The sequence below is a fragment of the Sphingomonas sp. genome, from assembly GCF_036731925.1.
Taxonomy (GTDB): domain Bacteria; phylum Pseudomonadota; class Alphaproteobacteria; order Sphingomonadales; family Sphingomonadaceae; genus Sphingomonas.
In genome coordinates this window covers 818328-872226 of record NZ_DAINDJ010000002.1, presented here as the reverse complement: position 1 = coordinate 872226, position 53899 = coordinate 818328, and the positions used below count along the sequence as shown (strand labels likewise).

The 53899-nt window shown below is 67.1% G+C and carries 62 protein-coding genes and 1 tRNA gene (2 of these 63 only partly in view); 39 read left to right on the top strand and 24 right to left on the bottom strand.

The features are described 5' to 3' along the window. From V7E00_RS13690 to lnt, 5 genes are all read right to left on the bottom strand, one after another. Positions 1-111 carry the beginning of an EAL domain-containing protein gene (locus V7E00_RS13690; protein ID WP_333573192.1) on the bottom strand. The gene continues 630 nt to the left of window position 1, outside the view, so only the first 111 of its 741 coding nucleotides appear in the window; it begins with the start codon at positions 109-111; its stop codon lies off the left edge, out of view. Positions 112-265: 154 nt separating this feature from the next. Then, the gene (locus tag V7E00_RS13685; protein WP_333573191.1) at positions 266-1027 is read right to left on the bottom strand and encodes an EAL domain-containing protein; all 762 of its coding nucleotides are present in this window, start codon (positions 1025-1027) and stop codon (positions 266-268) included. 90 nt (positions 1028-1117) lie between these two features. Beyond that, the gene (locus tag V7E00_RS13680; RefSeq protein ID WP_333573190.1) at positions 1118-1873 is read right to left on the bottom strand and encodes an EAL domain-containing protein; all 756 of its coding nucleotides are present in this window, start codon (positions 1871-1873) and stop codon (positions 1118-1120) included. Positions 1874-2021: 148 nt separating this feature from the next. After that, positions 2022-3233, bottom strand: coding sequence for a methionine adenosyltransferase (gene metK / locus V7E00_RS13675; RefSeq protein WP_333573189.1), 1212 nt, complete (start codon positions 3231-3233; stop codon positions 2022-2024). A gap of 73 nt (positions 3234-3306) precedes the next feature. Next, positions 3307-4866: an apolipoprotein N-acyltransferase gene (lnt, locus tag V7E00_RS13670; RefSeq protein ID WP_333573188.1), complete on the bottom strand. Its 1560-nt coding sequence runs from the start codon at positions 4864-4866 to the stop codon at positions 3307-3309. A gap of 198 nt (positions 4867-5064) precedes the next feature. On the opposite strand from lnt, the gene V7E00_RS13665 reads away from it, so the two are divergent. The 9 genes from V7E00_RS13665 (at position 5065) to V7E00_RS13625 (ending at position 12167) form a co-directional block, all read left to right on the top strand. Then, on the top strand, positions 5065-5640 hold the full coding sequence (locus V7E00_RS13665; protein ID WP_333573866.1) for a NifU family protein: 576 nt from the start codon (positions 5065-5067) through the stop codon (positions 5638-5640). Positions 5641-5687: 47 nt separating this feature from the next. Beyond that, on the top strand, positions 5688-6281 hold the full coding sequence (locus V7E00_RS13660) for a malonic semialdehyde reductase (protein WP_333573187.1): 594 nt from the start codon (positions 5688-5690) through the stop codon (positions 6279-6281). Between the two features lie 32 nt (positions 6282-6313). Continuing rightward, positions 6314-6955 carry a tRNA (adenosine(37)-N6)-threonylcarbamoyltransferase complex dimerization subunit type 1 TsaB gene (tsaB, locus tag V7E00_RS13655; RefSeq protein ID WP_333573186.1) on the top strand — a complete coding sequence of 214 codons (642 nt, stop codon included), beginning with the start codon at positions 6314-6316 and terminating at the stop codon, positions 6953-6955. Further along, on the top strand, positions 6952-7437 hold the full coding sequence (rimI, locus tag V7E00_RS13650) for a ribosomal protein S18-alanine N-acetyltransferase (RefSeq protein WP_333573185.1): 486 nt from the start codon (positions 6952-6954) through the stop codon (positions 7435-7437). Before tsaB ends, rimI begins: the two co-directional genes overlap by 4 nt. Positions 7438-7536: 99 nt before the next feature. Beyond that, a complete protein-coding gene (locus V7E00_RS13645) occupies positions 7537-7953 on the top strand; it encodes a MucR family transcriptional regulator (protein WP_168847576.1) in 417 nt (138 codons plus the stop codon). A 150-nt stretch (positions 7954-8103) separates the two neighbouring features. After that, on the top strand, positions 8104-8526 hold the full coding sequence (locus V7E00_RS13640; RefSeq protein ID WP_066724328.1) for a Fur family transcriptional regulator: 423 nt from the start codon (positions 8104-8106) through the stop codon (positions 8524-8526). Then, entirely contained in the window at positions 8504-9385 is an 882-nt protein-coding gene (locus tag V7E00_RS13635; protein ID WP_443019195.1) for a lysophospholipid acyltransferase family protein, read from the top strand. The genes V7E00_RS13640 and V7E00_RS13635 overlap by 23 nt, the downstream gene beginning before the upstream one ends. A 57-nt stretch (positions 9386-9442) precedes the next feature. Continuing rightward, entirely contained in the window at positions 9443-10753 is a 1311-nt protein-coding gene (gene miaB, locus V7E00_RS13630) for a tRNA (N6-isopentenyl adenosine(37)-C2)-methylthiotransferase MiaB (RefSeq protein WP_333573184.1), read from the top strand. 61 nt (positions 10754-10814) lie between these two features. Then, positions 10815-12167: an alginate export family protein gene (locus tag V7E00_RS13625; RefSeq protein ID WP_333573183.1), complete on the top strand. Its 1353-nt coding sequence runs from the start codon at positions 10815-10817 to the stop codon at positions 12165-12167. A gap of 38 nt (positions 12168-12205) precedes the next feature. Here V7E00_RS13625 and V7E00_RS13620 read toward each other — a convergent pair whose 3' ends face one another. Then, on the bottom strand, positions 12206-12814 hold the full coding sequence (locus V7E00_RS13620) for a PEPxxWA-CTERM sorting domain-containing protein (RefSeq protein ID WP_333573182.1): 609 nt from the start codon (positions 12812-12814) through the stop codon (positions 12206-12208). A gap of 533 nt (positions 12815-13347) precedes the next feature. Between V7E00_RS13620 and V7E00_RS13615 the strand changes: the two genes are divergently transcribed. The 6 genes from V7E00_RS13615 to V7E00_RS13590 all read left to right on the top strand — a co-directional run bounded on the left by V7E00_RS13615 (position 13348) and on the right by V7E00_RS13590 (position 17144). Beyond that, on the top strand, positions 13348-14352 hold the full coding sequence (locus V7E00_RS13615; RefSeq protein ID WP_333573181.1) for a PhoH family protein: 1005 nt from the start codon (positions 13348-13350) through the stop codon (positions 14350-14352). Positions 14353-14404: 52 nt separating this feature from the next. Continuing rightward, entirely contained in the window at positions 14405-14656 is a 252-nt protein-coding gene (locus tag V7E00_RS13610) for a type II toxin-antitoxin system VapB family antitoxin (RefSeq protein ID WP_333573180.1), read from the top strand. Continuing rightward, a complete protein-coding gene (locus V7E00_RS13605) occupies positions 14653-15048 on the top strand; it encodes a type II toxin-antitoxin system VapC family toxin (RefSeq protein WP_333573179.1) in 396 nt (131 codons plus the stop codon). The genes V7E00_RS13610 and V7E00_RS13605 overlap by 4 nt, the downstream gene beginning before the upstream one ends. Then, on the top strand, positions 15048-15557 hold the full coding sequence (gene ybeY / locus V7E00_RS13600) for an rRNA maturation RNase YbeY (RefSeq protein WP_333573178.1): 510 nt from the start codon (positions 15048-15050) through the stop codon (positions 15555-15557). Before V7E00_RS13605 ends, ybeY begins: the two co-directional genes overlap by 1 nt. A gap of 8 nt (positions 15558-15565) precedes the next feature. Further along, on the top strand, positions 15566-16477 hold the full coding sequence (locus V7E00_RS13595; protein WP_333573177.1) for a hemolysin family protein: 912 nt from the start codon (positions 15566-15568) through the stop codon (positions 16475-16477). A gap of 100 nt (positions 16478-16577) precedes the next feature. Continuing rightward, positions 16578-17144: an outer membrane beta-barrel protein gene (locus V7E00_RS13590; RefSeq protein WP_333573176.1), complete on the top strand. Its 567-nt coding sequence runs from the start codon at positions 16578-16580 to the stop codon at positions 17142-17144. Positions 17145-17147: 3 nt separating this feature from the next. Here V7E00_RS13590 and pgeF read toward each other — a convergent pair whose 3' ends face one another. Genes pgeF through lgt form a run of 4 tightly spaced genes read right to left on the bottom strand, consistent with a single transcriptional unit; the run spans position 17148 to position 20395 of the window. Continuing rightward, entirely contained in the window at positions 17148-17915 is a 768-nt protein-coding gene (gene pgeF / locus V7E00_RS13585) for a peptidoglycan editing factor PgeF (RefSeq protein WP_333573175.1), read from the bottom strand. Further along, positions 17912-18415, bottom strand: coding sequence for a GNAT family N-acetyltransferase (locus V7E00_RS13580; protein WP_333573174.1), 504 nt, complete (start codon positions 18413-18415; stop codon positions 17912-17914). The genes pgeF and V7E00_RS13580 overlap by 4 nt, the downstream gene beginning before the upstream one ends. Further along, positions 18412-19506: a class I SAM-dependent methyltransferase gene (locus tag V7E00_RS13575; protein ID WP_333573173.1), complete on the bottom strand. Its 1095-nt coding sequence runs from the start codon at positions 19504-19506 to the stop codon at positions 18412-18414. The genes V7E00_RS13580 and V7E00_RS13575 overlap by 4 nt, the downstream gene beginning before the upstream one ends. Positions 19507-19516: 10 nt before the next feature. Then, positions 19517-20395: a prolipoprotein diacylglyceryl transferase gene (lgt, locus tag V7E00_RS13570; RefSeq protein ID WP_333573172.1), complete on the bottom strand. Its 879-nt coding sequence runs from the start codon at positions 20393-20395 to the stop codon at positions 19517-19519. 130 nt (positions 20396-20525) lie between these two features. On the opposite strand from lgt, the gene V7E00_RS13565 reads away from it, so the two are divergent. The 4 genes from V7E00_RS13565 to V7E00_RS13550 all read left to right on the top strand — a co-directional run bounded on the left by V7E00_RS13565 (position 20526) and on the right by V7E00_RS13550 (position 25723). Continuing rightward, a complete protein-coding gene (locus V7E00_RS13565) occupies positions 20526-22769 on the top strand; it encodes a xanthine dehydrogenase family protein molybdopterin-binding subunit (RefSeq protein WP_333573171.1) in 2244 nt (747 codons plus the stop codon). Next, on the top strand, positions 22766-23773 hold the full coding sequence (hemH, locus tag V7E00_RS13560; RefSeq protein WP_333573170.1) for a ferrochelatase: 1008 nt from the start codon (positions 22766-22768) through the stop codon (positions 23771-23773). The genes V7E00_RS13565 and hemH overlap by 4 nt, the downstream gene beginning before the upstream one ends. 34 nt (positions 23774-23807) lie before the next feature. Next, positions 23808-24530: an acetoacetyl-CoA reductase gene (gene phbB / locus V7E00_RS13555; RefSeq protein WP_333573169.1), complete on the top strand. Its 723-nt coding sequence runs from the start codon at positions 23808-23810 to the stop codon at positions 24528-24530. Between the two features lie 197 nt (positions 24531-24727). Next, positions 24728-25723 (top strand): esterase-like activity of phytase family protein, encoded by a 996-nt coding sequence (locus V7E00_RS13550; RefSeq protein WP_333573168.1) that lies wholly within the window; start codon positions 24728-24730, stop codon positions 25721-25723. Positions 25724-25790: 67 nt separating this feature from the next. Here V7E00_RS13550 and rpmB read toward each other — a convergent pair whose 3' ends face one another. Continuing rightward, positions 25791-26090: a 50S ribosomal protein L28 gene (gene rpmB, locus V7E00_RS13545; RefSeq protein WP_093296900.1), complete on the bottom strand. Its 300-nt coding sequence runs from the start codon at positions 26088-26090 to the stop codon at positions 25791-25793. Positions 26091-26237: 147 nt separating this feature from the next. Between rpmB and V7E00_RS13540 the strand changes: the two genes are divergently transcribed. The 9 genes from V7E00_RS13540 to V7E00_RS13500 all read left to right on the top strand — a co-directional run bounded on the left by V7E00_RS13540 (position 26238) and on the right by V7E00_RS13500 (position 32507). Then, a complete protein-coding gene (locus tag V7E00_RS13540; RefSeq protein WP_333573167.1) occupies positions 26238-26489 on the top strand; it encodes a hypothetical protein in 252 nt (83 codons plus the stop codon). Beyond that, positions 26486-26668 (top strand): YqaE/Pmp3 family membrane protein, encoded by a 183-nt coding sequence (locus V7E00_RS13535; RefSeq protein ID WP_333573166.1) that lies wholly within the window; start codon positions 26486-26488, stop codon positions 26666-26668. The genes V7E00_RS13540 and V7E00_RS13535 overlap by 4 nt, the downstream gene beginning before the upstream one ends. Positions 26669-26732: 64 nt before the next feature. Next, the gene (locus V7E00_RS13530) at positions 26733-27161 is read left to right on the top strand and encodes a nucleoside deaminase (RefSeq protein ID WP_333573165.1); all 429 of its coding nucleotides are present in this window, start codon (positions 26733-26735) and stop codon (positions 27159-27161) included. Positions 27162-27225: 64 nt separating this feature from the next. Continuing rightward, positions 27226-27732 carry a hypothetical protein gene (locus V7E00_RS13525; protein WP_333573164.1) on the top strand — a complete coding sequence of 169 codons (507 nt, stop codon included), beginning with the start codon at positions 27226-27228 and terminating at the stop codon, positions 27730-27732. A 63-nt stretch (positions 27733-27795) separates the two neighbouring features. Further along, positions 27796-29097: a hemolysin family protein gene (locus V7E00_RS13520; protein WP_333573163.1), complete on the top strand. Its 1302-nt coding sequence runs from the start codon at positions 27796-27798 to the stop codon at positions 29095-29097. A gap of 128 nt (positions 29098-29225) precedes the next feature. Continuing rightward, positions 29226-29564 (top strand): preprotein translocase subunit YajC, encoded by a 339-nt coding sequence (gene yajC / locus V7E00_RS13515; protein ID WP_333573162.1) that lies wholly within the window; start codon positions 29226-29228, stop codon positions 29562-29564. Continuing rightward, positions 29564-31150: a protein translocase subunit SecD gene (gene secD, locus V7E00_RS13510; RefSeq protein ID WP_333573161.1), complete on the top strand. Its 1587-nt coding sequence runs from the start codon at positions 29564-29566 to the stop codon at positions 31148-31150. Before yajC ends, secD begins: the two co-directional genes overlap by 1 nt. Positions 31151-31162: 12 nt before the next feature. Next, positions 31163-32134, top strand: a complete 972-nt coding sequence (gene secF / locus V7E00_RS13505) for a protein translocase subunit SecF (RefSeq protein WP_333573160.1) — start codon at positions 31163-31165, stop codon at positions 32132-32134. Between the two features lies 1 nt (position 32135). Continuing rightward, entirely contained in the window at positions 32136-32507 is a 372-nt protein-coding gene (locus tag V7E00_RS13500) for an Mth938-like domain-containing protein (protein WP_333573159.1), read from the top strand. On the opposite strand, the gene V7E00_RS13495 is transcribed toward V7E00_RS13500, so the two are convergent. Together V7E00_RS13495 and tgt are read right to left on the bottom strand one after the other, a co-directional pair. Continuing rightward, on the bottom strand, positions 32492-33700 hold the full coding sequence (locus V7E00_RS13495) for a hypothetical protein (protein ID WP_333573158.1): 1209 nt from the start codon (positions 33698-33700) through the stop codon (positions 32492-32494). The two genes, V7E00_RS13500 and V7E00_RS13495, sit on opposite strands and share 16 nt — an antisense overlap. A 747-nt stretch (positions 33701-34447) precedes the next feature. After that, entirely contained in the window at positions 34448-35578 is a 1131-nt protein-coding gene (gene tgt / locus V7E00_RS13490) for a tRNA guanosine(34) transglycosylase Tgt (protein ID WP_333573157.1), read from the bottom strand. A gap of 46 nt (positions 35579-35624) precedes the next feature. On the opposite strand from tgt, the gene V7E00_RS13485 reads away from it, so the two are divergent. After that, complete coding sequence (locus tag V7E00_RS13485; protein WP_333573156.1) at positions 35625-36260, top strand: cupin domain-containing protein; 636 nt, start codon at positions 35625-35627, stop codon at positions 36258-36260. A 10-nt stretch (positions 36261-36270) separates the two neighbouring features. Continuing rightward, entirely contained in the window at positions 36271-36432 is a 162-nt protein-coding gene (locus V7E00_RS13480; RefSeq protein ID WP_333573155.1) for a hypothetical protein, read from the top strand. A 51-nt stretch (positions 36433-36483) separates the two neighbouring features. Here V7E00_RS13480 and V7E00_RS13475 read toward each other — a convergent pair whose 3' ends face one another. The 3 genes from V7E00_RS13475 to V7E00_RS13465 all read right to left on the bottom strand — a co-directional run bounded on the left by V7E00_RS13475 (position 36484) and on the right by V7E00_RS13465 (position 39977). After that, positions 36484-37737, bottom strand: a complete 1254-nt coding sequence (locus V7E00_RS13475) for a NupC/NupG family nucleoside CNT transporter (RefSeq protein WP_333573154.1) — start codon at positions 37735-37737, stop codon at positions 36484-36486. Positions 37738-37851: 114 nt separating this feature from the next. After that, positions 37852-38466: a response regulator transcription factor gene (locus V7E00_RS13470; RefSeq protein ID WP_333573153.1), complete on the bottom strand. Its 615-nt coding sequence runs from the start codon at positions 38464-38466 to the stop codon at positions 37852-37854. Continuing rightward, positions 38463-39977, bottom strand: a complete 1515-nt coding sequence (locus V7E00_RS13465; protein WP_333573152.1) for a PAS domain-containing sensor histidine kinase — start codon at positions 39975-39977, stop codon at positions 38463-38465. Before V7E00_RS13465 ends, V7E00_RS13470 begins: the two co-directional genes overlap by 4 nt. Positions 39978-40079: 102 nt before the next feature. On the opposite strand from V7E00_RS13465, the gene V7E00_RS13460 reads away from it, so the two are divergent. The 6 genes from V7E00_RS13460 (at position 40080) to V7E00_RS13435 (ending at position 45685) form a co-directional block, all read left to right on the top strand. Then, a complete protein-coding gene (locus V7E00_RS13460; protein ID WP_333573151.1) occupies positions 40080-40226 on the top strand; it encodes a hypothetical protein in 147 nt (48 codons plus the stop codon). A gap of 46 nt (positions 40227-40272) precedes the next feature. Then, the gene (locus V7E00_RS13455) at positions 40273-41163 is read left to right on the top strand and encodes an ROK family protein (RefSeq protein WP_333573150.1); all 891 of its coding nucleotides are present in this window, start codon (positions 40273-40275) and stop codon (positions 41161-41163) included. A gap of 59 nt (positions 41164-41222) precedes the next feature. Then, positions 41223-41299: transfer RNA gene (locus tag V7E00_RS13450), tRNA-Pro, on the top strand. 104 nt (positions 41300-41403) lie between these two features. Continuing rightward, positions 41404-41970 carry an ATP-dependent protease subunit HslV gene (gene hslV / locus V7E00_RS13445; RefSeq protein ID WP_333573149.1) on the top strand — a complete coding sequence of 189 codons (567 nt, stop codon included), beginning with the start codon at positions 41404-41406 and terminating at the stop codon, positions 41968-41970. 133 nt (positions 41971-42103) lie between these two features. Next, on the top strand, positions 42104-43396 hold the full coding sequence (gene hslU / locus V7E00_RS13440) for an ATP-dependent protease ATPase subunit HslU (RefSeq protein ID WP_333573148.1): 1293 nt from the start codon (positions 42104-42106) through the stop codon (positions 43394-43396). 171 nt (positions 43397-43567) lie between these two features. Then, positions 43568-45685 (top strand): S9 family peptidase, encoded by a 2118-nt coding sequence (locus V7E00_RS13435; RefSeq protein WP_333573147.1) that lies wholly within the window; start codon positions 43568-43570, stop codon positions 45683-45685. Between the two features lie 22 nt (positions 45686-45707). On the opposite strand, the gene V7E00_RS13430 is transcribed toward V7E00_RS13435, so the two are convergent. The 5 genes from V7E00_RS13430 to V7E00_RS13410 form a co-directional block, all read right to left on the bottom strand. Beyond that, complete coding sequence (locus V7E00_RS13430; RefSeq protein ID WP_333573146.1) at positions 45708-46115, bottom strand: DUF6491 family protein; 408 nt, start codon at positions 46113-46115, stop codon at positions 45708-45710. Positions 46116-46142: 27 nt separating this feature from the next. Beyond that, positions 46143-46877, bottom strand: coding sequence for a hydroxyacylglutathione hydrolase (gene gloB, locus V7E00_RS13425; RefSeq protein ID WP_333573145.1), 735 nt, complete (start codon positions 46875-46877; stop codon positions 46143-46145). 4 nt (positions 46878-46881) lie between these two features. Next, positions 46882-47316: a VOC family protein gene (locus V7E00_RS13420; protein ID WP_333573144.1), complete on the bottom strand. Its 435-nt coding sequence runs from the start codon at positions 47314-47316 to the stop codon at positions 46882-46884. 63 nt (positions 47317-47379) lie between these two features. Continuing rightward, the gene (locus V7E00_RS13415; protein ID WP_333573143.1) at positions 47380-48210 is read right to left on the bottom strand and encodes a tetratricopeptide repeat protein; all 831 of its coding nucleotides are present in this window, start codon (positions 48208-48210) and stop codon (positions 47380-47382) included. Next, the gene (locus V7E00_RS13410) at positions 48186-48917 is read right to left on the bottom strand and encodes an alpha/beta hydrolase (RefSeq protein ID WP_333573142.1); all 732 of its coding nucleotides are present in this window, start codon (positions 48915-48917) and stop codon (positions 48186-48188) included. Before V7E00_RS13410 ends, V7E00_RS13415 begins: the two co-directional genes overlap by 25 nt. Before the next feature lie 107 nt (positions 48918-49024). Between V7E00_RS13410 and V7E00_RS13405 the strand changes: the two genes are divergently transcribed. Continuing rightward, entirely contained in the window at positions 49025-49159 is a 135-nt protein-coding gene (locus V7E00_RS13405; RefSeq protein ID WP_333573141.1) for a hypothetical protein, read from the top strand. Here the strand turns inward: V7E00_RS13405 and V7E00_RS13400 are convergent. Genes V7E00_RS13400 through ypfJ form a run of 3 tightly spaced genes read right to left on the bottom strand, consistent with a single transcriptional unit; the run spans position 49156 to position 52249 of the window. After that, positions 49156-50205 carry a M48 family metallopeptidase gene (locus V7E00_RS13400; protein ID WP_333573140.1) on the bottom strand — a complete coding sequence of 350 codons (1050 nt, stop codon included), beginning with the start codon at positions 50203-50205 and terminating at the stop codon, positions 49156-49158. The genes V7E00_RS13405 and V7E00_RS13400 overlap by 4 nt on opposite strands. A 15-nt stretch (positions 50206-50220) precedes the next feature. Beyond that, complete coding sequence (locus tag V7E00_RS13395; RefSeq protein WP_333573139.1) at positions 50221-51300, bottom strand: YjgN family protein; 1080 nt, start codon at positions 51298-51300, stop codon at positions 50221-50223. Between the two features lie 52 nt (positions 51301-51352). Beyond that, positions 51353-52249 (bottom strand): KPN_02809 family neutral zinc metallopeptidase, encoded by an 897-nt coding sequence (ypfJ, locus tag V7E00_RS13390; protein ID WP_333573138.1) that lies wholly within the window; start codon positions 52247-52249, stop codon positions 51353-51355. A 114-nt stretch (positions 52250-52363) separates the two neighbouring features. Between ypfJ and V7E00_RS13385 the strand changes: the two genes are divergently transcribed. Further along, positions 52364-53512: a patatin-like phospholipase family protein gene (locus V7E00_RS13385; protein ID WP_333573137.1), complete on the top strand. Its 1149-nt coding sequence runs from the start codon at positions 52364-52366 to the stop codon at positions 53510-53512. A 14-nt stretch (positions 53513-53526) separates the two neighbouring features. Then, positions 53527-53899 carry the beginning of a 3-hydroxybutyrate dehydrogenase gene (locus V7E00_RS13380; protein WP_333573136.1) on the top strand. 413 nt of this gene lie beyond the right edge of the window, so only the first 373 of its 786 coding nucleotides appear in the window; its start codon is at positions 53527-53529; its stop codon lies off the right edge, out of view.

The window sequence follows — 53899 nt, the reverse complement described above, 5'->3', positions numbered from 1 at the left end:
GTGGAAGGCCTGCGGACGCGCATGGATCCCGACATGCCAGGCGAAGGGTTCGGTGGTGCCCTGGGCCGTGATCGGCTGCAGGTCGATCCGAAGATCCATCGTGGTAGCCATGATGTGCTCCTTTACGCGATTCTCGTGAACCTGAAGCCTGGGTACCCAATTCGGCCCAACCGGCCCATTCCGTGCGTCGCCGCAGCGGATTCAACCGGTTGGGGATTCTACGATGCTTGCATTGCGCATCTGCAAACGATTCTGCGATTCGCCCTCAGGCCGCTGCGTCCAGCCGTAGCGCAGGCGCGGGGAGCGCACCCACCTGGGCGGGCGCAATCAGGTCGCCTTGCATCAGCGTCACCTCCAGCGAGCGCAGCCGATCATGCTCCGCACGAGTCGAGACGCCCTCGGCGATCAGCCGGATGCGACCCTTCTTGGCGATCTCCACCACACGCTCGACGACGATGCGCTTGGCCCAGCTGCTGCTGAGGCTGTGCACCAGTTCGGGGGCAAGCTTCAGCGTGTCGGGGGTGAAAGCGGAGACGAGGTCCAGTCCCATGTCGCCCGCGCCGAAATCGTCGAAGGCGATCAGGAAGCCCTGCTTGCGATAGGCCTTCATCAGCCCCAGCATCTTGTCGCTTTCGAGATGGTCGCGGTCGCTGAACTCGAAGACCAGCTCGCGCGCCGGGAAGCCCAGGCGGCGGACGATGCGCAGCATGCGGTCCGCATCGGCCTCGGGATCCGTGATGTAGCGCGGCATCACCTTGATTGCGAGGCGGGTATGGCGTTCCGTGATGCCCAGCGCCATCGCCTGCTCGATGGCGGCGACTCGGCAGCGCAGGTCGAAGGTGGCGCGCTTATCCTCGGCCAGCGTCTCCACAAAGGCGGCGGGTGCTTCGCCGTCGGGGCCGCGGAACGTCGCTTCATAGGCAGTGACGATCAGGGTAGAGGTGTTGACGACCGGCTGGAACGCCATCGCGAACCAGTCCCGGCGAAGCGCTTCCTGAAGGGGGGCGGTGGCGGTTTGGTCGAGCACAGGGCATCTCCACGCTTGATCCCCTGGCACCAACCTACGGCGAAAGTGATTACCCGAGCGTTGACGGTGACGCTCGGGGTAACACCATGGTCAGGCCGCTGCGGCGGGCCGCACGATCCGCGTCGGCGGCAGTGCGCCGGGAATCGGGGGCGCGACCATCTCGCCCTGGACGTGGAAGATGCCGAAGCTGCGCAGCCGCTGCAGCACGGGCTCGCGCTCCACGCCGTCGGCGATCACGCGGATGCCCAGGTCGCGCAGGCGCGGCGCCAGTTCCTCCAGCATCAGGCGGCGCGACCAGCTCGAGTCGATGCCGTTGACCAGCTCCGGATCGAGCCGCACCATCTCCGGCCGATAGCGCACGCACGGGGTGAACCCGATCGGATCATGGCTGAGCCCGACAAAGGCGCTGAGGCTGCCGGCGCGGCGATGTCCGTCGACAAGGTCGGCGAGGTGCTGGCCGGGCACGTCGGCAAAGTCGTGGATGCCGAAGATCATGCGCTCGGGCACCAGCCCGGTCCGGCGACCGGCTTCCATCGCGGCGGCGAGCGACGAACCAGCCGGCGCCGCCTGCGGCGCGAGAATCGGGATCAGCAGCCGCGCGGGCATCGTCCCCAGTCCGGCGTCCATCGCACGATAGACGGCGGCGGCGGCGATGCGCCGGTCCAGCTCGGCGTGGCGTGCGGACGGGATGTGGGCGAGGATCTCGTCGCCCTCCTCGCCGTCGGGGCCGCGCAGCAATGCTTCATAGGCATAGACGCGGCCGGTGATGACGTCATGCACCGGCCGAAAGGCGAGGTGCAGCCCGGCTTCGGGTGCGGGCTGCCAGTCCTCTGCGTCGAGAACCATCCGTACTTCCTCCACTGCCCGCGTTAACCATGGCGGGCTCGAGGATTCTTATAGGCCGGCGGTGAAACGAGCGGGCGACGCGCGCATGAAAAAGCCCCGCGCGGCAGGTGCCGGCGGGGCGATTTCATCTTCGGATCAGAAAGACCGATCAGGCGGCGAGTGCAGCCTTCAGGTCCTCGACGAGGTCCGTGCGCTCCCAGGGGAAGAAATCACCCTCGGGCTTGCGGCCGAAGTGACCATAGGCCGCGGTGGGCTGGTAGATCGGCTTGTTGAGGCCGAGGTGGGTACGGATGCCGCGCGGGGTGAGGCCGCCCAGCTTCTCGATGCCCTGGATCGCCTGCTCGATCTTGTCGTCGCCGACGGTGCCGGTGCCGTGGGTATCGACATAGAGCGACAGCGGCTTCGACACGCCGATCGCGTAGGCCAGCTGGATCGTGCAACGCGCGGCGAGGCCGGCCGCCACGATGTTCTTGGCGAGATAGCGGGTGATGTACGCCGCCGAACGGTCGACCTTGGTCGGGTCCTTGCCGCTGAACGCGCCGCCGCCATGGGGCGAAGCGCCGCCATAGGTGTCGACGATGATCTTGCGGCCGGTCAGGCCGGCGTCGCCGTCCGGGCCGCCGATTTCGAACGAGCCGGTCGGGTTGATGTGATATTCGGTGGCGTCCGAAAGCAGCTCGGCGGGGAGCAGGTCGGCAACGACCTTCTTCACATAGGTGTGCAGCTCGGCTTCCTTGTCGCCCGTGTCATAGCCCGGCGCGTGCTGGGTGGAGACGACGATGGCGGTGGCTGCAACCGGCTTGCCGTTCTCGAAGCGCAGCGTGACCTGGCTCTTGGCGTCGGGCTCGAGGAACGGCGCCGCGCCGGAGTGGCGATCGGCGGCCATGCGCTCGAGGATCTTGTGGCTGTAGTAGAGCGTCGCCGGCATCAGGTCCGGGGTCTCGTCGCAGGCGAAACCGAACATGATGCCCTGGTCGCCGGCGCCTTCGTCCTTGTTGCCGCTCGCGTCCACGCCCTGCGCGATGTGCGCCGACTGGCCGTGCAGGTTGTTCTCGAAGCGGAAGGTCTGCCAGTGGAAGCCCGACTGCTCATAGCCGATGCGCTTCACCGTCTCACGCACGGTCTTCTCGATCTCTTCCTGCGCGCCCGGGGCCCAGGCACCGTTCTCGTACACGCCCTTGCAGCGGATTTCGCCGGCAAGAACCACGAGCTGGGTGGTGGTCAGCGTCTCGCAAGCGATACGCGCTTCGGGATCCTTCGACAGGAACAGGTCGACGATCGAGTCGGAAATCTGGTCGGCGACCTTGTCCGGATGGCCTTCGGAAACGGACTCGGACGTGAAGAGATAGTTGGAACGCATGTAAATTCCTCAGGTTGGGAAGGATCGCCGGGCCGTTGCCATGCCCATATAAAGCTTTCCTTATATGTGCTCCCTAGCGAGCCCATCGCCGATTGGCAATCGCGAACAACCCCGTAAGCGCAGCGACCAGCAGCACCATCCAGTTGCCCAGCTTTGAAAACAAGGTGGGCGGCAGCGGTCGCGGCATGGGCAGGCGGATGGCGCCCGCCTCGCCCGCGGGGATCGTGCCGAGCAGGCGGCCATGCCCGTCGATCAGCGCGGAGATACCGGTAGGCGTGGAGCGCAGGATCGGCAGGCCCTCCTCGATCGCGCGCAGCCTGGCCTGCGCGAGGTGCTGCGGCGGGCCCCAGGCGCCGAACCAGGCGTCGTTGGAAGGGTTGAACAGGAAGTCTGGGCGATGGGTACGATCGACGACCTGGCCCGAGAAGATGATCTCGTAGCAGATCTGGATGCCGGCATTGCCGAAGCCTGGCACGGAAAGCGCGCGCGGGCCGGGCCCGGGCAGGAAATCGACATCGCCCATCACCAGCCGGGCGAGCCCGAGCGGCGCGAGCAGCGGGCGCATCGGCAGATACTCGCCATAGGGCACTAGATGCGCCTTGTCGTACCTGCCGCCGAGCATGCCTGCGGAATCGAGCGCCCAGACCGAATTGCCCGCGCCCTGCAGCTGGCTGTCGCGGCCGAATTCGAGCGCGTTGCCGCCGATCAGCGCCTGGTCCCAGGGGCCCAGCATTGCGGCGATGCGGGCGCGGACAAGGCGGGGGTCCTGCCGGTACCACTGGACCGGATAGCCGTCCTCGACAAAGTAATCGACCATGCCCTCCGGCCACACGACCAGGCGGGGCAGCGCGCCGGGCTTGCCGCTGAGCGCGATCATCCGGTTGAGCAGGTATTCGGCGTAATCGGGGCGGCTGACCGCGTCCTGGCCGATGTTCGGCTGGACGATGACGACTTCCGTGCCGCTGGCCGTGCTGATGCAGCGAATATGGTCGCAGCGATCCGACCAGAAGAGGTTCAGCGCGAGCAGCGCGACACCGGCGGCGAGGAGCGGCCGGTACTGGCGCTGGAAGGCGAGGTAGAGGCAGCCGGCGATCGCTACCGTCAGGCCGGACAGCGCATAGGTGCCGATCAGCGCAGCGAGGTTGCGTACTCCTGGCACCGGCACCCAGAGTACGCCCAGCGGGTTCCACGGATAGCCGGTGAAGGCCACGCCGCGCAGCCATTCGCTGACCATCCAGGCGGCGGCGGCGGCAAGCACATAGCCGAGATCGGGTTCGATCCAGCTGGATCTTGGCTTCACCTTGCGGGCGAATGCCCAGGCTGCGCCCATCGCCAGCGCCGGGTAGATTGCGAGGTACACGGCCAGCAGGGCCACGGCGAAATAGCCGAGTACCGGTGGCATCTTGTCCTGGAAGTCGAAGGCGTGCTGGATCCAGTTGTCGCCGAGCGTGAAATGGCCGAGCCCGAACAGCCAGCCGCGCAGCAGGGCGGAGCGGAGCGTCTGCGCTGCGTAGATAAGCGCGAACAGTCCGGCCAAGCAGAACAGGGTGAGCGGCCACCATTCCAGCGGCGCGAAGCCGGTGGCGGAGACGATGCCGAGGATCAGCGAAACGAGCAACGGACGGCTAAACATCGCGGCGGGGCCTACACGATGCCGGTGGCGAGGGGGAGGGGCTAAGAGGCTGTTTGGAAATGCGCACCGCCTTGAAATTCGCTCGTTCGCGAATTTCCAAACGGGCTCTAAGCTCTATCTGGCACCGCCGCGGGCGGGCAACGCAGCGTTCCCTTCCTCCCGCTTGATCCGGCGCAAGGACGCGCCCATGTGAGCGCCATGCTGATCGAGACCGAAGCCACGCCAAACCCCGCCACGCTCAAGTTCCTGCCCGGCAGGATCGTGATGGAGGCGGGCACCCGCGACTTTGCCAGTCCCGAAGAGGCCGAGGCTTCGCCGCTTGCCACCGCGCTGTTCGCGCTCGGCGACGTGACCGGCGTGTTCTTCGGCCGTGACTTCATCTCCGTTACCGCGGCGCCCGGCGTCGATTGGATCGGCCTCAAGCCGGATGTGCTCGGCATCCTGCTTGATCATTTCTCGGCGAACATGCCGCTGTTCCTGCAGGGCTCCGCCGCCGGCTTCAGCGTGCCGCCGGAGAGTGCAGATTTCGGGGACAACCCGGAAGATGCCGACATCGTGGCGCAGATCCGCGAGCTGATCGACACGCGCATCCGTCCGGCAGTCGCCAATGATGGCGGCGACATCGTCTATCGTGGCTTCAACGAAGGCAAGGTGTTCCTCCAGATGCAGGGCGCCTGTTCTGGCTGCCCCTCGTCCACCGCGACGCTCAAGAACGGCATCGAGCAGTTGCTCAAATACTACGTGCCCGAAGTCACCGAGGTGCGCGCGATCTGATCGCGCGCCGTACTTCGCTTCTCCGAAAACAGAAAGGATCGCAGGCCATGGGCCAGCCGCTGAACGACGTCGCCCTCGACACCATCTTCCGCACCGCGCGAAGCTTTAACGGCTACACCGATGCGCCGGTGACTCGGGCGGACATCGAGGCGATCTACGACTTGCTCAAGATGGGGCCAACCTCGGTCAACCAGCAGTCGGCGCGGTTCGTGTGGCTGCTGGACCAGGATGCCAAGGACAAGCTGGCAAGCTTTTCCACCGGCAGCAATCCCGACAAGATCCGCAAGGCACCGGCCACCGTGATCATCGGCTATGACGTGAACTTTCACGAACATCTGCCAGAATTCTTCCCGCACGCTCCCGAAGCGAAGAACTGGTTCCCGACAGAGGAAGGCCGCCGCGAGCAGGCATTCCGCAACTCCTCGCTGCAGGGTGCCTATTTCATCATCGCGGCGCGTGCGCTGGGCTTCGATACCGGTCCGATGTCCGGCTTCGACAATGCCAAGGTCGATGAAGCCTTTTTCGCCGACCAGCCGGGCGTGAAGTCGAACTTCATCGCGACGCTCGGCGTCGGCGATCCGTCCACCATTCATGCGCGTTCGCCGCGTCCGGCATTCGACCAGTTCAACACGGTGATTTGACCTGGCCCCGTTTCTTTGGCTAGCCCGGGCCGATGGCTGAAGCCCCGCGACTGCTCGTGATCGAAACCGCCACTGCCGCCTGTTCGGTGGCGTTGCTGGCGGACGGCGCCGTTCTCGCCGAACGGCATGAACTGGTCGGCCGCGGCCATGCCGAGCGGCTGGTCCCGATGATCGGCGAACTGCCGGGAGGCGGGCGCGCCGATGCCATCCTTGTCGACGTTGGCCCCGGTAGCTTCACCGGCGTGCGCGTCGGGCTCGCCGCCGCGCGGGGGTTGGCGATCGGCTGGGGGGTGCCGGTGCAGGGCTATTCCTCGCTGGCACTGCTCGCCGCGGCGGGTCTTGCGGCCGATCCCGCGCTGGAGCGGCTTTCCGTCGTGCTCGAAGGCGGGCACGGCGAAGTGTTCGTCCAGCATTTCGCCCGGCCGCTGGTCGATACCGCGCCGCTGGCGTCGCTGCGCCCAGATGCAGCGCTTGCCAGCCTGGACGGTCGCCCCGCCCTCGGCAGCGGGGTGCGCCATCTCGCGGCGCTGGCCGAAGGGCTGGACCTGCGCGAAGCGCTGCCTCGCGCCGCCGACGCCGTACTGCTTCCCCCGGAATGCATCAATCTGCCGCCGCGCCCGCTCTACGGGCGCGGCCCTGACGCAAAGACCCTCGCCGAGCGGGGCCTGGCATGAGCGGCGCACCCCGGCCCATCGAACTGCGCGAAGGCGGGGTGCAGGATTTGCCATCGGTCAGCCGGATCATGCAGTCCGCGTTCGACCCAGCCTATGGCGAGGCGTGGACCCAGCCCCAGTGCATGGGGATGATGGCGCTTTCCGGCGTGTGGCTGCTGGTTGCCAGCATCGACGGGCGCGACTGCGGCTTCGCAATGGCACGGGCGATGCTGGATGAAGCCGAATTGTTGCTGCTCGCAACCAGCCCTGCGGCGCGCGGTCGGGGCGTGGGTGGTGCGTTGTTACGCGCAGTGATTGCTGAGTCGCGCAATCGCGGCGCGACCAAGGTGCATCTTGAAGTCCGCGCCGGCAATGGAGCCATCCGCCTCTATCATCGTGAGGGCTTCGAAAAGGTTGGTGAACGACGTGGCTATTATCGCGGTACTAGCGGTGAAGCGTTGGATGCTCTCACTTTGGCACGTTCCTTGTCGCAAAAATTATAACAATTGCGACTTGATCTCTTGCAAAGCGCTGTGCTTCGGTCGATAGGGCGATTCAGGCGACAGAAGAATAGTCGCCGTGAACGGGTCGAAAGGAACATCATGGAAGCGTCATCTGAAATTCAGGAAACCCTCATCGCGCTGACCGCGGATATTGTTGCGGCACATGTCAGCAACAATAGCGTCGCCGTGTCGGACCTGCCGCAGCTGATCTCGAACGTGCACACCGCGCTGAGCGGCCTGGGCACCACGCAGCCGGAGCCGGAAGTGAAGCAGGAGCCGGCCGTTTCGGTGCGCGCTTCGGTGAAGCCCGACTATATCGTCTGCCTCGAGGACGGTAAGAAGCTGAAGATGCTGAAGCGTCACCTGATGACTCACTATCAGATGACCCCGGAACAGTATCGCGCCAAGTGGAACCTGCCGGCTGACTATCCAATGGTCGCCCCGAACTATGCCGAGCAGCGCCGCAGCCTGGCGAAGAAGATCGGCCTGGGCACCAAGCGTCGCAAGACGCGCTGATCGTCCCTCCTCCAGGACCAGCAAAAACGCCGGCCCGGGCCCCCGCCCGCGGCCGGCTTTTTCTTGCCCGCGAAACCGGGCGAAGGATCGATCAATGTGATCCAAAGGGTTGCCCTTTTCCGATGACGCCAATGGCGCTACAGCGGTGGCATGGTTCGCAAGATTGATCTCGAAGCGCTCTGCCACGAAAAGGGGCTGCGCATCACCGAACAGCGCAAGGTGATCGCGCGCGTGCTTTCCGACGCCGACGACCATCCCGATGTGGAAAAGGTCTATGAGCGCGCCGCCGCGATCGATCCCGGCATCTCCATTGCCACCGTGTATCGCACCGTCCGCCTGTTCGAAGAGGCGGGCATCCTCGATCGCCACGATTTCGGCGACGGCCGCGCGCGCTACGAGCCCGCGCCCGAGGCGCACCACGACCACCTGATCGACGTGGAAAGCGGCAAGGTGATCGAGTTCGTCGATCCCGAGCTGGAGCTGCTGCAGAAGCAGATCGCCGAACGCCTCGGCTTCCGCCTCGTCGACCACCGCATGGAACTCTACGGGGTTGCGCTCGAGCGCAAGAACTGAGCGGGCCCGGCGCCGCCGCGAGGAAGCGACTCAGGGGCTGCCGACCCGGCTGACCGGGGCGGAGCTGGCGCGCGTCTGGTTCCGCATTGCCCGGCTGGTGCTGGCGCTGCTGGTGCATGTGCCGCTCCACTATCTGTTCCGGCTGGTGCGGCTGCCCTCGCCCTGGCCGCGGTTGTTCCTCGGAAGCGCGGCCCGGATCGCCGGGGCCAAGGTGAAGCGGGTCGGCACGCCCTTGAAACGGGACGTGTTCTACGTCTCCAACCATATCAGCTGGATCGATATTCTTGCGCTGGGCGGGGCGAGCGGCACCGCGTTCGTCGCCAAGGCCGAGATCGGCGCCTCGCCGCTGGTCGGCTGGCTCGCCGGGCTCAACCGGACGGTCTATGTGAAGCGCGAGAACCGCATGGGCGTGGCCGAGCAGATCAACCAGCTGCGCGACGCACTGGCCGAGACCTGGGCGGTGACGATCTTTCCCGAGGGCACCACCACCGACGGCAAGTCGCTGCTGCCGTTCAAGACGCCGATGCTGCGCGTGCTAGAGCCGCCGCCGCCGGGCGTCATGGTGCAGCCGGTGATGCTCGATTACGGAGCGGCGGGCGAGGACATCGCGTGGATCGGGCAGGAGCGGGGCCTGAACAACGCCAAGCGCGTGCTGGCGCGCAAGCAGCGCTTCCGGCTGCGCGTGCATTTCCTCGAGCCGTTCGACCCGCGCGACTTCCCCGGCCGCAAGGCGATTGCTGCGGAGAGCCGGCGGCGGATCGAGGAAGCGATGGTTCGGACGCTTGGGCACCCGCTGCGGCCGTTCCGCTTCGCGGATGATCCGATCGGGTACAAGGCGCCGCTGCAGCAGCAGGGCTGAACGCAGATGCCGCAGGCCTGTTTTCTGCCGCCTTTTGCGCGTATAGGCGCGCCGATCATGACCACCCCCAAGACCTATCACGTCAAGTCGTACGGCTGCCAGATGAACGTCTATGACGGCGAGCGCATGGGCGAGCTGATGGCCGCCCAGGGCCTTGTCGCGGCCGAGGCCGACAAGGCCGATCTCGTCGTGCTGAACACGTGTCACATTCGCGAAAAGGCCACCGAGAAGGTCTATTCGGAGATCGGCCGGCTGAAGCTGCGCGAATCCGGCAAGCCGATGATCGCGGTCGCCGGCTGCGTGGCCCAGGCCGAGGGCGAGGAGATTGCTCGTCGCGCCAAGGTCGATGTGGTGGTCGGCCCCCAGGCCTATCACAATTTGCCGGAGCTGGTGGACAAGGCCGCCAAGGGCCAGCTGGGCCTCGATACCGACATGCCGATCGCCAGCAAGTTCGGGAAGCTGCCCGCGCGCCGCAAGGTGGGGCCGAGCGCCTTCCTCACCGTGCAGGAAGGCTGCGACAAGTTCTGCACCTATTGCGTGGTGCCCTATACCCGCGGCGCCGAAGTGAGCCGGCCCTATGCGGCGATCGTCGACGAGGCCAAGGCGCTGGTCGATGCCGGTGCGCGCGAGATCACGCTGCTCGGCCAGAACGTCAACGCCTGGGGCGATGACGACGGCCATGGCTTGCACGACCTGATCATAGCACTTGACCGGATCGAGGGACTGGCGCGGATCCGCTACACCACCAGCCATCCCAACGACATGGCCGAGGGGCTGATCGAGGCGCACGCGCATGTGCCCAAGCTGATGCCCTTCCTCCATTTGCCGGTGCAGGCGGGCAGCGACCGCATCCTCAAGGCGATGAACCGCAGCCACACGCGCGATTCCTACCTGCGCATCCTGGAGCGCGTCCGCGCCGCCCGGCCGGACATCGCGCTGTCGGGCGACTTCATCGTCGCGTTTCCGGGCGAAACCGAGGCCGAGTTCGAGGAAACGCTGCAGCTGGTCGACGCCGTCGGCTACGCCCAGTGCTTCAGCTTCAAATATTCGCCGCGCCCGGGCACCCCGGCAGCCGATTGGGTGGACCAGTATCTGCCCGAAGCGGTGGCCGACGAACGGCTGCAGCGGCTGCAGGCGGCGCTGGCCCGCCACTCGCAGGCGTTCAACGAAGCGAGCGTCGGCCGGCGCTGTTCGGTGCTGATCGAGCGGGTAGGCCGCCGCCCCGGCCAGATGATCGGCAAGTCGCCCTGGCTGCAATCGGTGCATCTGGAGACCAGCGCGAAGATCGGCGACCTGATCGACGTGGAGCTGGTCAGTGCCGGCCCGAACTCGCTGGCAGGCCGCGAACTGGCAGCAGTTTCCGCGTGACCTTTCGCGCCCTGTCCGCATAGAAGCCCGCGGCCGGCAACCGGCTGACAGGGGGGCGGAAATGGCGAAGACGGTGCGGTGGCTCGTCGCAGTGCTGGCAGGTGGCGTGGCAGGCGCCGCGCAGGCCCAGGGCGTGCTGCCGCCACCGGCCGAGGGGCTGACCTTCGCCGCCAGCGAGCGCGTGCGGTTCGAGGCGATCGACGGCCAGGCGCGCGCGGGCTTCAACAGCAGCGACCAGCTCGTCAATTTCCGCACCACGCTGCTCGCGCGCTACCAGCGCGGGCCGGTGACCGTGGTGGGCGAGCTGTGGGACAGCCGCGCCTATAACGGCAACCATGGCTCGCCGGTGACGACGGGCGAGGTCAACACGCTGGAGCCGGTGCAGGCCTATGTGCAGCTCGATCTCGGTGCGGGGCTGGGGGCGGGGTCGAAGCTGAGGCTCCAGGCCGGCCGCTTCATGCTCAATCTCGGCTCCCGGCGGCTGGTCGCGGCGGACGACTACCGCAACACCACCAACGGCTATACCGGGGTGCGGGCGGATTGGAGTGCCGGGCGCTGGGCAGCGACGGCGCTTTACACCATGCCACAGCGCCGTCGGCCCGATGATCTCGACTCGCTGCTCTCGAACGCACCGGCGATCGATCGCGAAGGCGCGGCGCTGGTGCTGTGGGGCGGGCTGATCAGCCGCGCACACACGATCGGTCCTGCGCTGGTCGAGACCAGCTATTTCCATCTTGGCGAGCACGACACGCCCGGACGCCCGACGCGCGACCGTTCACTCGATACCGCCAGCATCCGGATCGCGCGTGATCCGGCGCTGGGGAAGTTCGACTATGAGGCCGAGGCGATCGGGCAGACCGGCTCGCAGTCGATCAGCCTCGCCGCGGGCGCGGCGCGGCAGCAGGTGCGCGCCTGGTTCGTTCATGGCCGGGTGGGCTATAGCTGGGCAGGCGCATGGAAGCCGCGGCTGATGGCCGAGTTCGATTATGCGAGCGGCGATGCGCCCGGCGGGCGCTATGGCCGGTTCGATACGCTGTTCGGCATGCGCCGCGCCGATCTGGCGCCGGCCGGGCTCTACAACGCGATCGCCCGCAGCAACGTCGTCGCGCCGTCCCTGCAGGCCGAGGCCGCGCCGGATGCGCGCACCGACCTGATGCTCAGCTATCGCCCGATGTGGCTGGCGGCGCGGAGCGACAGTTTCTCCAGCACCGGCGTGCGCGATGCGAGCGGCCGCGCGGGCGATTTCGCGGGGCACCAGTTCGATGGGCGGGTGCGGTACCGGGTGGGCAAGGCGGTGCGGCTGGAGGCAGACGCGGTGCTGCTCGCCAAGGGGCGATTCCTGCGTGATGCACCCAACGCCCGGCCGGGGCGCTGGACCCGATATGGTTCGCTAAACCTGATGGTGAGCCTGTAGCCGGGCCGGGCGGCACTGCCGACCCGGCCCTGCCGTCTTCAGGCCAGTGCTGCCGGGCGCTTGCGACGCGTGCGGATCGCCCCGCCGGCCAGGCCGAAGCCGCCGATCATCAGCGCCCAGCTCGCCGGCTCCGGCACGCCGCTGGTGAAGCCCGTCAGGCGAACGCCGAGGGCATCCTTCTCCGGAAGGCGAAGCCAGCCATTGTCGCTGTTGCCGCGCAGATAGGCGACCAGCGGATCGGCCGCGCCGTTCGGCATGAAGCTCTTGTTCTCATCGGCCCCCGAGAACACGACCCAGTAGGAGCCAGCGTCCAGCTTCCAGTTCAGCGAGTCGCTGCCCTGCCAGCCGATCGAGCCGGTGTTCACGAAGCTGGTGGAATGGAGCAGCTTCGCCGGCACGAAGTCGATCTCGCTGTAGATGTTGGCCGTGAGGCGCGCACCTTCGTTGCCGCCGATCCACCCGAACACGCCGTTCACCGTCACCGCCTTGTTCAGCTCGAAGAAGCCGGCGACATTGCGGGTCGCAGTGATCGACTGGGCGTCGAAGAGGGTGGTGGATGCGGGGCCGGTGTCGATGATCGTGTCGGCCTGGGCAGTGCCGGTCCAGGCGAGCATGGCGGCAGCAATGGCCGCGAGAGCGGTCTTCATTCTTCTTTTCCTTCGCAACAGAAACTCGGGACTCTTGTACAAGCTGCGGTGGCGTCGCTCGACGGCAGCGTTGCGGGAATCCGTCTCATTGGCGTGGGGCTGCGTCTCAGCGCTGTCCCAGAACGGCCGTTTCGCTCGTTGTTTTTGCGAGCGACGAGCCGGCATACAACAGAAGCGCGCATGCGAACGCGCCCCGAAGCAGATACTTCATCGCGGACCTTGATTGTTACTGATGTGTGACGGCGCGATTAGCCGCTGCCCGCGGCACTTCCAAGGCAGCGATGCTGCGCGCCGATCCCGTTTCGGCACGCGCGGGTCACCGGTGCTGCGCGTCTGCGGAAAGGGCGTGATGTCGCACCCGCGTCACACGCCTGCGGCATTACGCGACGGCAGACGATCTCCCCCTGTGCAGCCGCGTCTCCGTCTGCCATCTTGTCTATCGACATGCGCCAAGGAACCTCCGCACGATGCCAAGGTTTGCCCCTCCGGGGCCGCGTGATCCCCACGCCCCGCGCCAACACCGAAAGGACCGCATGAGCCGCAAGCCTGTCCCCGCCCAGTCCGGCGAACGTTCCCGGGTAGAGGTGACCTTCGACAAGCCCCAGCTCCTGCCGCAGCTCTTCGGAGAGTTCGATGCCAACCTGCTGATGCTGGAGGAGCGGCTGGGCGTGTACATCCACGCACGCGGCCAGCGGGTGGTGATCGAGGGCGGCACGGAGGCGGTGGCCCATGCCCGCGAGGTGCTGCAGGAGCTCCACAGCCGGGTGATCCGCGGCGAGGCGGTTGATGGTGGATTGATCGACGCGGTGATCGCGATGTCGACCGAGCCGATGTTCACCGGCATCGTGCGCGCCGAACCGGCGGGGGGCGGGCCCAAGCCCTCCGTCATGATCCGCACGCGCAAGAAGACGATCGTACCGCGTTCGGTGACGCAGACGCATTACATGCGCGAGCTCGCTTCGAACGAGCTGATCTTCGCGCTCGGGCCGGCGGGTACCGGCAAGACCTATCTGGCGGTGGCGCAGGCGGTGGCGCAGCTGATCACCGGCAGCGTCCAGCGGCTGATCCTGTCGCGTCCGGCGGTGGAGGCGGGCGAGCGGCTCGGCTTCCTGCCGGGCGACATGAAGGAGAAGGTCGACCCCTATCTCCGCCCAATCTACGACGCCCTCTACGATTGCCTGCCCGCGGAGCAGGTGGAGCGGCGGATCGCGAGCGGCGAGATCGAAATTGCGCCCATCGCCTTCATGCGCGGCCGGACGCTGGCCGATGCCTTCGTCATTCTCGACGAGGCGCAGAACACCACGCCGATGCAGATGAAGATGTTCCTTACGCGATTCGGCCAGAACAGCCGGATGGTAATCTGCGGCGATCCCAACCAGACCGATCTGCCCGGCGGCCCCAATGCCTCGGGGCTGAACGATGCTGTCCACCGGCTTGAGGGCGTGGAGGGCATCTCGATGGTGCGGTTCGGCATCGGTGACGTGGTGCGCCACCCAATCGTCGGCCGGATCGTCGCGGCCTATGAGGGCGATGGTTGAAGGCCGGGATATCCCGTCCTACATTCGGGATATCCCCTTCGGAGACGCTGGCGTGGCATCGCTCTACATCAAGGATCCGGACACCGCGGCGCTCGCTGCCGAAGTCGCAGCCGCGCTCGGCACCACCAAGACCGAGGCGGTGCGCGACAGCCTGTTGCGGCGAAAGGCGGAGCTGGAAGCCAAAGGGCGGGTGCAGGACGTGCTCCGTAAACTGGATGCGCATCGTCGCGCGCACCCGCTGCCGCCGCCCACCGGGCTGCCGGCGGACAAGGCCTTTTTCGACGAGCTGTGGGGCGAGGCTTGACGCTGTTCGTTGACGCATCAGCGCTGGTGGCGATCATCGCCGAAGAACCCGAGCGCGACCGCTTCGTCGTCGATGCAGTCGAAGGCGCGCCGGCGCTGTGGTCGCCAATGGCGTGCTGGGAAGCCGTTGCCGCGCTGTCGCATTCGCGCCAGATGGAGGTGGCGGAAGCGCGGCAGGAAGTTGCGATCCATGCCGGTGAGCTGGGACTGAGACTGGTTCCGATCGGGCAACGCGAGCTGGACCTGGCGCTCGATGCCTATCAGCAATTCGGCAAGGGCCGACACCCGGCCGGACTCAACATGGGCGATTGCTTCGCCTATGCGTGCGCCAAATCCCATGATGCGCGTCTGCTCTACAAGGGCGACGATTTCTCCAAGACGGACCTCGCCTGATGCTTGACGTTGCCGCCCTCCCCGAAGCGCCCTGGCCGGAAGGCGATTGGGAAGCGCTTGCCCTGCGCGCGGCCGAGGCGGCGATCGCGCAGACGCCCTATGCCGAATGGCGCGGCTGGCCGACGGCGGTGGAAGTCGCGGTGCGCTTCACCAGCGACGACGAGGTCCACACGCTCAACCGCCAGTATCGGGACAAGGACAAGCCGACGAACGTGCTTTCCTTCCCGATGATCCAGCCCGATCTGCTCGATGCCGTCACCCAGAACAGCGATGATGGCGAAGTATTGCTGGGCGACATCGTGCTTGCGCATGGCGTCTGTTCGGCCGAAGCTATTGAGCGCGGCATTTCCGTGGACGATCATGCCGCGCATCTGATTGTCCATGGCATGCTGCACCTGCTAGGCTATGACCATATCGAGGATGGCGAGGCGGAAGCCATGGAGGCGATGGAACAAGCCGCCATGGCGGCGCTGAACCTGCACGATCCCTATCCCGTACGCGAGGACTGACCACCAACATGAACGAGGGCCCTAGTACCGGCTCGCCCGAACACCGACACGAAAACGGCGGCATCTGGCGCAGTTTGCGCACGCTCCTGTTCGGCGAGGAACAGGAAGAATCGCTGCGCGAGCGGCTGGAAGAAGCCATCGAGGAGCATGAGAGCGACGGCGGCACGCCGCCAGCCGGCGACCTTGCCCCGATCGAGCGGCAGATGCTCAAGAACCTGCTGCATTTTGGCGAGCGCGACGCCGGCGACGTAGGCGTGCCGCGCGCGGACATCATCGCGGTGGAGGAGCAGACCAGCTTCGCCAATCTCGTCCAGCTTTTCGCCGAGGCCGGGCACAGCCGCCTGCCGGTCTATCGCGAGGAGCTCGATACGATCATCGGCATGGTCCACATCAAGGATGTGTTCGAGATCCTGGCCAAGGGCGAGGCCCATCCGTCGAGCATCGCCGGCCTGATCCGCCAGCCGCTCTACGTGCCCCAATCGATGGGCGCGCTGGATCTGCTCGCGCAGATGCGGGTGAAGCGCACCCATCTGGCCATCGTGCTCGACGAATATTCGGGGACCGAGGGACTGATCACGATCGAGGATCTGATCGAGGAGATCGTCGGCGAGATCGAGGACGAGCATGACGAGGCGCCGGCCGCGCTGATCGTGCCGATCGACGGCGGCGGCTGGGAAGCCGATGCCCGTGCCGAGCTGGAGGACGTCGCCGAGACGGTGGATCCGCGGCTGGCCGAGGTGGAGGAGGATGTCGACACGATCGGCGGCCTCGCCTTCGTGCTGGCGGGGCATGTGCCGGCAGTCGGCGAGTGCCTGGAGCATGAAAGCGGCTGGAAGCTCGAAGTCATCGATGCCGATGAGCGCAAGGTCAACCGACTGCGATTGCATCCGCCCGAAGTGCGGGTGGAAGATGCGGCGTGATATTGCGGAAGGGAAATAGTCGCTTCGTTCAGCATGTGTTTATATCGATCGCCATAGCCTGATCTCCTCTGAGGGGGAGGGCATCAACATGCGATGGATAATGACAGCCGCCGCGCTGTTCGGCGCGGCGACTGCCAATGCGCAGGAAGCGCCATTTACTGGTGGCTATGCGGGCGCCGAGGCCGGGGTGATCGAGCACCATTTCTATCTCGACGTCACGGTGAACGATCGACCCTATTCAAGCCGCTACTATCGCGACACCGGGTTCGGCGGGGGTGCCTTTGCCGGATACGACCTTGCGATCGCCCGGCGCTGGCGGATCGGCGGGGAAGTGGAGGGAACCGCCGGCGGCGGCACGCCCGATGCGGTGGTTCGCGACGACTATCGCTATGGCCAATCCCCGCGCTTCGGATTTCGGGTCACCGGGCGGCTGGGCTTCGTCGCGACGCCCCGGCTGCTGCTCTACGGCAAGGGCGGATATGGCGGAAATCGATACCGCCTTACCGGCAACGCCGCAGTGCAGGATGCGCATGGCTGGAGCAGCAGCTTCGCCGTGGGCGGCGGCGCCGAGTGGCGCGTTAGCGACCGGGTTGGGCTGCGGCTCGACTATACCCATGTCGACAATAGCAGCCACCAGCTGTTGCTGGGCGCGCCGATCCGCTTCTGACCGCTATTCCGCGAGCCCGATCAGGCTGATCTGCCGGCCATAGTCGGGCTCGCCGCGGTGCGTCGCGCGGCGGAAGCTGAAGAAGCGGGCTTCATCCGAATAGGTGTCGAGCCCGAGCGCCTCGATCGTCCGCAGGCCGGCCAATGCCAGGCGGTGGACGACATAGGCTTCCAGGTCGAACTGGAAATGCTCGGGCCGACCATCGGCGAAGAATCGCTCATTGGCCGGGTCCTGCTCGCAGAAGCGGCGGAAGAAGCCGGCATCGACTTCGTAGCTGGCCCGCGCAATGCAGGGGCCGATCGCGGCAGCAATCCGATCGCGGCGCGCGCCGAGCGCTTCCATCGCCGCGATGGTGGAGTCGGTGACGCCGCCGATCGCGCCCTTCCAGCCGGCATGGGCCGCGGCGACCACACCCGCCGCACGATCGGCGAACAACACCGGCGCGCAGTCCGCGGTGAGGATGCCGAGGACCAGCCCCGGCTGGTTGGTGACCAGCGCGTCGGCCTTGGGGCGCAGTGCCTCGTCGAACGGCGCGAGCACGGTCACCGCATCGGCCGAATGGACCTGATAGACGGTGACTAGCTCCACGCCCGGCAGCACGGCCCCCACGGCCCGGGCACGATTCTCGGCGATGGCGCCCGGATCGTCGTGCGACCCGGTGCCGACATTGAGCCCCGCGACCACCCCGGTCGAGACGCCGCCGACCCGGCCGAGAAAGCCGTGTGCCACGCCCTCCAGCGCGCGGGCGCGGGTGACTTCGACGTTGCTCACAGCGCCAGCCGCATCAGTCGGTCCTCATCGGCATGGTTACCCACCATGAAGGCATAGGGGCCCCGATCCTCGAAGCCGTAGCGCTGGTAGAAGCGCTTGGCGCGATGGTTGTCGACATAGACGGAGAGCCAGAGCTCGGCGGCGCCGCGCGCGCGGGCGGTGGCGAGCGCCCAGTCCATCAGCGCCTGCGCGGCGCCGCTGCCCTTGGCACGATCGAGCAGATAGAGCTGGCGGAGTTCCACCGCCGCACCTTCCGGCGTGGCGGGCAGGCTGATGGGCCCGAGCTTGCAATAGCCGGCGATCCCCTCCGCATCCTCGATCACCCGAAAGGCAAAGCCGGGGTCCGCCAGTTCCTCTGCCCAGCCGGCAACCGTAAACCGCACAAGAAATGCGGCGAGGTCCTCGGGCGCATAGAGATGCGCGAAGGTGGCCTGGAAGCTTTCCCGGAACACCGCGTCGATCGCCGAAGCATCGGCGGGGGTTGCGTCGCGGAAGGTCATGCGAAGCCCGCCGGTACCGGCCAGCCGGGCGCGGTGATCGCGAGCACCTTGAACAGCGATCCCATCTGCTCGTCGCCCACCAGCCGGTTGCGGTCGGCCGCGATCGCGTCGCCGCGCTCGGGTGCGACCCGCGCCAGCGCCCGGGCGCGCTCGTCGATCCCCAGCGCCTTGAGGAAATCGCCTTGCGTCACCGGGCCGTGCACGATCAGCCCTTCGGCCTCGGCGGCTTCCTTGAGCGTGCCGAAGTCGACATGCGCCGTCAGATCGGCCTCGCCGGGTGCGTCGAACGGATTGGCGAAGGCATGACCGCGCACCGCCTGCAGCGTGTCGCCGATCGCCGGGCCTTCATAGCCATAGTCGATGATCAGCGCCGCGCCGCCTTGCGCCAGCAGCCGCTGGGCGAGCGCCCGGAGCAGCGATACGCTGGCAGGCGAGGTCTCGAGGATCGCGCCCGGCGGGGCATCGCGCAGCGCCGGCGGAATCACCGGATCGAAGCCACGGTCGCCGGTCACGGGCAGGAACAGCGTGTCCTGGCAAGCGACCAGCCGCTCGCGCCAGCCTTGCGCGGTGTGGACCAGCTGGCGGATCGGCAGCGCATCGAAGAATTCGTTGGCGATCACCAGTAGCGGCGCATCGTCCGGCAGCCCGACCAGGTCCAGGTGCCATTCGGCGTGCGGCACGCGCTCCTTCTGCGCGGCGCGGAGCACCGGGCTGGTCTCAAGAAAGTCGACGGGGGGCGCGAAGCCCGCCTTGCCCATCGCCCGCAGCGCATCGCTCGCCAGCGTGCCGCGACCGGGGCCGAACTCGACATAGCGGGTGGCCTCGGGGCGCCCGGCGCGGTCCCACAGGTCCGTACCCCAAAGCCCGATCAGTTCCCCGAACATCTGGGTGATCTCGGGCGCCGTGGTGAAGTCGCCCCGTGCGCCCAGCGGATCACGGGTGGCGTAATAATGCGCGTTCGCCGCCCCCATGAACTGCGAGAGCGGGATCGGTCCTGCGAGCGTGATCGCCCGCGCCAGCCGTTCGGGCAACGCCGGCTCGGCGGCATTGTCGCGGCGTTCGTCGGGCTGGGCATCGAGAGGGTTGGTCATGGCGGCTAAATCAGGCGACGCTCGGCCCGGTGATCGCCTCGACCCGCTTGCGGCGGCCGGGGGCGGTGGCGATCAGGTAAAGGCCGCCCACGATCATCGGCAGGCACAGCCACTGGCCCATGTGCAGACCGGTGAGATCGACCAGCCAGACGAGCTGGCGATCGGGTTCGCGGAAGAACTCCACGAAGAAACGGCACATGCCGTAGCCGAGCAGGAAGATGCCCGCGAGCTTGCCCGGCTGGTACCGCGCATCGGTGCGCCAGAAGAAGAACCACAGCACCGCAAACAGCAGCAGGCCTTCCAGCCCGGCCTCGTAGAGCTGGCTGGGATGGCGCGCCGGTTCCGGCAGGCCGGCGGCAACGGTGCCGCGGAACACGATCGCCCAGGGCTCGTCGCCCGGCTTGCCCCACAGTTCGCCGTTCACGAAGTTGGCGAGGCGGCCGAAGAACAGGCCGAAGGGTGCGCAGCAGACCACATAGTCATGCACGCGCAGCCAGTTGAGCTTGTTCTGCCGCGCCAGCCAGATGATCGCCAGCGAGGTGCCGAGCACCCCGCCATGGAAGCTCATGCCGCCTTGCCACAGCATCAGGATCTGCAGCGGCTTGTTGAACATGTCCGGCGCGTAGAAGATCACATAGCCGAGCCGGCCGCCCAGGATGATCCCCAGCGTTGCGTAGAAGACCAGGTCGTCGGCATGGCGGCGGGCCATCGGCGCACCGGGGGCGGCCAGCAGCTTCATCAGATACACCCAGCCGAGCAGGATGCCGCTGATATAGGCCAGCGAATACCATTTGATCTGGAAAAAGCCGAGATTGATTGCCACCGGATCGAGGTGGAGATCGGTGTAATGTAGGTGTCCGCCGGCAGCGGCAAGCAAGGTTGGCAGCACGGTAATCCCCGGCGTGAGAAGCAATCGCTGCCCGCGATAGAGCCAAAATGCCGCAAACCCAAGGGGGAGCGATCAGGGTGATCGAAAGCCCATGCTGGCGCGCGGCCCCGCCCCGCGATAGAGCGAGGCGATGGCAGGCACCTCCGCACCCCGCATCCGGCTCGATCGACGCAGGCTGTTGATCGGCGGCGGTGCGGGACTTGGGCTGGTGGTTGCCTGGGGCCTGTGGCCGCGCAGCTATGCGCCAAACCTGTCGGCCGGGCCGGGAGAAAGCCTGTTCGGCGCGTGGCTGAAGATCGGCAAGGACGGGCAGGTGCGCGTCGCGGTCCCGCAGGCCGAGATGGGGCAGGGCGTCTATACCGCGCTTCCGCAGATCCTCGCCGACGAACTGGGCGCGGACTGGAAGCTGGTTGGTGTCGAGCCGGCGCCGCTCAACCCGCTGTATGCCAATCCGCTGGCCGCGCAGACGCTGTTCGCCGCGGCGCTGGGCGCGCTGCCGGACGGCGTGCGACGCAGCCACGCAGCGCGCGCCGATCTGATGCTCACCGCCTGTTCCAGCTCGGTGCGCGCGTTCGAGGACGACCTCCGTCAGGCGGGGGCAGCGGCACGGGTGCTGCTGTGCAAGGCGGCGGCGCGGCGATGGGGCGTCGATTGGCAGGCGTGCGGAACCGCGGGAAACAGCGTGATCCACGGCAATCAGCGGCTGGGGTTCGGCGAGCTTACCGAGGCGGCGGCGCGCGAGAAGGCGCCGGCGCAACCGCCCTTGCGCGGCGGCGAAGCGGGGCGGCTGCATGGTCAGCCGCTGCCGCGGCTCGATGCGCCGGCGAAGATCGACGGCAGCGCGAATTTCGCGGCCGATGTGCGGCTCCCCAACATGGTGTTTGCGGCGATTCGGCAGGGACCGATCGGCGATACCGAACTGGTGCATGTCGACCGCGAGGCTGCCAACCGGGTGCGCGGCATGCTGTCGATCGTCACGACCAAACAGTGGGTTGCCGCGGTGGCGAGCAACTGGTGGGCGGCCGAACGCGCGCTCCAGGCGATGCGGCCGCGCTTCCGCAACCCCGCCGCCGTCGTGAACGACGACAGCATCGACGCAGCCCTGGATGCCGCGCTGGACGGTGAGGGCGCGCGCATCGAGGCGAGGGGCGACCTCGCCCGTGAATTCCGCGGCGCGCGGGTGGTGACGGCCGACTATCGTGTCGGCTTGGCACCGCATGCGCCGCTCGAGCCGATGACCTGCACGGCCGATTTCGCGCATGGTCGTCTGTCATTGTGGCTGCCCAGCCAGGCGCCGGGGCTCGCCCGCGCGGCGGCGGCCAAGGCGCTGGGCATCGATCCGGCGCGGGTCACGGTGCATGCAATGCTCGGCGGCGGATCGTTCGGGGAGAAGCTGGAGGTCGATGCGGCGGTGCAGGCGGGGCTGATTGCGCAGTCGGTGGGGCGCCCGGTGCAGCTCACCTGGCCGCGCGACGAGGATCTGCGGCGTGACCGCTTCCGCCCCGCCGCCGCCGCACGGTTCACGGCGAAGCTGGGCCAGGGGGGCACGGTATCGGCGTGGCTCGCGAAGATCGCCGCACCGGCGACCGGCCGCGAACTGGCGGCGCGGCTGCTTGCCGGTGATGCCGTCGCCGCGGCCGGGCTGGCGCTGCCGGGCAAGGCGGACTCGTCCGCCGTGGAGGGTGCAAGCCCAGCCTATGCCATCCCCAACCTCGCGGTAGACCATCACCCGGCCGAGATCGGCGTGCCGACCGGCTATTGGCGCTCGGGCGCACACAGCTACACCTGCTTCTTCGCCGAGAGCTTCGTTGACGAGCTCGCGCACGTCGCCAATCGCGATCCGCTGTCGTTCCGCATGGCGATGCTCGGCAACCAGCCCCGCCTGGCGCGCTGCCTGCAGACCGCGGCGCAGCTCGGCGGCTGGCAGGGCGGGGAGCCGGGCAGCGGGCAGGGGCTTGCCGCCCATGCCTTTCGCGGCTCGTACATCGCGGTGATGGCCGAGGCGCACCTGACCCCACAGCGCGAGATTGTCGTCGAGCGGCTGGTCGCGGCGGTGGATTGCGGGCGCGTGGTGAATCCCGATCTTGTCCGCCAGCAGATCGAAGGCGGGCTATTGTTCGGCCTCGCCGCCGCATTGGGCGCGGCGACCACGTTCAGCGAGAACATCGCCGATATCCAGACCATCGCGGATCTCAACCTGCCGACGCTGGCGAACACGCCCGACATCACCGTGGAGATCCTGCCCAGCGGATCGGACCCGGGCGGCGTGAGCGAACTCGCCGTGCCGCCGACCGCACCGGCCATCGCCAACGCCCTGCAAACCGCCACCGGCACGCGGTTCCGCCGCCTGCCCTTGCTATCGGATGCCGAATGACCCTGCCCGCCGATCACCCGAAGATCCCGCCCGCCCGCATCGGCGTGCTGCTGGTCAATCTCGGCACGCCCGATGCGCCGGATCCGGGAGCGGTGAAGCGCTATCTCGGCGAGTTCCTCTCCGATCGACGCGTGGTCGAGATCCCGCCGCTTCTGTGGCAGCCGATCCTTCGCGGCATCATCCTGCGCACCCGGCCGAAGAAGTCGGCCCATGCCTATAGCCAGGTGTGGCGCGAGGACGGCTCGCCGCTCGCCGCGATCACCAAGGCGCAGGCACGGGGGCTGGAAGGGGCGTTCGGGCCGGACGTGACGGTCGCCCACGCAATGCGCTATGGCCGGCCCTCGGTCGGCGAGCAGATCGCCGCGCTGAAGGCGCAGGGGTGCGAGCGAATCCTGGTGGCGCCGCTCTACCCGCAATATTGCGCGGCGACGACAGCAACCGCCAACGACGTGGCCTTCGCGGCGCTGATGGCGATGCGTTGGCAGCCGGCGTTGCGCACCCTGCCGCCCTATTATGACGATCCCGCCTATATCGCGGCACTGAAGACCAGCGTGGAGGAAGGACTGGCGGGGCTCGACTTCACCCCCGATGCCGTCATCGCCAGCTTTCACGGCATGCCGCAGCGGACGCTGGCGCTGGGCGACCCCTATCATTGCCATTGTCGCAAGACCGGTCGGCTGCTGGGCGAGGCGCTGGGGCGCGAACTGATCGTGACCTTCCAGTCGCGCTTCGGCCGCGCCAAGTGGCTGGAGCCCGCGACCGACACGATGCTCGAGGCCCTGCCGGCCAAGGGCATCCGCCGCGTTGCGATCGTTGCGCCAGGTTTCTCCGCCGACTGCCTGGAAACGCTGGAGGAACTGGCGATCCGCGGACGCGAGTCCTTCCTCGAATCCGGCGGCACCGATTTCGCATATTTGCCTTGTCTCAATGATAGTGCGGCGGGCATGACGCTGCTCCGACATATCATCGGGCGCGAACTTGCCGGCTGGGTGAACCCCGCCTAGCCAATTCTTGATTCGATTTTGGAGAGGAAGGCACATGGCACGAGTAGCGATCGTCACCGGCGGTACCCGCGGGATCGGTGAAGCGATCAGTCTGGCCCTTAGGGACGCCGGCATCACTGTCGCTGCCAACTATGCCGGCAATGACGAGAAGGCCGCCGCCTTCACGGAACGCACCGGCATCAAGGCATACAAGTGGGATGTGGGCGATTTCGACGCCTGCGCGGCTGGCGTCGCACAGGTGGAAGCCGAACTCGGCCCGGTGGACATTGTCGTCAACAATGCCGGCATTACCCGCGACGGCACGATCCTGAAGATGACCCGCGACATGTGGGAAGACGTGATTCGCATCAACTTGGGCGGCTGCTTCAACATGGCACATGCGGTGTTCCCGGGCATGCGCACCCGCAAATGGGGCCGCATCGTCAACATCGGCTCGATCAACGGCCAGGCCGGCCAGTATGGCCAGGTGAACTACGCCGCCGCCAAATCGGGCATCCATGGCTTCACCAAGGCGCTGGCGCAGGAAGGCGCGCGCTTCGGCGTGACCGTCAACGCGATTGCGCCGGGCTATATTGATACCGACATGGTGGCAGCGGTGCCGGCGGACGTGCTGGAGAAGATCGTCGCCAAGATTCCGGTCGGCCGGCTCGGTCAGGCGCATGAGATCGCGCGCGCCGTGGCGTTCCTCTGCGCGGAGGAGGGTGGCTTCGTCACCGGATCGACGCTGTCGATCAACGGTGGCCAGCACATGTACTGATAAAAACAGGGGGGCCGGATCCTTGCGGATCCGGCCCCCGGCGTCTCTCGATACGCTACGCGAGAGCAAATGTACGCGTACAACTCGTTCTGATTAGAGCGGTTCCCTTGAGCGAACCCTGAACGAGTTGGTTATTTCCCGTTCATCTTCGCACATGCAGCACTGGCGGGCTGTGGCGGAGCCGTTAAGAGGAAGCCATGCGCTTCCGGTTTCGCCTCCTTGCTGCCCCGCCGCTGGCGCTTTCCGTCCTTTTCATGAGCGCGTCGGGCCCCGAACTCCGCACGCCGCTCGGCAAGGACCCGGTCATGCACGCGGCACGCGTTCCGCTGGTGCCCGGCGATCCTGCACGACAGAGCATCGGCCGGCTCCGCTATCTCGGCGGGGTGCGGCTCACCAGCCCGGACCTCGCCTTTTCCGGCTATTCCGCGCTGAACGTCGCGGGCGACCGGTTCACCCTGCTCAGCGACCGGGGCAACCTCGTCCGCTTCCGCATGGGCGCGGACTGGCGCCCGTTCGACATTCGCTTCGACGATCTGCCGGCAGGGCCGGGCCAGAGCGCCTACAAGGGGGATCGCGACTCCGAATCACTCACCCGCGATCCGGCCACGGGCGATTTCTGGATCGGCTTCGAATCCCTCAACGCGATTTTTCGATATGATTCGGAGTTCCGGAAGCGGCTGTCCTCGGCGAGGCCGAAGACGATGAAACGTTGGCCACGCAACGGTGGCGCCGAATCGATGGTCCGTCTCGCCGACGGGAGAATGCTGGTGCTGGCGGAAACCGCCCGGCCTCCTGGCGGGCCGATCCAGGGGCGCGAGATCCTCTTGTTTCCAAGCGACCCGACCATCGGCAACCCGCAGCCGATTCACCTCGCCTACGTGCCGCCCGCCGGCTATGATCCGAGCGACGCCGCGCTGCTGCCCGATGGGCGAATGCTGGTGCTGGTGCGGCGGTTCGCGTTGCCCTCGCTGTTCACCGTGAAGATCGAATTGGTCGATATCCGCGGCGCGAAGGCGGGGCAGGTGCTGCGCGGCACCGAGATCGCGGATTTCTCCCCCCCGTTCCAGCACGACAATTTCGAGGGACTGGCGGTGCAGCGCGAAAGCGATTCGCTGGTGCTGTGGATGGTCTCGGACGACAACGAGCAATGGTGGCAGCAGACGCTGCTGCTCAAATTCCGCCTGGACCTCTAGCAAACAGGCACGGAAAAACCCGCCACTGCGATACAGTAGCGGGCCAAACCGTTGATCTAAAGGAAGATCAGGCCGCTTCGGCGGTGCCGGCGGTCGCCTTGCGCACTTCGCGCTTCAGGCGACGAGCACGCAGCGAGAGATCGTCGTCGCTCGACTTCAGCAGCCAGTTGTCCAGGCCGCCGACATGCTCGACCGAACGCAGGCCGTGCGTCGAAACGCGCAGACGGATGCTCTTGCCGAGCGAATCCGAGATCAGCGTCACGTTCTGCAGGTTCGGCAGAAAGGTGCGCTTGGTCTTGTTATTGGCGTGGGAAACATTGTGTCCCACCTGCCGGCCCTTGCCGGTCAGCTCGCAAATGCGCGACATCGCTTCAAATCCTGAGTTGGGCGGTAAGCCGGAAAGGCCGCGCTGTTAGCGTCGATGCGCGCCGCCGTCAACCGATTCACGAGGAACGGTGCGCAACCCGCACGCCACCGGGGCGTTGGGCAGGTGAAACGATAAGAGGAGATTGGGATGCGCGCAATCCTGGGGTTGCTGGGAATTCTGGTGCTGGTCGCGGTCGTGCTGATCGCGCTGGGCTTCCTCAATGTCGACGTGCGCGGCGGCAAGCTGCCGACGGTCGCAGCGGAGACGGGCAAGGTATCGGTGGGCGAATCGAACAGCACGGTCCGCGTGCCGACCGTCGAGATGAAGGACAAGCAGGTGAAGCTCCCCACGCTCGACGTGCAGAAGGCGCCCGAAGCGACGCCGTCGCCGGCAAAATGAGCCGGCCGGTCGGTCGAGTCGTGGCAGCGGCGTTGCTGCCGCCGCTCGGCGTCTATCTGGAGGAGGGCGCCGGTCGTCCCTTCCAGATCGCCTGCGGGCTGACGCTGCTGGGGTTTCTGCCGGGGGCTGGCTATGCCCTGTGGCGGCTGTTGCGTCGCCCGGACCACGCCTTCGCCTGAGCAGGGCGTGACCAGCCTGCGTGCGGCCGCTAAGCCGTGCGCGATGTTCCCGTTGCCCCCTCCCATGCGAGCCGCGCTTGCCGCCGCCCAGGCTGCGGCCGATCAGGGCGAGGTGCCGGTAGGCGCTGCGATCGTGCTGCACGGCGAGGTGATCGCCACCGCCGCCAATGCCCCCCGCACGCTCAGCGATCCCACCGCGCATGCCGAGATGCTGGCGATTCGCGCCGCCGCGAAACTGCTGGGTCGCGATCGCCTGGAAGACTGTGACCTGTGGGTGACGCTGGAGCCCTGTGCGATGTGCGCCGGGGCGATCGCCCATGCCCGAATCGCCCGCCTCTATTACGGTGCGAGCGATCCGAAGGGCGGGGCCGTCGAACATGGCCCCCGCTTCTTCGGCCAGCCCACCTGTCATCACCGGCCTGAGGTGTATGCCGGCATCGGCGAGGCGGAAGCCGCGTCGGTGCTCCGCGCCTTTTTTCGCACCCGGCGCTGAGTCGCGTTCGGCTGGTCGCCCGGCCCGCATCGATGTAGATTGCCAAAAAACAGGAGAGGTGCCGATGCGTCTGTCGCACTGCGTTGCCGGAGCGTTGCTGCTGTTCCCCGTCGCTGCGACGGCCGCCGAACGGCCGATGCTGAGCTGGGGAAAGCCCGGCGTCACCCTGGACACCTATCGCGCCGATGCTGTCGCCTGCGGGCGCCAGGGCTATTATCTCGATGTGTCGAACACCGAGGCGGCAAAGGTGTTCAAGCAGGCCTCGTCGCAGCTCGAGAACAACGAGGCGAGCCTGTCGATGGGCGGCGGCCTCGACCGGGCGATCCAGGTGGCCAGCGATTCGAGCCGAATCGTCGAGCGTACGCGGCCGGCCGAGCGGATGAAGGAGGTGCGGACGCTGCTGGAGGATGCCGTGTCCAGCTGTCTTCGGGCGCGGGGCTATACCCGGTTCCAGCTCACGGTGGAGCAGCAGCGGCATTTGCGGTCGCTCAAGCCGGGGTCGCAGGCGCGGCACGCCTACCTTCACGGGCTGGCCAGCAACCCTGCCGTTCTTGCCGCGCAGACGCCCTAAATCCGCTTCGCACTGCAAAAGGTTGTGAAGTGGGGCCCGCTGCGGATATGAGGGGGGTGCACCATGAGCGCACCTTTTCCCTGGATCGACGTAGCGATCATCTTCGTGCTGATCGCGATCAACGGCATTTTCTCCATGTCGGAGCTGGCAATCGTCTCCGCCCGCCCGGCGCGGCTGGAGGCGCTGGCCCGGTTGGGCAATCGCGGCGCCAAGACGGCGATCGAGCTTGCCGAGGACCCCGGCAAGTTCCTTTCCACCGTCCAGATCGGCATCACCCTGATCGGCATCGTCGCGGGCGCCTATTCGGGCGCCAGTCTGGGCGAGCCGGTGGGCAAGCGGATCGAGGCGCTGGGGATTTCCGCCGAAGTCGCCCACACGCTGGGCATCACGCTGGTGATCGGCCTCACCACCTTCGGATCGCTGGTGATCGGCGAGCTGGTGCCCAAGCAGTTCGCGCTGCGTTCGCCCGAGCCGATCGCCGCGGCGATGGCGCTGCCGATGCGCTGGCTCTCCTGGGGCACGGCGCCAGTGGTGTGGCTGCTCGATTCGTCGACGGGGCTGGTGTTCCGCCTGCTTCGCCTCAACCGCGAATCGGAGAACCGGGTTACCGCCGAGGAGCTGCACCTGATCGTCGCCGAGGCGAGCAAGTCCGGCGTCATCGAGGAGCATGAGCGCTCGATCATCTCGGGCGTCGTTCGCCTCGCCGATCGGCCGGTCCGCGAAGTGATGACGCCGCGCACCCAGGTGGACTGGCTCGACGTGAGCCTCGATGGGGCGGGCATCCGCGAAGAACTGCTGGCGACGCCGCACACCCGCCTGCCTGTGGCGGAAGGCTCGATCGACGCCGTGATCGGCGTGGTGCAGGCGCGTGACATTGCTGCCGCGCTGTTCCGCGGCGAACCGCTCGACCTGCGCAAGCTGATGCGCAAGGCACCCGTCCTGCCCGACCAGGTCGATGCGATGGACGCGCTCACCGCACTCCGCCAGGCCGAAGTGCCTATGGGCTTGGTGCACGACGAGTACGGCCACTTCGAGGGTATCGTGACCCCGGCGAACCTGCTGGCGGCGATCGCGGGCGAGTTCGCTTCGGATTCGGAGCCGGGCGACAATCCGCATATCGTCGTGCGCGAGGACGGCTCGCTGCTCGTCGCGGGTGCGACGCCGGCGGACCAGCTCGCCGAACGTCTCGGCTTGGACCTGCCCGAGGACCGCGACTATGCGACCGTGGCAGGGCTGGCGCTGGCGGTGCTCAAGCACCTGCCGGGCGAGGGCGAGGTGTTCCAGGAGCAGGGCTGGCGCTTCGAGATCGTCGACCTGGACGGCCGCAAGATCGACAAGCTGCTGGTGAGCCGCGAAGCGGACTGAGCGTGTCCCATCCACCGATGGGAAATCCGCTGCGCCCCTTACAGTTGCGCCCTCTTCGTGCGCATGGTAGCGCCCGCGGCTTGAATGGGGCCATTCCGCGCCCCTAACTTCAGGCTTTTCGGGAACCCATGTTCGCCACTCCAGCATATGCACAGGCCGCAGGCGCGGCTGGTCAGGGAAGCACTCTGGCCGGGATCGTGTCGGTAGCGCCGCTCGTCCTGATTTTCGTCGTCTTCTACTTCCTGATGATCCGTCCGCAGCAGAAGCGGATGAAGGTGCTTCAGGATTCGCTGAAGGCAGTGAAGAAGAACGACACCGTCGTCACCGCCGGCGGTCTGATCGGCAAGGTCACCCGCGTCGACGAGACGGAAGTCGAGATCGAACTCGGTCCGAACGTGAAGGTGCGCGCGATCAAGTCGACGCTCGCCGAAGTGCGCCCGCACGGCGCCAAGCCTGCGAACGACTGATGCTGGATTTCCCGCGCTGGAAGGTCTGGTCGATCTTCCTCGGCCTCGCCGCGATGGTGCTGCTCGCCGTGCCGAGCCTGGTGCCGGAGAACATCCGCAACACCTGGCCGCACTGGGTGCCGAAGCCCGCCGTCAACCTTGGCCTCGACCTCGCGGGTGGATCGAACCTGCTGCTCGAGGGCGACATCAGCGACGTGCAGCAGAGCAAGCTCGAGCAGATGCGCGAGCAGGTTCGGCTGGCGATGCGCCGCGATCCGCGCGTGGAAATCGGCGACATCTCGGTCGCCGGCGGCAAGCTGAGCTTCATGGTCCGCGATCCCGGCAAGGTGGATGCGGCGCGTGAGAAGCTGCTGCCGATGACCAACGGCGTCGGCACCACCGGCCAGCGCGACTGGGAAATCACCGTTCGCGACTCCAGCGTCTTTGTGCTGACCCCCACCCAGGCGGGTCTGTCGCAGCAGATCGAAACCGCGATGAACGACGCCCGCGAAGTGGTGGACAAGCGCATCAACGCGCTCGGCACCCGCGAGCCCACCGTGATCCGCGAAGGCAGCAACCGCATCGTCGTGCAGGTCCCGGGTCTGCAGGACCCGAGCCAGCTCAAGGCGCTGCTCGGCAAGACCGCCAAGCTGGAATTCAAGCTGGTCGATACCAGCGTGACCCCGCAGCAGATCGCCTCGGGCGATATCCCCGTCACCTCGCAGCTGCTCCAGTACGAAAACGGCGCGCCGATCGTGGTCAATCGCACCGCGATGATCACCGGCGACATGCTGGTGGACGCCAAGCAGAGCTACGACCAGCAGGGTCGCCCCGATGTGACGCTGCAGCTGGACGGCGCCGGCGCCAAGCGCTTCGCCCGCGTCACGCAGGAAAATACCGGCAAGCCGTTCGCGATCATCGTCGACAACAAGGTGATCTCGGCCCCGAACATCAACGAGCCGATCCTCGGCGGCAGCGCCTCGATCTCGGGCGGCTTCACCGTGGACAGCGCCAACCAGCTCGCCATTGCGCTGCGCTCGGGCAAGCTGCCGATCAACCTGAAGGTCGTGCAGGAATCGACCGTCAGCCCCGAACTCGGCAACGATTCGATCCGCGCCGGCATCACCGCATCGGTGATCGCGATCGTCGCGGTCGTGGTGTTCATGGTGCTGACCTATGGCCGCTTCGGCGTCTATGCGAACATCGCCGTCACCATCAACGTGCTGGTGATCCTGGCGGTGATGGGCATGCTCAGCGCGACGCTGACGCTGCCCGGCATCGCCGGCTTCGTGCTGACCATCGGTACCGCGGTCGACGCCAACGTGCTGATCAACGAGCGTATCCGCGAGGAACGCCGCCGCGGCCGCAGCGTGATGCAGGCGGTGGAGCTTGGCTACAAGGAAGCCAGCCGCACCATCTTCGAAGCGAACGTCACCCACGCCATCGCCGGCCTGATCATGCTGGTGCTCGGTTCGGGCCCGATCCGCGGCTTCGCGGTGGTGCTGCTGATCGGCATCGCCAGCTCCGTCTTCACCGCCGTGGTGTTCACGCGCCTGCTCGTCACGCTCTGGCTCCGCAAGAAGCGCCCGAGCGAGATCCATATTTAAGGAAGCGCCGACATGCGGCTCCTCAAGATCGTACCCGACAACACCAATATCGGCTTCGTCCGCATCCGGTTCATCGCCTTCGCGATCACCGCGCTGCTGACCGTCGCCGCGATCGGTCTGGTCGCGGCACGCGGCCTCAATTACGGCGTGGACTTCATCGGCGGCGTGTCGATCGAAGAGAAGTTCGCGTCGGCCCCGCCGACCGACCAGCTCCGCGAGACCGTGAACAAGCTGGGCTATGGCGAGGCGACGCTGCAGGAAATGGGCGGCAAGAATACCGTCACCATCCGCCTGCCGGTGCCGAAGTCGAGCGACCCGGCCGCCACCAACATCATGGTGGAGCAGGTCAAGACTGCCATCGCCACCAAGTTCCCCGGCGCCACCTTCTCCACCTACTCGACGGTGTCGGGCAAGGTTTCCGGCGAGCTGATCCGCAACGGCGTACTGGCAGTGGTGCTGGCGATCGTCGGCATCGCCATCTTCTCGTGGCTTCGCTACGAGTGGCAGTTCGGCGTCTCCACCGCGGTCGCCATCCTGCACGACGTGCTGATGACGCTGGGCTTCTTCGCGCTCACCCGCCTCGTGTTCGACCTCAACATCGTGGCGGCGGTGCTGACGATCATCGGCTATTCGATCAACGACAAGATGGTGATCGACGACCGTATCCGCGAGAACATGCGCAAGTACCGCAAGATGGGGATGAGCGAGCTGATCGACCTGTCGGTCAACGAGACGCTGCCGCGTACCGTGATGACCTCGCTCACCATCCTGCTGGCACTGGGCGCGCTGCTGATCTGGGGCGGGCACGTGCTGCGCGGCTTCACCTCGGCGATGATGCTCGGCATCGTGGTCGGCACCTACTCGTCGATCTACGTCTCCTCCTCGCTGCTGATCACCCTGGGCCTCAAGCCGGGCGTGAAGCCCGAAAAGGCCGATTCGATCGCGACCAACGCCGAGCGCGTGGCGCCGCGCGAGCGGCCGTAACGTGAAGATCGAGCGGCGCAGCGCCGAAGGGCCGCTGATCTCCGGTTTTTCCGGCGGCGGCTTTCGCGTCGACGAGAATGTCTATCACGGGCTGATCATCACGCCGCAGCGCGCCGACGGATGGTCGCCCCCCGCCGTCGGCGACCTGACGGAGGCGGACCTTGCGCCCGCCTTCGCGCTGAACCCGCAGCCGGAGTTCCTGCTGCTCGGCACCGGCACGACGCTGGTGCGCCCGCCGCTTGCCCTGGTGAAGGCGCTGGAGAAGCGCGGCATCGGCATCGAGGCGATGGACAGTCGCGCGGCGGCACGCGCCTGGGGCGTGCTTCGCGCCGAGCTCCGCTGGGTGGCAGGCGCGCTCTACCCGCTGGCCTGAGCCTCGGCGGGGAACAGCGCCGGCAGCGTGCGTTCCAGCCGGGCCAGTGCTCGTTCCCAGCGGTCCGGATCGACCGGTCGGGCAAGGTGCGCGAGAATATCGTCCTCGGCATCCAGGGGGTCGATCGCGTCGTTCAGCAGATATTGGGCGAACCATCGCCGCGCGCCCCAGGGATCGGGACGCCGGGCGGTGCCCGCCGCGATATCGGCAAGGAACGGCGCGATCGCATCATAGGCGTTGAGCCAGCTCCCTGAGGCAAAGTGCGAGTGGCGCTGCACCGGCACGCCGAAGAACGCCGCCAGCGCGAAGGTCTTGGAATCCGCCACCATCATCCCGTCGGCATGGCGCGCCATGGCGAGCGTGGCCGGCAGCATGCCGATGCGCGGCGGCAGCAGCACGACATTGTCGCACGTGTCGATCGCCTCTATCAGCGCAGCGGCATCGACATGGATGTCGTTGACGGGGTGGTTGGACACCGCGAGCGTGCAGTGATTCCCCAATTCCTTCGCCAGCGCACGCACCAGCGCGGCGTTGGGCTTGGGGCCGATGCGGTGCATCGCGAAGAAATTGTCCTCGGCCTCGCTTTCGAGCGCGAGCAGCAGCAAGGGCCGGTCTGCAGGGATGCCGAAGCGGGCGAACAGTGCCGCGCGCTCGCCTGCCGCCGGGCGGAGAGAGCGCTGGAGCCGGTCCCAGGCGGGCGCGATCATCGCGTCCAGCCGCTCGGCGGCTCCGTCCGGCAAGGGGAGGAGCAGGCCATAATCGTGCGGGCGCTCGGCGAGGAGGATCCAGCGCGGCGGAGGCCCGAACGGTTCGAACCGGCCTTCCATCAGCAGCCGGACGATACCGGGGAAATGGCGTACGGTCTCATGATCGGCGGTGCGACACAGCACCACATCCGGGGCAAGATCGCGGACGAAGCCGATCAGCCCCTCGGGATCCTCGGGGACGGTGCGGATGCTGGGATGGTCGGCGCTGTCCATGATGTACCAGCGCACCTCGGCCAGATCGGTGCAGCGACCCAGTTCGTCGGGTCCCAGGCCGGTGCCCTGCCAGGGGGCCGGGGCAAGGACGTGGACCTCATGGTGCTCGGCCAGGCGGCGGAGCAGCGGCTCGACAATGGTGACGAACCACCAGTTCGTCACCACCGGCAGGTAGAACAGCACCCGCTGCGGTCGATCTAGGGAAAGCGGCAAGCGAGGCTCCGGGCGAGATGATCCTTACCGGATTATAGGACGCGTGGAGGCGCTGGCGGGGCAGGGCGGCAAGTTTTGCCTAGCGCCCGCACCCATCGCAGCTGCTTCCCACGTGGAGCGCCGAATGGCTGAACGTGGATGGGAAGCGGCTTGTCTGCTTCTGAGAGAATGAAGCGATATAGCTGCCTTTCGATCGGAGCACGCGCGAACAACCGTCAGCGAGCCCACTTGCGGGCAGAGAAACCAGTCCGCAAGATGAGGCATGTTATACCCAGCTCTTCTCTTTGCGCTGATAGGTTCCCAAGAGAGGAACCACGTGCCAAGTGCGCACGCAATTGCTGAGATTGAGAGCGGGGTTCAACTTCTCGAAGATATCAAGACCGTCGGTGTTGGCGACAGCGCGTCGATGAATCGGGCTTCTCGCGTTAGAGTTCGGGCGGTCAGATGCCTGGCCGACCCTGATCAAGGGGCGCTGTGCACGTATGAAGCGAACCGCTGTCGGGAAAGCGAGAGTGACGAGAATTTGGATGGCTGGTGCCGTCGTACGACTCGATTCATTCGTGACCGCTACGCATGGCCGGGCGAGCCTCAAAGCCAAGGCTGGCTAAGAAGTCGAACAGCTGACCACCGTTAGCTGCTTCGTCGGAACTACGCCAATGTCCCCTTTGGAGCTGTCCTCTATAAGGCTCAATAACCGGTTCTGGAGCGGTTGCTGACGAACCACGATAGTGCGTGCAGAGACCCGCATTATCCCTGCTTCGCCTGGTACTTCGCCCGGAAATCATTGGCGAACGCCGTGAGCCGCTGTTCTTCGATAGCCGCGCGCAGGTCGGCCATCAGCGTCTGGTAGAACCAGAGATTGTGCTCGGTCATCAGCATCGCGCCCAGGATCTCGCCGGCGCGGACGAGGTGGTGGATATAGGCGCGGCTCCAGGTGCCGCAGACCGGGCAGGGGCAGGCGGGATCGAGCGGCCCCTGGTCCTCGGCGAACCTGGCGTTGCGGATGTTGATCGGGCCGTTTCGCGTGAAGGCCTGGCCGGTGCGGCCCGAGCGGGTGGGCAGCACGCAATCGAACATGTCGATACCGCGCTCGACCGCACCGACGATGTCGTCGGGCTTGCCGACGCCCATCAGGTAGCGGGGCTTGGTTTCGTCGAGCTGGCCGGGGGCATAGTCGAGCACGCCGAACATCGCCTCCTGGCCTTCGCCGACGGCAAGGCCGCCCACCGCATAGCCGTCGAACCCGATGTCCTTCAGCGCATCGGCGCTGGCCTTGCGCAGCCCCTCGTCGAGCGCGCCCTGCTGGATGCCGAACAGGGCGGCGCGGGCGGCATGTTCCTCGCCCGAATCGAAGCCCGCGCGGCTGCGCTTCGCCCAGCGCATCGAGCGCTCCATTGCCTTGGCCTGCACCTCGCGGGTGGAGGTGGTCGGCACCAGCTCGTCGAACGCCATGACGATGTCGGAGCCGAGCAGCCGCTGGATCTCCATCGAGCGTTCGGGGCTCATCATGTGGCGCGAGCCGTCGAGGTGCGAGGCGAAGGCGACGCCTTCCTCGCTGCGCTTGGTCAGCTCGGACAGGCTCATCACCTGATAGCCGCCCGAATCGGTGAGGATCGGCCGGTCCCAGCCCATGAACTTGTGCAGGCCGCCCAGCTTGTGGACGCGCTCGGCGGTGGGGCGCAGCATCAGGTGATAGGTGTTGCCGAGCAGGATGTCGGCGCCGGACGCGCGCACATCCTGCGGCTTCACGGCTTTCACGGTGGCGGCGGTGCCGACCGGCATGAAGGCAGGCGTGCGGATCTCGCCGCGCTGCATGGCGATGGTGCCGCGGCGGGCCTTGCCGTCGGTGGCGTGGATGGTGAACTGGAAACGGGGCATGGGCTGCTATTGGCGCGTTTGGGCCGGGAATCCAAGGGAGGGCCATGTGGCGGAACAGGACGACGAGCTGCGGGCGATGGCGGTGCATCGCGGGCTGAAGCTGGTGAAGTCCCGGCGGCGCAAGGCCGGCGGGGACTTCGGCCTGTACGGGCTGAAGGATGGAAGCGGCGCCGAGGCGTTCGGCTTCGGCGCGGACGGGCTCACGGCCGACGCGGCGGCGATCCGGGATTTCCTCCGCGGCGGAATGCGGAGCGACTGGAGCACGTCGGTCGAAACCACGCCGGGGCCGAAGCGGGCGGCGAAGCCGAAGTCCGTCCCCAAGCCGACGCCTGCTCCGCCGCCCAAGCCGCGCCTCCGGCCCGCCGTCACGAACCTGCTGCGCGACCTGCCCGAGGCGAAGGACGGCGAGGCGTTCGACGATCTGCTGAAACGCCCGGGTGTGCGGATCGAGCGGATCATCTCCCGCGGCCAGGCCACCCCCGAGGCGGAACCGATGGTGCAGGACTGGGATGAGTGGGTGGTGCTGCTCGAAGGCGCGGCGGGCATCCGCATCGAGGATTCAGCGGAGGTACGGCTGGGGCCGGGCGACCATCTGCTGATCGCGGCGGGCCAGAAACATTGGGTGACATGGACCGCGCGTGACCGGCCGAGCGTTTGGCTGGCCGTGCATCTGAACGGATAGGAGCAGGATCATGGCCGAACCCCTCAATCCCGGCGACGAAGCCGCCCCCGGTACCCCGGGCACCGGCGAGGACCTCTGCCGCCGCTGCGGCGGCTCAGGCCGCATCGACGGTGGCGAATGCCCGAACTGTGGCGGAACGGGGAAGGTGGTGGAAGGAATCGGCGGGGGGTAGTCAGCCCTCACGGCCCGCGCTCCCCTCCCGCTTGCGGGAGGGGGACGGAGGTTACGGCAGCAGCAGGCCCGCCAGCGCCGCCGACATCAGGTTCGCCAGGCTGCCGGCGATCAGCGCCTTGACGCCCAGCCGGGCGATCACCGGGCGCTGGTTGGGCGCAAGGCTGCCGGTGGTGGCCATCTGGATTGCGATCGAGCTGAAATTGGCGAAGCCGCACAGCGCGAAGGTGATGATCGCCCTGGAGCGCGGGGCAAGGTCGGTCGCCTTGCCGAGCTCGATGAAGCCGACGAATTCGTTGAGCACGACCTTGGTGCCGAACAGCCCGCCGGCGGTCAGCGATTCGTGCCAGGAGATGCCGAGCAGGTACATCACCGGGGCAAAGATCGTGCCGATGATCGCCTGGAAGCTGAGGCCCGGAAAGCCGAACCAGCCGCCGACCACGCCGAGCAGCCCGTTGGCCAGCGCCACCAGTGCCACGAAGGCGAGCACCATCGCGCCCACCGCCACGGCGATCTTCACGCCGGTCGACGCGCCGTTGGCCGCCGCCATGATGATGTTGGCGGCGCGTTCCTCCTGGAAGTCCTCCTCGGCGACGCGGATCACCTCGTCCTCACCGGACATCGGCGCATCGGCGACCACCGGCTCGTCCGGCATGATGATCTTGGCCATCATCAGCCCGCCCGGCGCCGCCATGAATGACGCCGCCAGGAGGTAGGGGAGCGAGGCCGGCCCGAGCAGGCTGGCATAGGCGGCGAGGATCGTGCCCGCGACGCCGGCCATGCCGACGCTCATCACCGCGAAAACCTGCGAAGGCGCAAGCCGGGCGAGATAGGGGCGGATCACCAGCGGTGCCTCGCTCTGGCCGACAAAGATGTTCGCTGCGGCGCAGAGCGATTCGACCTTGCTGACGCCGGTCACCTTCTCGATCGCGCCGCCGATCCAGCGGACGACCTGCTGCATGATGCCGACATGGTAGAGGATCGAGACGAGGGCCGCGAAGAACACGATTACCGGCAGCGCGGCGATGGCCAGGCTCTGGCCGCCCAGCTCGGGCTTGGCCAGATTGCCGAAGAGCAGCTGGGTGCCGGCACTGGCATAGCCGAGCAGCGCCGACACGCCGTTCGCCATGCTGTGCAGCGCCACCTGGCCCCAGGCAGTGCGCAGGACGATGATCGCCATGCCGGCCTGGAGCAGGAATGCAGGCCCGACGATGCGCAGCCGAATTGCACGGCGGTTGCTGGAAAGCAGGACGGCGATAGCCAAAATCGCCAGCACCCCGAAAATGCCGATCGGGAAATGAGTCATTCTGAAGTCGTTAGTCCCCATCGCCGGCGGAGTCCGTGCCAGCAAACCGGCCGACCATACACGGGATGGCGCGTCTTGCCAGCCGCTTGCGTTGGCCGGACCGGGACAGGTGCCTCAGCCGTCGAGCCCCGCAGCGAAGGCCAGCCGCAGCGCCTCGGAAAGGCTGCGTGCCTCCAGCTTGGCCATCGCGTTGGCCCGGTGGACCTCCACCGTGCGCGGCGAGATGCCGAGATCATAGGCGATCGTCTTGTTCGGGTGGCCGCGCACCAGCCCGCGCAGCACGTCCTGTTCGCGCGGGGAGAGCAGGGCGATGCGCCGTTCAGCCTCCGCTTGCGTGGCAATGGCGGCCTCGCCAGCTTCCATCCGCTCGAAGCCGCGCTCGAGCGCCGCGACCAGCGCATCCTTTTCAAACGGCTTTTCAAGGAAGTCGAGCGCGCCGCCCTTCATCGCCGCCACTGCGGTGCCCACGTCCCCATGCCCGGTCAGCACGATCACCGGCAGCTTGACGCCCCGCCTGGCAAGCTCGACCTGCACTTCGATCCCGTCCATTTCCGGCATGCGCACGTCGAGCAGGATGCAGCCCGGCTTTGCCCCCTCCACCTTCTCGAGGAACGCGACGCCGGAAGGGTAGGTATCGACGTCGTAGCCCGAGGTCCGCAGCATGAAGCTGGTCGACCGACGGACCGATTCCTCGTCATCGACCAGGTGGATGCGCTTGCGTTCGCTCATGCGGTTTCCTCGTTCGCGGACATCAGGGTAAAGTTGAAAATGGTACCGCCCTCCGCCCGCGGCTCGGCCCAGATGCGGCCGCCATGCGCCTCGACGATGGTGCGGCAGATCGACAGGCCCAGGCCCATGCCGCGCTCCTTGGTGGTGGCGAAGGCCTGGAACAGCTTCGGTGCCTGTTCGGGGGCGATCCCGGGCCCGGAATCCGCCACCCAGACGCGCACCAGATTGCGGGGCGCCAGCTCCGATCCGATGGTGATTTCGCGCACCTGGCTTTCCGCCATTGCCTCGATCGCGTTGCGGATCAGATTGACCAGCACCTGCTGGATCTGCACCCGGTCGCACAGCACGGCGGTGGCGTGCGGATCGAGCGCATAGAAGGCGCGAACGCCCAGTTCACGTGCGCCCGTGAGGGCGAGGCGGCTTGCCTCGTCGATCAGCCGTGGCAGGTCGACCAGCCCCATATCGGCCTCGCCGCGCGCGACGAACTCGCGCAGGCGGCGCACGATGTTGCCGGCCCGGAGCGCCTCCTTGACCGATTCCTCCATCGCTTCCTGGATCATTGCCTGATCCTCCGGATCGTCGCTGTCGCGCGCCATCAGGTTGCGACCCGCCTCGAGATAGTTGGCGATCGCGGTGAGCGGCTGGTTGAGCTCGTGCGCCAGCGTCGAGGCCATGGTGCCCATGGCGGACAGGCGGGAGACGTGGATCAGCTCCGACTGCAGCTCCTTCAGCTGGAGTTCGGCGCGCTGCTCGTCGGTCAGGTCGCGGATGAAGCCGGTGAAGATGCGGTGGCCGTCGCTGCTCGCCTCGCCGACCTGCAGTTCCATCGGAAAATCGGTGCCGTCGCGCCGCTGGCCGACGACGATGCGGCCGATGCCGATCACCCGGCGCTCGCCGGTGGTCATGTAGCGGGCGAGGTAGCTGTCGTGCAGCTGGGCATCGGGCGCGGGCATGAGCATGCTGACGTTGCGGCCGATGACCTCGCTTTCCTTCCAGCCGAACTGCCGCTCGGCGGCGGCGCTGAACGACAGGATGATGCCGTGGTCGTCGATCACCACCATCGCCGAGGGCACGGTTGCTAGGATCGAGCGGAGGTGGAGCGCACTGCCGGCAAGCGCGGTCTGCGACGCCTTGTGGTCCGTGATGTCGCGGAACACCTCGGCATAGCCGCGAAAGGTGCCATCGGCGTCGACCAGTGCGGTCAGCTGCACTTCTGCGAGGTACTCGCTGCCGTCGCGCCGGACGCGCCAGCCTTCCTCGATCAGCCGGCCTTGGGCGCGCGTACGATCCAGGTCGCGCGTCGGCTTGGCGTCGGCGGCTTCGGCGGGAGGATAATGAAGGGCGAGGCTCGCGCCCGCCAGATCCGCGGGCGTCCAGCCGTCGAGCAGCTCGACTCCGCGGCTCCAGCTCGCGATCCGCCCGTCGGCGTCGAGCAGGAGCACCCCCCGGTCGGTCGCCGCCTCGAACAGCAACGCCATCGCCGCGGGATCATGTGCAGGCCGATCCGTCATAAACTCCGATACTTGTGCGCGGTCCTTCTCACCCTGTACGCGCCCTCCCGCGGGCACGCTAGGATTTGATCACGGTCAAAGTAAAGGCCGGGTAACTACAGCATGCTTCCCGTCTTCCTGATGGAGGCGGAAATGCTCGACGTCATCGGTAGCAATTATCTGTATATGGTCCTGCTCGCGATGGGAATTTTCATCCTCGCGCTCGCGTTCGTCAGCCTCAGCGAGTACATGCATCCGCGCGATCAGTGATTGCCACGGGCTTCCCCCGCGCCGCGCGCCGCGCTAGCGCGCTCGCATGACTGTGAACCTGTCGATCGCCGGCCTGGAACTGGGCGGCACCAAATGTGTGGCAACGCTGGGCAGTGGACCCGACGACGTGCGCGAGCAGCATGTCGTGCCGACCACCGACCCTGCCACGACTCTCGCCGCGATCGAAGCGGTGCTGGATGGCTGGCACTTCGATGCGATCGGCATCGCCAGCTTCGGGCCGATCGAACTCAACACGGCCCGGCCGAATTTCGGCTCGATCGTCGCGACCACCAAGCCCGGGTGGAACGATACCGATCTCACGCGCCGTCTGGCTGCCCGCTACGCCAAGCCGCTGGCGATCCAGACCGACGTCAACGGTGCGGCGCTGGCCGAAGCGCGCTGGGGCGCCGCGGCGGGCCTGTCGACGCACGCCTACATCACCATCGGTACCGGCGTGGGCGTGGGGCTGGTGGCCAATGGACGGCCGATCATGGGCTATGCGCATGGCGAGGCGGGGCACATGCGTTCAGCCCGTGCGCCGGGCGACAGCTTCGCCGGCTGGTGCCCCTATCATGGTGACTGTGCCGAGGGCCTGCTCTCCGGCCCCGCGCTGGCGGCGCGATTCGGCCGGCCGGGGCAGGAGGTCGGCGACGACGCGCCCGAATGGGACTATTTCGCGCATGATCTCGCGGCGCTGCTCCACAACCTGATCGTCAGCCTGGCGCCCGAGCGGATCGCGATCGGCGGCGGGGTGATGACGAAGCGGCCGCAGCTGTTCGGCGCGGTGCGGGAGAAGGTGGCGGCGATGATCAACGGCTATGGCGCGCTCGCCGGCTATTGTGCCGAGCTCGACACGCGCGTCGGCCCGCCGGGGCTGGGCGACATGGCGGGTCCGCTGGGCGCGATCGCGATGGGGCTGGAAGCGCTCGATCAGTAGGGAGCGCGGTTTGGGGGTTGCGTCCTGCGCTCAAGGGGCATACAGGGCGCACCCTCGGTCGGGGCGTAGCGCAGCCTGGTAGCGCATCACACTGGGGGTGTGGGGGTCGCAGGTTCGAATCCTGTCGCCCCGACCAAGCCACACCCAACATTCTCTCGAAATCGCCAGATCGTTGCGGAGACGCGACCTTAGGGGAACTCCCCCTTTGCACGCCCGCGCCTGCCACCCATATGCGCGTCCATGAACGACAAGAACACCGCGTGGCACGGCACGACGATCCTCTCCGTGCGCAAATCCGGCAAGGTGGTGATCGCAGGTGACGGCCAGGTCTCGGCCGGCAACACCGTGATGAAGCCCAATGCTCGCAAGGTGCGTCCCTTGGGCGACGGCAAGGTGATCGCGGGCTTCGCCGGCGCCACCGCCGATGCCTTCACCTTGTTCGAGCGGCTCGAGGCCAAGCTGGAGCGCCATCACGGCCAGCTGCTGCGCGCGGCGGTGGAGCTCGCCAAGGACTGGCGGACCGACAAGTATCTCCGCAACCTGGAAGCGATGCTGCTCGTCGCCGACAAGGATGTGACGCTGGTAATCACCGGCAATGGTGACGTGCTGGAGCCCGAGGCGCACGAGCATGGGATCGTCGCGTCGATCGGCTCGGGCGGCAATTTCGCGCTCTCCGCGGCGCGGGCGCTGATCGAATATGAGCCCGATGCCGAAGTGGTCGCCCGCAAGGCGATGGCGATCGCCGGCGAGCTGTGCGTCTACACCAACGATCGGCTGACCGTGGAGACGCTGGACAGCGCCGCCTGACTTCTTCTTAGCCCCTCCCCTTCAGGGGAGGGGTTGGGGTGGGGGATTCCAGACCAGATGTTGGTCTCGGTGAGACTCTGCCCCACCCCAAACCCCTCCCCTGAAGGGGAGGGGCTTACGATCTGAGAGAAAAATGAACCAGAACCTCACCCCCAAGACGGTCGTCGCCGCGCTCGACGCGCACATCATCGGCCAGCGGGATGCCAAGAAGGCAGTGGCCGTTGCGCTGCGCAACCGCTGGCGCCGGCAGCAGCTCTCGGCCGACCTCCGCGACGAGGTGACGCCGAAGAACATCCTGATGATCGGGCCCACCGGCTGCGGCAAGACCGAGATCAGCCGCCGCCTCGCCAAGCTGGCCGACGCGCCCTTCGTGAAGGTGGAAGCGACCAAGTTCACCGAGGTCGGCTATGTCGGCCGCGACGTCGAGCAGATCGCGCGTGATCTGGTCGAAGAGGCGATCCGGCTCGAGAAGGAGCGCCGCCGCTCGGCGGTGAAGGACAAGGCCGAGGAAGCCGCTATGGGTCGATTGCTCGACGCGCTGACCGGCAAGGATTCGAGCACCGCGACGCGCGAGGCCTTCAAGCAGCGCTTCAACGAGGGCCTGCTCGACAATACCGAGATCGAGATCGAGATCGAGCAGGCGCCGCAGATGCCGTTCGATATCCCCGGCGGCGCGCCGCAGATGATCAACCTGTCGGAGATGATGAAGGGCCTGACCGGCACTCCGCTCAAGCGCCGCAAGCTCAACGTCCGCTCCGCCTGGGAGAAGCTCGTCGAGGAAGAGGCGGACAAGCGGCTCGACCAGGACGAGGTGAGCCGGGTGGCGCTTGCGGATGCCGAGGCAAACGGGATCGTCTTCCTCGACGAGATCGACAAGATCGCGGTGTCCGACGTGCGCGGCGGGTCGGTGAGCCGCGAGGGCGTGCAGCGCGACCTGCTGCCGCTGATCGAGGGCACCACCGTCGCCACCAAGTACGGGCCGATGAAGACGGATCACATCCTGTTCATCGCGAGCGGCGCGTTTCATGTGGCGAAGCCCAGCGACCTGCTGCCCGAGCTGCAGGGCCGCCTGCCGATCCGGGTGGAGCTGAAGGCGCTGACCGAGGAGGATTTCGTCGCGATCCTTTCGGACACCAAGGCGAGCCTGGTGCGGCAATATGCCGCGCTGCTCGGCACCGAAGGCGTCTCGATCGACTTCACCGAGGACGGCATCCGCGCGGTGGCGAAGATCGCCGCCGAGGTGAATGCCGAGGTGGAGAATATCGGCGCCCGCCGCCTGCAGACGGTGATGGAGAAGCTGCTCGAGGAAGTCAGCTTCGAGGCCGAGGACCGCAGCGGCAGCGCCGTGGTGATCGATGCGGCCTATGTCGACAAGCAGCTCGCCAGCGTGGCGCGGAACACGGATCTCAGCCGCTACGTGCTGTGATTCGTCCTTCCTAAGCCCCTCCCCTTCAGGGGAGGGGTGGGGCTGTGTTTCACAGAGACCAACAGTCGTTCTGGAATCCCTCCACCCCAACCCCTCCTCCAAGGAGGAGGGGCTTGAAGTGCCCCGGCGTTCTGGCACCTTCCCGCGATCGACTCGATCCCGGGGGAATCCATGCAAAAGCTCATCCTCGTCACGCTGCTGGCCGGCGTCGCCGCCGCGCCGCTCGTCGCCCAGACCGCTGCGCCAACGCCGCCCGTCGCCGCGAAGAAGCCCTACACCGTGAAGGCGCCGTTCGGCGCGACGCGCGAGGACCCCTATTACTGGCTCCGTGACGACACGCGGAAGAACCCCGAGATGCTCGCCTATCTCGCCGCCGAGAATGCCTATGCCGATGCGGTGCTGGCGCCGACCAAGCCGAAGGCGGATGTGCTGTATCAGGAGATCGTCGGGCACATCAAACAGGACGACGCGTCGGTCCCCTACGCCAAGCATGGTTATTTCTATTATACCCGCTTCGACACCGGCGCCGACTATGCCGTGGTTGCGCGCCGCAAGGGCAGCATGACGGCACCCGAGCAGGTGCTGTTCGACCAGCCGGCCATGGCGAAGGGCAAGGGTTTCTTCCAGATCGGCAACTGGCGGGTGAGCCCCGACAACACCCGCATCGCCTGGGCCGAGGACATTGTCGGTCGCCGGCAATATGTGCTGAAGGTGAAGGATATCGCCACCGGCAAGATGCTGGCCGATACCGTGAGCAACATCGAAGCGGGGCTTGTCTGGTCCGCCGACGGAAGCACGATCTTCTATGTCGAGAAGGATCCGGTGACGCTGCTCGGCACGCGCGTCAAGGCGCATGTGCTCGGCACTCCCGCCTCGGCCGACCGGCTGGTCTATACCGAGAAGGACGACACCTTCTACATGAGCATCGGAGCGACGACCGACGAGCGCTATATCTGCATCAATCTCCATTCCACGGTAAGCGACGAGCAGCGCTGCGCGCCGGCCGCCAACCCGGTGGCGTTCACGCCGGTCGCGCCGCGCCAGCGGGACTTCCTGTACAATGCCGATCACCTGGGCGGACGCTGGATCATCCGCACCAACTTCCAGGCGCCCAACTACCGGATCATGGTGGTGCCGGATGCCAGGGCCGCCGCGGGCCGCGCGGCATGGACCGACCTGGTGCCGACCAGCGACAGCGTGTTCATCGAGAATTTTCAGCCCTTCGACCGCTTCCTCGCGATCGAGGAGCGATCGGGCGGCAACAAGCGGCTGCGAATGCTGACGCCGGCCGGCAAGAGCAGCTTCGTGGAGGCGGACGAGCCTGCCTATGTGATGGATCTCGACACCAACGAGGATCCGGCCAGCCCGGTGCTGCGCTACACCTATGGCTCGCTGGTGACGCCGACGACGACCTATGAGGTCAATGCCGCGACCGGCAAGCGCACGGTGCTGAAGGTGCAGCCGGTGCCGGGCTATGACGCGAGCAAATATGTGACGGAGCGAGTCTGGGCAACGGCGCGGGACGGGACGAAGGTGCCGGTGAGCCTGGTCCATGCCAGGACCTTCCAGAAGAACGGCACCGCCGCGCTGTTCCAGTACGCCTATGGCAGCTACGGCTATTCCACCGATCCGAGCTTCAATCCCACGCTGCCGAGCATGCTCGATCGCGGCATGGTCTATGCCATCGCGCATATCCGCGGCGGGCAGGAGATGGGCCGGCGCTGGTATGATGACGGCAAGATCTTCCACAAGAAGAACAGCTTCACCGACTTCATCGACGTGACCCGCTTCCTGGTGGACCAGGGCTATGCCGCAAAGGGCCGGGTTGCGGCGATGGGCGGCAGCGCGGGCGGGTTGCTGATGGGCGCGGTCGCCAACATGGCGCCGCAGGACTATCGCGTGGTCATCGCGCAGGTACCGTTCGTCGATGTGGTGACGACGATGCTCGACACCTCGATCCCGCTGACCACCGGCGAGTTTGACGAGTGGGGCAACCCGGCCGAGCAGCGCTATTACGACTATATGCTGAGCTACTCGCCCTACGACAACGTATCGGCGCAGGCCTATCCGGCGCTTTATGTCGGCACCGGGCTGTGGGACAGCCAGGTGCAATATTACGAGCCGACCAAATGGGTGGCCAGGCTGCGCGCGACCAAGACCGATGCCAACCCGCTGGTGTTCCGCGTCAACATGGAAGCCGGCCATGGCGGCAAATCCGGCCGGTTCGAGCGCTACAAGCAGAGCGCGGAATATCTCGCCTTCGCGCTGGACCAGCTGAAGGTGCAGTGAGGTGCCCGGGGGCGGCTGCCGGTCAGCCGCCCTTAGGCCGGGTATAGGGGGTGAACTTGCCCATCCGGCAATAGCCGCTGGGGATGGTCGTCCCTGGCGTCAGCACGCGGAACTGGTCGTTTCGGCAGAGCTGGCTGCCGCGCATCTCCACGATCACCGTCGTCAGCGGCGCCAGCGAGGGGCAGTCGGCGGCGAGATCGTTGCGATAGAGCCGCGTGCCCTGCCGATAGATCAGCGTGCGCGTGTCGATGATCTGGGGCCCGTCGGTCATGCCGGGGTTGATGCAGTCCTGTGGCTTTCCCGGCACGCGATCGCCCAGCGCATCGGCGAGCTCGCGCCGGGCCTGCGCGTCCCGCTGCGCCTGATATTCGGCATTCTGGGCACAGCCGGCAAGCGCCAGGCCGGCGGCCGCGATGATGGCGAAACGCATCCTCTCTCTCCTCCTGGTTCCTACGCGTCAGCCGGCAAAACTATCCTTAGCAGCGCGTCGTTCGGCGAGCATGCGCGCATCCGCCGCGCGGAGAAAGGGATTCGTGGCCCGCTCGGCCGCGATCGTGGTGGGCACGGTGGCTTCGCCCTCGGCACGCAGGCGCTCCACGTCTGCCATGCGGTGGCGGATGGCGGCGTTCTCCGGTTCCGCGACCAGCGCGTAGCGGCCATTCGAGAGAGTGTATTCGTGCGCGCAATATACCAGCGTCGCGTCCGGCAGGGCGGCGAGCCGCTGCATATTGGCGAACATCTGCTCGGCCGTGCCCTCGAACAGCCGGCCGCAGCCCATCGCGAACAGGGTATCGCCGACGAAGACGATCGCATCGTCGGCGAAGTGATAGGCGATGTGGCCTGCGGTATGCGCCGGCACCTCGAGCACCACTGCACGGTGGCCGCCGATCGCCACAACATCGCCTTCGCCGACCAGCCGATCGGCGGTGGGAATCTTCGCCGCTTCGGCCGCCGGGGCGATCACGGTGCAGCCGGTGTCGGCCTTGAGCTCGGCGTTGCCGCCGGTATGATCCGGGTGCCAGTGGGTGTTCCAGATCGCCGTCAGCGCCCAGCCGCGCGTCGCCAGCGCATCGAGCACCGGCGCGGCCTGGGCCGGATCGACCACGATGGTCTCGGCGGAGACGGGGTCGTGCACCAGCCAGACGTAATTGTCGCTGAGCGCCGGAAGGCGGACGATCTGGAGCGCGGTCATGCGCTCACCACACGCCGGTGTTCGGCATCGAGGCCCAGGGCTCCTGCGGCGGCAGATGGCCGTCCTGGAGCAGTTCGATCGAGATGTCGTCGGGCGTGCGCACGAACGCCATGTGGCCATCGCGCGGCGGACGGTTGATCGTCACGCCTGCATCCTGCAGCCGCTGGCAGGTTTCGTAGATATTCTCGACCTGGAAAGCGAGATGCCCGAAATTGCGGCCGCCGGTATAGGGTTCGGGATCCCAGTTATGGGTCAGTTCCACCTCGGCAGTGCCGCGGCCGGTGGCAGGATCGATGTCGGCATCGCTGGCGAGATAGATCAGCGTGAAGCGGCCCTTCTCGCTGGTGATGCGGTGCGTTTCCTTCAGGCCGAGCAACGCGAAAAAGGCGATCGTCGCATCGGGATCGGTGACGCGGATCATGGTGTGGAGGAACTTCACGGGGGCACTCCCTGGATGGATCTTTCCCGCCAGATAGGAGCCCCCGCGTCCGCGTTCCACCCGCTACTTCGCCGGGGCCGTGTCGAACTGCGCCAGCGCGGCGCGGGCGGCGCTGGCCTGGGGGCTGCCCGGGGCGGCGGCGATCACCTTGTTCCAGGCTGCCTTGGCACCGGCTTCGTCGCCCCCGGCGGCAGCGACATTGCCGGCCTCGAGCTGGACCGCGGCGTCGTCGCCGGCGCGCTTCACCGCCTCGGCAATGTCCTTTTGCGCGCGGGGCAGATCGTTCATCCGCCGCGCGAGCGTGGCGGAGAGCAGCCAGGCGAGCGGATCGTCGCCGGCCTTGGCGATCGCGACGTCGATGTCCGCCCGCGCTCCGGCATTCTCGCCCGAAGCGACGGCGGCGCGGGCGCGGTCCAGATAGGCTTCGCCCAGCGCCAGCCCCTGGAGCATGCCGGAAGCGAGGGCGGCGTTGATCGCGGCCCCGGCCTTGGGCGGCTTCTTGGCGGCAAGCCAGGCATTGCCGGCCTGGGTCCAGTAGGTGGCCGCGCGCTTGCTGTCCTTGGCCGTCTCCGCCTCGCCGGCGGCTTCCTCGAATGCGGTAGCGGCCGAATCCCAGCGGGCCTGGTTGGCATAGGCGACCGCCAGGCACTGGCGCGCGAACATGCCGCCCTTCTCGCCTGTCCACCGCACCGCGTCGTCGATGGCCGCGGCAGGATCGCCGGTGGCGAGATCCATGCACTTGGTGAAGCGCGGCGGCTCGCCGGCCGGGGCCGGTGCAGCCGCCTTTGCCGCGGCGGCGCGGGCGCGCTCCGCGTCGCGCAGCACCGGGCCGGCCTTGGGCGGAATCGCCGGGGTCTGCTGCTGGGCGATCAGCAGGAGGAGGGAGAAGAGCATGCGATCAGTACGTCCTCGGTGGCGCGGAGCAGCAGGCGGATGTCGGCATCGCGCGACAGGCGGTGGTCGCCGCCCTTGACCAGCGTCACCTGCACATCGTCTGAACGGAGCGTCTCGGCAAGGCGGAGCGCCAGTTTCCACGGCACTTCCGCGTCGCACTGGCCCTGGAGCAGGCGGACGGGCCCGGCGAACGGGATCGGCGCTTCCAGCACCAGATTGGCCTCGCCCGACGTCCAGAAGGGGAGGGTGGTGACCATCGGTTCGGGACCATAGTCGCTCGGCTGTTCGAGGCGGCCCTTGTCGGCCAGGGTCTGCTTCTCCGCATCGGTGAAGCCCCAGCGGGTGAAATCGGGGGCGGCGGCGATCCCGATCATGCCGGCCACGCGGTCTGGCCGCGCTGCCGCCACCAGCAGCATCAGCCAGCCGCCCATCGACGAGCCGACCAGCACCACCGGGCCTTCCACCAGGCTATCGATCATCCGCAGCGCATCGTCGCGCCAGCTCGCCAGCGTCTGGTCCTCGAATGCGCCGGGGCTCTCGCCGCAACCGGCATAATCAAAGCGCAGAAATGCCTGGCCGCGCGCCTGCGCCCACGCTTCGAGCGCGAGCACCTTGGATCCCTGCATGTCCGATCGGTAGCCGGGCAGGAAGACGATGGTGGGCGATGTGCCCGGGCTGTGGTGGTGCGCAAGAGCGGGGCTGGTCATGCGCATTGGTGTAGCGGCTCGTCCCTCGGCCCGCCAGCGATGGAACCGATCACCGATATCGGGATTGATCGTAGGACATCGCCGGCCCGAAGGAGCAGATACAAGGCATGAGCACTGTAGAGAAAGCCATCGCCCTGCCGGTCCGCCGGTTCGTCCCCGGCACCCAGCTGATCTTCGGCGCCGCCATCGCGGTGTCGGGCCTGTCGGTCCTTGCCGGCAAGCTGATCGACCTGCTGCCCTAACGCGGGGGCGAATCACCGCACATCGTGCGGAGCGCCTGCCACTGCGCCGCGTCGAGTGCCGGCCGATAGGCGGCCCCCCGTTGCACGCTCCTCTTGAACGCCTGTTCGCGCGATGTGGAGAGCGGGTGCGAGGAAAGATAGTTCAGCAGCGTACCGGCATTGCCGGGCTCCTTGTCCTGCTGCGCCAAGCGCGCGAACAGCGCCGCGGTCGGCAGCGGGGAAATGTCGGCGGCCTGCAGCCGACCGATGGCATAGCCGTCCGCCCCCGCTTCAGCCTTGCGCGAATAGCGGGCGTTGAGCAGCGCGTTGCCATAGCCGCTTATATTGCTGTCGAAGCCGCCGAGCAGCAGCCTGAGGCCATATTGGCGGACCAGCGATTCCATCCCGTCGCGGTGTGCGACATGGCCGAGCTCATGGCCCAGCACGCCGGCAACCTCATCGGGCGAGGCGGCATTCTGGATCAGCCCGTCGAACAGCACGACCTGCCCGCCCGGGAATGCCACCGCGTTGACCATGGGCGCGTGGACGACCCGGATGGTCACGTTGTCGCCCTGGCGCAGCCGGGCGCCCAGCGCCTTGAGCGCGGCATCGCCCTTCGGCGTCGAACAGGCATAGGTGCCGAGATTGCCGACCATCAACCGCCCCATGCGCTGCTCGACCGATTCCGGGATCAGCCGTGCGATCAGCGGCGGCAGCTTGAGCGTGAAACCCACCACCAGGATCGCGAGCACCGCGAGCACGCCGGCTGACCGCCACAGGCCAAATCGGTCGATCCACGTTCCGTAACGTGGCGGCTTTGGCAACTGGACGGCGATTTCGGAGGGCGGAAACTCCATGAAGGTGATCCGCCATCCCGGCCGCCCCTTCAGGCCGAAGGCGCGTTCGTGATGCGAGGTGCCGTGCGGCTCCAGATCGGCGAAGGCATAGGGGCCGGGTTCGGCATCGTCGCCGTGCAGCGTGAAATAGCGCTCGTCGGCGGCCGGCGCGATGGCCGGCATCCGTCGTTGCGCGCTGCGGCCGTCATAGTGCCAGACCCGAGTTTCCACCTGCTGCCCCTTCCCTCAGAACGCGCCCATGTCCAGGCTCTCGAACAGTCCTTCGCCCTGGCGGGGGGAAGGCGTGGTCGACTGGGTGAACTGGTCCGCGTCCAGCGTACCATAAGCACGAAGGTGCCGGACGAAGAAAGCCCAGTTGCGATAGCTGACGAAAGCCGCGCCGATGCCAAGTGTACACACCACCAGGGCGGCGTTGCCCAGCGTCAACTTCAGCCAGTCTTTGGTGCGGGCGGTGAACTCGAATTCCAGGTGGCCCAGCGTCAGGTTGTTGATCCCCTGACGAAAATAGGCGGCGTAATAGCTGAGGCCGACCAGGCCCATCAGGCCGGCGAACAACAGGTACAGCACGATTCCGCCACCGATGACGAAGAGCGGGTTGGGCTGGCCGTCGGCTGCCTTCATGCCCACTGCGGAGGCGAGCAGCAGGGCGAGGATCACCGTCATCAGCGGGACCAGATAGAAGGGCAGGTAGCGCCGCATCAGGCCGTTGGTGAGGGCGCCGCTGCGGAAGGGATAAGGGCCGAAGCTCATCGCGTTCCAGCGCTCGTTCCACATGCTGATCATTGCCCAGGGCACCAGCAGGCCGAACACGAAGCTGCCGACGAGCGAGTGCCCGACATAGGAGAGCGCGTAGCGGAACCCCTGCGCATCGCTGCCGCCGCGAATGCCGTGCCAGTAGGTGCGGCTGAGGCGATAGCGGAGCGCGCGGAAGATCGCGAGGCCGCCCAGCGCGAACAGGAAGCCATAGCTCAGCGGAAACAGCAGCACCCCGATGATGCGGCCAGCCGTCGATCCCTGCAGCACCAGCCCCCCGGCCAGCAGATTGATCGCGGCGAGCGGCACGAACACGAGCAGCATCACCAGCACGGTGCCAAGGAACAGTTCGCGGCCCGTGCCGGTCCATTCCAGTTGATCGTCGATGAAGCGGGTGTGGCTCCACAGATAGCGCCGGGTGCGGGTGCGCCCCCAGAAGCTGTACAGCCCCAGCGTCACGACGGTGAGCAGCAGGTTGCTGAAGGCGATCGGCGCATATTCGCGCCACGATCCGGTGAATTCAAACGCGCCGCGTTCGTCCTGATGTTCCATGAAGTCCCCCTTTGGCCGCGAAGGCTAGCGGCCAAAGGTTGACGTTATGTGATCATTGCGCGGCGTTGAAGGTGTCGCACTGGCGCGGATCGCCGGTTTCCAGGCCGCGCTTCAGCCATGCCATGCGCTGGGCCGAAGTGCCGTGGGTGAAGCTGTCCGGCACCACCGTTCCCTGCGCCTCGCGCTGAAGGGTGTCGTCGCCGATCGCATTTGCGGCGGTCATGCCCTCCTCGATGTCGCCCGGCTCCAGGCGGTCGCGGTTGCGCGCCGCCCAGACGCCGGCATAGCAGTCCGCCTGCAGCTCCAGCTTCACCGACAGGCGGTTGCCTTCGGTCTTCGACCCACGCGCCTGCGCCTGCGATACTTCGGTCGACGTGCCGAGCAGATCCTGGATGTGATGCCCCATCTCGTGCGCGATCACATAGTCGCGCGCGAAATCGCCCTTGGCGCCGAAGCGGTTCTGCAACTCGTCAAAGAAGCCCGTGTCGAGATACACACCGTCGTCGCTGGGGCAGTAGAACGGCCCAACCGCGGAGGTAGCGGCACCGCAGCCGGTATTGGCGCCGCCCTTGAAGAAGTTGATCGTCGCGGGCTTGTAGTCGTTGCGGCCCATCTCCTGGAAGATCTTCTCCCAGGTGATGTCGGTGCTGCGCATTACGCGGCAGGCTTCCAGTCGACGCTCGTCCACGCGGCATACCTGCTGGCCGGACTGCCCCGCCGTCGGCGACCGGCCCGCAGTGCCGCCGCCGCCACTGGACCCCAGCATCCCGCCGCCACCGCCCAGGCCGAACATCACCAGCGCGATGATACCGATCAGCACGATGCCGCCGCAGCCCATGCCGCGGCCCAGGAACAGGGGCAGCAGGCCCAGCAGCGGAAAGCCGCCGCCACCGCCGCCCGAGCCCAGGTCGCGAGCATTGTCGGTAGGATCCAGATCGTCGAGCCGCATCGGGCCTCCCCTTTGTTTGCCTAGCGTCACAATGCGCCAGCGCGTCGTGCGTTGCACGCCTCCCTACCAAGCTTCGTATTGCTCCGCAGCATGGGATGGGCCACATCGCTTGCCATGGCCGATGCCGACTCCCGCCCGCACCGCCGCCGCCATGCCGGACCGGGCATGCCGTTGCCGGATACCGTCGCGTTGGTGCTGCAGGGGGGCGGAGCGCTCGGCAGCTTCCAGGCCGGCGTCATCGAGGAGCTCGGCACCGCGGGGATCGAGGTGGACTGGGTGGCCGGCATCTCGATCGGCGCGGTCAACGCTGCGCTGTTCGCCGGCAATCCGCCCGATAAGCGACTGGGCGCGATCCGCGCCTTCTGGGAGCAGGTCACCTCCGCGCTGCCGGATTTCTCGCTGCCGATGAACGATCAGCTGCGCGAGATCGCGCATGAATGGTCGGCCGGCGCGGTGATGCTGGGCGGCGTGCCGGGCTTCTTCCGCCCGCGCCCGATCCCGCCTGCCTTCGCGGTGCCCGGCACGCCCGAGGCGCTGAGCTTCTACGATTCCAGCCCCTTGCGCGAGACGCTGGACCGGCTGGTCGACTGGGATCTGCTCAACAACGGTTCCGTCCGCCTCTCGGTCGGCGCCGTCAATCTGCACAGCGGCAACTTCCGCTATTTCGACACGCGCGACGAACGCATCGATGCACGGCACATCATGGCGTCTGGTGCGTTGCCGCCCGGGCTGCCGCCGGTCGAGATCGACGGCTGCTGGTATTGGGACGGGGGACTCGTCTCCAATACCCCGCTCACCCACGTCCTCGATCGGCAGGAGGCCGAGATGCTCGTCTTCCAGGTCGACCTGTTCCCAGCCGAAAACGATCTGCCGCGCACGATCATGGACGTGATGGGCCGCGAGAAGGAGATCCAGTTCTCCAGCCGCACCCGCGCCATTTCCGACGAGCGGCTGCGGCTGCGCAAGGCGCGCGAGACGGTACGGCGGCTGCTCGACAAGCTCCCCGAGCACCTGGCCGATGATCCGCAGGTGCAGGCGGTGCGCGAGCTGGTGACCGAGTTCCCGGTCAACGTCGTGCAGCTGATCTACCGCGCCAAGCTGTGGGAAGGCGGCTCCCGCGACTTTGAATTCTCCACGCGGACGATGCGCGAGCATTGGGAGTCCGGCCGCATCGCTGTGGCGGAGACCATGGCGAACGCGCGCCTCGTCGCGCAGAACATCCTCGACGGCAAAACCGCCGCCTTCGATCTCACCCAGCGTTAACAAGGAGTATGCCGATGTTCCTCAAGGGCAAGTCCGCGATCGTCACCGGGTCCACCTCGGGCATCGGCCTCGCTTATGCCAAGGCGCTGGCGGCCGAAGGCGCGAACGTGCTGATCAACGGCTTCGGCGATGCGGACGCGATCGAGAAGGAGCGCGCCGCGCTGGCCGGAACCAGCGGCGGCAAGGCGCTGTACGATGCCGCCGACATGACCAAGCCCGACCAGATCGCCGCGATGGTGGCGCGCGCGGAGGGTGAATTCGGCGCGGTCGACATCGTCATCTCGAATGCCGGCATTCAGCATGTGTCGCCGATCGACGAATTTCCGATCGAGAAGTGGGACGCGATCCTCGCGATCAACCTCAGCTCGACCTTCCACCTGATGCGCG

Coding starts and splice junctions, on each gene's coding strand:
- V7E00_RS13680 (WP_333573190.1), bottom strand. CDS start 1,873: ATGGTTCTCGACGCAGAGGACTGGCAGCCCGCACCCGAAGCCGGGCTG.
- metK (WP_333573189.1), bottom strand. CDS start 3,233: ATGCGTTCCAACTATCTCTTCACGTCCGAGTCCGTTTCCGAAGGCCAT.
- lnt (WP_333573188.1), bottom strand. CDS start 4,866: ATGTTTAGCCGTCCGTTGCTCGTTTCGCTGATCCTCGGCATCGTCTCC.
- V7E00_RS13665 (WP_333573866.1), top strand. CDS start 5,065: ATGCTGATCGAGACCGAAGCCACGCCAAACCCCGCCACGCTCAAGTTC.
- V7E00_RS13660 (WP_333573187.1), top strand. CDS start 5,688: ATGGGCCAGCCGCTGAACGACGTCGCCCTCGACACCATCTTCCGCACC.
- tsaB (WP_333573186.1), top strand. CDS start 6,314: ATGGCTGAAGCCCCGCGACTGCTCGTGATCGAAACCGCCACTGCCGCC.
- rimI (WP_333573185.1), top strand. CDS start 6,952: ATGAGCGGCGCACCCCGGCCCATCGAACTGCGCGAAGGCGGGGTGCAG.
- V7E00_RS13645 (WP_168847576.1), top strand. CDS start 7,537: ATGGAAGCGTCATCTGAAATTCAGGAAACCCTCATCGCGCTGACCGCG.
- V7E00_RS13640 (WP_066724328.1), top strand. CDS start 8,104: ATGGTTCGCAAGATTGATCTCGAAGCGCTCTGCCACGAAAAGGGGCTG.
- miaB (WP_333573184.1), top strand. CDS start 9,443: ATGACCACCCCCAAGACCTATCACGTCAAGTCGTACGGCTGCCAGATG.
- V7E00_RS13625 (WP_333573183.1), top strand. CDS start 10,815: ATGGCGAAGACGGTGCGGTGGCTCGTCGCAGTGCTGGCAGGTGGCGTG.
- V7E00_RS13620 (WP_333573182.1), bottom strand. CDS start 12,814: ATGAAGACCGCTCTCGCGGCCATTGCTGCCGCCATGCTCGCCTGGACC.
- V7E00_RS13615 (WP_333573181.1), top strand. CDS start 13,348: ATGAGCCGCAAGCCTGTCCCCGCCCAGTCCGGCGAACGTTCCCGGGTA.
- ybeY (WP_333573178.1), top strand. CDS start 15,048: ATGCTTGACGTTGCCGCCCTCCCCGAAGCGCCCTGGCCGGAAGGCGAT.
- V7E00_RS13595 (WP_333573177.1), top strand. CDS start 15,566: ATGAACGAGGGCCCTAGTACCGGCTCGCCCGAACACCGACACGAAAAC.
- V7E00_RS13590 (WP_333573176.1), top strand. CDS start 16,578: ATGACAGCCGCCGCGCTGTTCGGCGCGGCGACTGCCAATGCGCAGGAA.
- V7E00_RS13580 (WP_333573174.1), bottom strand. CDS start 18,415: ATGACCTTCCGCGACGCAACCCCCGCCGATGCTTCGGCGATCGACGCG.
- V7E00_RS13575 (WP_333573173.1), bottom strand. CDS start 19,506: ATGACCAACCCTCTCGATGCCCAGCCCGACGAACGCCGCGACAATGCC.
- V7E00_RS13565 (WP_333573171.1), top strand. CDS start 20,526: ATGGCAGGCACCTCCGCACCCCGCATCCGGCTCGATCGACGCAGGCTG.
- hemH (WP_333573170.1), top strand. CDS start 22,766: ATGACCCTGCCCGCCGATCACCCGAAGATCCCGCCCGCCCGCATCGGC.
- phbB (WP_333573169.1), top strand. CDS start 23,808: ATGGCACGAGTAGCGATCGTCACCGGCGGTACCCGCGGGATCGGTGAA.
- V7E00_RS13550 (WP_333573168.1), top strand. CDS start 24,728: ATGCGCTTCCGGTTTCGCCTCCTTGCTGCCCCGCCGCTGGCGCTTTCC.
- rpmB (WP_093296900.1), bottom strand. CDS start 26,090: ATGTCGCGCATTTGCGAGCTGACCGGCAAGGGCCGGCAGGTGGGACAC.
- V7E00_RS13540 (WP_333573167.1), top strand. CDS start 26,238: ATGCGCGCAATCCTGGGGTTGCTGGGAATTCTGGTGCTGGTCGCGGTC.
- V7E00_RS13535 (WP_333573166.1), top strand. CDS start 26,486: ATGAGCCGGCCGGTCGGTCGAGTCGTGGCAGCGGCGTTGCTGCCGCCG.
- V7E00_RS13530 (WP_333573165.1), top strand. CDS start 26,733: ATGCGAGCCGCGCTTGCCGCCGCCCAGGCTGCGGCCGATCAGGGCGAG.
- V7E00_RS13525 (WP_333573164.1), top strand. CDS start 27,226: ATGCGTCTGTCGCACTGCGTTGCCGGAGCGTTGCTGCTGTTCCCCGTC.
- V7E00_RS13520 (WP_333573163.1), top strand. CDS start 27,796: ATGAGCGCACCTTTTCCCTGGATCGACGTAGCGATCATCTTCGTGCTG.
- yajC (WP_333573162.1), top strand. CDS start 29,226: ATGTTCGCCACTCCAGCATATGCACAGGCCGCAGGCGCGGCTGGTCAG.
- secD (WP_333573161.1), top strand. CDS start 29,564: ATGCTGGATTTCCCGCGCTGGAAGGTCTGGTCGATCTTCCTCGGCCTC.
- secF (WP_333573160.1), top strand. CDS start 31,163: ATGCGGCTCCTCAAGATCGTACCCGACAACACCAATATCGGCTTCGTC.
- tgt (WP_333573157.1), bottom strand. CDS start 35,578: ATGCCCCGTTTCCAGTTCACCATCCACGCCACCGACGGCAAGGCCCGC.
- V7E00_RS13480 (WP_333573155.1), top strand. CDS start 36,271: ATGGCCGAACCCCTCAATCCCGGCGACGAAGCCGCCCCCGGTACCCCG.
- V7E00_RS13475 (WP_333573154.1), bottom strand. CDS start 37,737: ATGACTCATTTCCCGATCGGCATTTTCGGGGTGCTGGCGATTTTGGCT.
- V7E00_RS13470 (WP_333573153.1), bottom strand. CDS start 38,466: ATGAGCGAACGCAAGCGCATCCACCTGGTCGATGACGAGGAATCGGTC.
- V7E00_RS13465 (WP_333573152.1), bottom strand. CDS start 39,977: ATGACGGATCGGCCTGCACATGATCCCGCGGCGATGGCGTTGCTGTTC.
- V7E00_RS13460 (WP_333573151.1), top strand. CDS start 40,080: ATGCTTCCCGTCTTCCTGATGGAGGCGGAAATGCTCGACGTCATCGGT.
- V7E00_RS13455 (WP_333573150.1), top strand. CDS start 40,273: ATGACTGTGAACCTGTCGATCGCCGGCCTGGAACTGGGCGGCACCAAA.
- hslV (WP_333573149.1), top strand. CDS start 41,404: ATGAACGACAAGAACACCGCGTGGCACGGCACGACGATCCTCTCCGTG.
- hslU (WP_333573148.1), top strand. CDS start 42,104: ATGAACCAGAACCTCACCCCCAAGACGGTCGTCGCCGCGCTCGACGCG.
- V7E00_RS13435 (WP_333573147.1), top strand. CDS start 43,568: ATGCAAAAGCTCATCCTCGTCACGCTGCTGGCCGGCGTCGCCGCCGCG.
- V7E00_RS13430 (WP_333573146.1), bottom strand. CDS start 46,115: ATGCGTTTCGCCATCATCGCGGCCGCCGGCCTGGCGCTTGCCGGCTGT.
- gloB (WP_333573145.1), bottom strand. CDS start 46,877: ATGACCGCGCTCCAGATCGTCCGCCTTCCGGCGCTCAGCGACAATTAC.
- V7E00_RS13415 (WP_333573143.1), bottom strand. CDS start 48,210: ATGCTCTTCTCCCTCCTCCTGCTGATCGCCCAGCAGCAGACCCCGGCG.
- V7E00_RS13410 (WP_333573142.1), bottom strand. CDS start 48,917: ATGACCAGCCCCGCTCTTGCGCACCACCACAGCCCGGGCACATCGCCC.
- V7E00_RS13405 (WP_333573141.1), top strand. CDS start 49,025: ATGAGCACTGTAGAGAAAGCCATCGCCCTGCCGGTCCGCCGGTTCGTC.
- V7E00_RS13395 (WP_333573139.1), bottom strand. CDS start 51,300: ATGGAACATCAGGACGAACGCGGCGCGTTTGAATTCACCGGATCGTGG.
- ypfJ (WP_333573138.1), bottom strand. CDS start 52,249: ATGCGGCTCGACGATCTGGATCCTACCGACAATGCTCGCGACCTGGGC.
- V7E00_RS13385 (WP_333573137.1), top strand. CDS start 52,364: ATGGCCGATGCCGACTCCCGCCCGCACCGCCGCCGCCATGCCGGACCG.